52 protein-coding genes (1 of these 52 running past the window's edge) are annotated in these 57,671 nt (G+C 42.9%); 18 read left to right on the top strand and 34 right to left on the bottom strand.

All coding sequences use genetic code 11. From position 1 onward, the window contains the following. The 7 genes from DW182_RS10115 to DW182_RS10090 all read right to left on the bottom strand — a co-directional run. Positions 1–736, bottom strand: partial view of an HD domain-containing protein gene (locus tag DW182_RS10115; RefSeq protein ID WP_118295420.1) — the 5' portion only. Its footprint begins 491 nt before the window's first position; the window shows 736 of its 1,227 coding nt (coding positions 1–736); its start codon is at positions 734–736; its stop codon lies beyond the left edge, outside the window. Positions 737–768: 32 nt separating this feature from the next. Further along, complete coding sequence (pyrF, locus tag DW182_RS10110) at positions 769–1,599, bottom strand: orotidine-5'-phosphate decarboxylase (protein WP_118295419.1); 831 nt, start codon at positions 1,597–1,599, stop codon at positions 769–771. A 35-nt stretch (positions 1,600–1,634) separates the two neighbouring features. Next, positions 1,635–3,404, bottom strand: coding sequence for a DUF4153 domain-containing protein (locus DW182_RS10105; protein WP_118295418.1), 1,770 nt, complete (start codon positions 3,402–3,404; stop codon positions 1,635–1,637). 45 nt (positions 3,405–3,449) lie between these two features. Continuing rightward, positions 3,450–4,562 carry a peptide chain release factor 1 gene (prfA, locus tag DW182_RS10100; RefSeq protein ID WP_118295417.1) on the bottom strand — a complete coding sequence of 371 codons (1,113 nt, stop codon included), beginning with the start codon at positions 4,560–4,562 and terminating at the stop codon, positions 3,450–3,452. 5 nt (positions 4,563–4,567) lie between these two features. Beyond that, positions 4,568–4,771 (bottom strand): hypothetical protein, encoded by a 204-nt coding sequence (locus tag DW182_RS22065; protein ID WP_147400119.1) that lies wholly within the window; start codon positions 4,769–4,771, stop codon positions 4,568–4,570. Between the two features lie 4 nt (positions 4,772–4,775). Next, positions 4,776–5,945, bottom strand: coding sequence for an AIR synthase-related protein (locus DW182_RS10095; RefSeq protein ID WP_118295416.1), 1,170 nt, complete (start codon positions 5,943–5,945; stop codon positions 4,776–4,778). Positions 5,946–6,032: 87 nt separating this feature from the next. Continuing rightward, positions 6,033–6,257, bottom strand: a complete 225-nt coding sequence (locus DW182_RS10090) for a hypothetical protein (protein ID WP_118295415.1) — start codon at positions 6,255–6,257, stop codon at positions 6,033–6,035. Between the two features lie 643 nt (positions 6,258–6,900). Between DW182_RS10090 and DW182_RS10080 the strand changes: the two genes are divergently transcribed. Further along, the gene (locus DW182_RS10080) at positions 6,901–7,389 is read left to right on the top strand and encodes an RNA polymerase sigma factor (protein ID WP_118295413.1); all 489 of its coding nucleotides are present in this window, start codon (positions 6,901–6,903) and stop codon (positions 7,387–7,389) included. Positions 7,390–7,402: 13 nt separating this feature from the next. Continuing rightward, positions 7,403–7,963, top strand: a complete 561-nt coding sequence (locus tag DW182_RS10075; RefSeq protein WP_118295412.1) for a hypothetical protein — start codon at positions 7,403–7,405, stop codon at positions 7,961–7,963. A gap of 122 nt (positions 7,964–8,085) precedes the next feature. Here the strand turns inward: DW182_RS10075 and DW182_RS10070 are convergent, their stop codons facing one another. The 15 genes from DW182_RS10070 to DW182_RS10000 all read right to left on the bottom strand — a co-directional run bounded on the left by DW182_RS10070 (position 8,086) and on the right by DW182_RS10000 (position 21,328). After that, positions 8,086–8,667 (bottom strand): LemA family protein, encoded by a 582-nt coding sequence (locus tag DW182_RS10070; protein ID WP_007212564.1) that lies wholly within the window; start codon positions 8,665–8,667, stop codon positions 8,086–8,088. A 40-nt stretch (positions 8,668–8,707) separates the two neighbouring features. Then, on the bottom strand, positions 8,708–9,613 hold the full coding sequence (locus DW182_RS10065) for a YgcG family protein (RefSeq protein WP_118295411.1): 906 nt from the start codon (positions 9,611–9,613) through the stop codon (positions 8,708–8,710). A 38-nt stretch (positions 9,614–9,651) separates the two neighbouring features. Continuing rightward, positions 9,652–10,602, bottom strand: coding sequence for an alpha/beta hydrolase (locus tag DW182_RS10060; RefSeq protein ID WP_118295524.1), 951 nt, complete (start codon positions 10,600–10,602; stop codon positions 9,652–9,654). 17 nt (positions 10,603–10,619) lie between these two features. Further along, the gene (locus DW182_RS10055) at positions 10,620–11,366 is read right to left on the bottom strand and encodes a shikimate dehydrogenase (protein WP_118295410.1); all 747 of its coding nucleotides are present in this window, start codon (positions 11,364–11,366) and stop codon (positions 10,620–10,622) included. Positions 11,367–11,472: 106 nt separating this feature from the next. Next, complete coding sequence (gene ubiE / locus DW182_RS10050) at positions 11,473–12,210, bottom strand: bifunctional demethylmenaquinone methyltransferase/2-methoxy-6-polyprenyl-1,4-benzoquinol methylase UbiE (RefSeq protein WP_118295409.1); 738 nt, start codon at positions 12,208–12,210, stop codon at positions 11,473–11,475. A 12-nt stretch (positions 12,211–12,222) separates the two neighbouring features. Continuing rightward, on the bottom strand, positions 12,223–13,167 hold the full coding sequence (locus tag DW182_RS10045) for a phosphoribosylaminoimidazolesuccinocarboxamide synthase (RefSeq protein ID WP_118295523.1): 945 nt from the start codon (positions 13,165–13,167) through the stop codon (positions 12,223–12,225). Between the two features lie 96 nt (positions 13,168–13,263). Beyond that, positions 13,264–14,241, bottom strand: a complete 978-nt coding sequence (locus DW182_RS10040) for a PhoH family protein (protein WP_007212570.1) — start codon at positions 14,239–14,241, stop codon at positions 13,264–13,266. 69 nt (positions 14,242–14,310) lie between these two features. Continuing rightward, on the bottom strand, positions 14,311–14,940 hold the full coding sequence (locus DW182_RS10035; RefSeq protein WP_370449802.1) for a M23 family metallopeptidase: 630 nt from the start codon (positions 14,938–14,940) through the stop codon (positions 14,311–14,313). 15 nt (positions 14,941–14,955) lie between these two features. Then, on the bottom strand, positions 14,956–15,621 hold the full coding sequence (locus DW182_RS10030) for a B3/4 domain-containing protein (protein WP_115502611.1): 666 nt from the start codon (positions 15,619–15,621) through the stop codon (positions 14,956–14,958). Continuing rightward, positions 15,591–16,235 carry a lipoprotein signal peptidase gene (locus DW182_RS10025; RefSeq protein ID WP_044532590.1) on the bottom strand — a complete coding sequence of 215 codons (645 nt, stop codon included), beginning with the start codon at positions 16,233–16,235 and terminating at the stop codon, positions 15,591–15,593. The genes DW182_RS10030 and DW182_RS10025 overlap by 31 nt, the downstream gene beginning before the upstream one ends. Before the next feature lie 10 nt (positions 16,236–16,245). Further along, positions 16,246–17,067, bottom strand: coding sequence for a peptidoglycan editing factor PgeF (gene pgeF, locus DW182_RS10020; RefSeq protein ID WP_118295407.1), 822 nt, complete (start codon positions 17,065–17,067; stop codon positions 16,246–16,248). Further along, on the bottom strand, positions 17,064–18,236 hold the full coding sequence (obgE, locus tag DW182_RS10015; RefSeq protein ID WP_118295406.1) for a GTPase ObgE: 1,173 nt from the start codon (positions 18,234–18,236) through the stop codon (positions 17,064–17,066). Before obgE ends, pgeF begins: the two co-directional genes overlap by 4 nt. Positions 18,237–18,409: 173 nt before the next feature. Further along, the gene (locus DW182_RS10010; protein ID WP_117707313.1) at positions 18,410–18,982 is read right to left on the bottom strand and encodes an adenylate kinase; all 573 of its coding nucleotides are present in this window, start codon (positions 18,980–18,982) and stop codon (positions 18,410–18,412) included. Positions 18,983–19,213: 231 nt separating this feature from the next. After that, positions 19,214–19,750 (bottom strand): hypoxanthine phosphoribosyltransferase, encoded by a 537-nt coding sequence (gene hpt / locus DW182_RS10005; RefSeq protein ID WP_007666701.1) that lies wholly within the window; start codon positions 19,748–19,750, stop codon positions 19,214–19,216. 39 nt (positions 19,751–19,789) lie between these two features. Continuing rightward, positions 19,790–21,328 (bottom strand): peptide MFS transporter, encoded by a 1,539-nt coding sequence (locus DW182_RS10000; RefSeq protein ID WP_118295405.1) that lies wholly within the window; start codon positions 21,326–21,328, stop codon positions 19,790–19,792. A 270-nt stretch (positions 21,329–21,598) separates the two neighbouring features. Between DW182_RS10000 and DW182_RS09995 the strand changes: the two genes are divergently transcribed. Continuing rightward, on the top strand, positions 21,599–22,720 hold the full coding sequence (locus DW182_RS09995) for a retron St85 family RNA-directed DNA polymerase (protein WP_118295404.1): 1,122 nt from the start codon (positions 21,599–21,601) through the stop codon (positions 22,718–22,720). Here DW182_RS09995 and DW182_RS09990 read toward each other — a convergent pair. Beyond that, positions 22,714–23,541, bottom strand: a complete 828-nt coding sequence (locus tag DW182_RS09990; RefSeq protein ID WP_118295403.1) for a hypothetical protein — start codon at positions 23,539–23,541, stop codon at positions 22,714–22,716. The two genes, DW182_RS09995 and DW182_RS09990, sit on opposite strands and share 7 nt — an antisense overlap. A gap of 235 nt (positions 23,542–23,776) precedes the next feature. Further along, positions 23,777–24,337, bottom strand: coding sequence for a peptide deformylase (gene def, locus DW182_RS09980; RefSeq protein WP_118295402.1), 561 nt, complete (start codon positions 24,335–24,337; stop codon positions 23,777–23,779). Between the two features lie 288 nt (positions 24,338–24,625). On the opposite strand from def, the gene DW182_RS09975 reads away from it, so the two are divergent. The 6 genes from DW182_RS09975 (at position 24,626) to DW182_RS09950 (ending at position 35,414) form a co-directional block, all read left to right on the top strand. Beyond that, entirely contained in the window at positions 24,626–27,562 is a 2,937-nt protein-coding gene (locus tag DW182_RS09975) for a TonB-dependent receptor (RefSeq protein ID WP_007666692.1), read from the top strand. 27 nt (positions 27,563–27,589) lie between these two features. Continuing rightward, positions 27,590–28,861, top strand: coding sequence for a DUF4957 domain-containing protein (locus DW182_RS09970; protein WP_118295401.1), 1,272 nt, complete (start codon positions 27,590–27,592; stop codon positions 28,859–28,861). A 12-nt stretch (positions 28,862–28,873) separates the two neighbouring features. Further along, positions 28,874–30,748 carry a heparinase II/III family protein gene (locus tag DW182_RS09965; RefSeq protein WP_118295400.1) on the top strand — a complete coding sequence of 625 codons (1,875 nt, stop codon included), beginning with the start codon at positions 28,874–28,876 and terminating at the stop codon, positions 30,746–30,748. Between the two features lie 15 nt (positions 30,749–30,763). Next, a complete protein-coding gene (locus DW182_RS09960) occupies positions 30,764–31,963 on the top strand; it encodes a glycoside hydrolase family 88 protein (protein WP_118295399.1) in 1,200 nt (399 codons plus the stop codon). 90 nt (positions 31,964–32,053) lie between these two features. Further along, entirely contained in the window at positions 32,054–33,847 is a 1,794-nt protein-coding gene (locus tag DW182_RS09955) for a glycoside hydrolase family 2 protein (protein WP_118295398.1), read from the top strand. 10 nt (positions 33,848–33,857) lie between these two features. After that, positions 33,858–35,414: a sulfatase gene (locus DW182_RS09950; protein WP_118295522.1), complete on the top strand. Its 1,557-nt coding sequence runs from the start codon at positions 33,858–33,860 to the stop codon at positions 35,412–35,414. A 127-nt stretch (positions 35,415–35,541) separates the two neighbouring features. Here DW182_RS09950 and DW182_RS09945 read toward each other — a convergent pair whose 3' ends face one another. Next, positions 35,542–39,483 (bottom strand): helix-turn-helix domain-containing protein, encoded by a 3,942-nt coding sequence (locus DW182_RS09945; protein ID WP_118295397.1) that lies wholly within the window; start codon positions 39,481–39,483, stop codon positions 35,542–35,544. 542 nt (positions 39,484–40,025) lie between these two features. Between DW182_RS09945 and DW182_RS09940 the strand changes: the two genes are divergently transcribed. Then, positions 40,026–40,508 (top strand): HU family DNA-binding protein, encoded by a 483-nt coding sequence (locus tag DW182_RS09940; protein ID WP_007666669.1) that lies wholly within the window; start codon positions 40,026–40,028, stop codon positions 40,506–40,508. Between the two features lie 21 nt (positions 40,509–40,529). Next, positions 40,530–42,041, top strand: a complete 1,512-nt coding sequence (locus tag DW182_RS09935; protein WP_118295396.1) for an NAD(P)H-hydrate dehydratase — start codon at positions 40,530–40,532, stop codon at positions 42,039–42,041. A 98-nt stretch (positions 42,042–42,139) separates the two neighbouring features. Here DW182_RS09935 and DW182_RS09930 read toward each other — a convergent pair whose 3' ends face one another. Then, positions 42,140–42,823: a DUF5715 family protein gene (locus DW182_RS09930; protein ID WP_118295395.1), complete on the bottom strand. Its 684-nt coding sequence runs from the start codon at positions 42,821–42,823 to the stop codon at positions 42,140–42,142. Between the two features lie 111 nt (positions 42,824–42,934). Between DW182_RS09930 and truA the strand changes: the two genes are divergently transcribed. Genes truA through DW182_RS09910 form a run of 4 tightly spaced genes read left to right on the top strand, consistent with a single transcriptional unit; the run spans position 42,935 to position 45,816 of the window. Continuing rightward, positions 42,935–43,696: a tRNA pseudouridine(38-40) synthase TruA gene (truA, locus tag DW182_RS09925; RefSeq protein ID WP_115502596.1), complete on the top strand. Its 762-nt coding sequence runs from the start codon at positions 42,935–42,937 to the stop codon at positions 43,694–43,696. Between the two features lie 28 nt (positions 43,697–43,724). Continuing rightward, positions 43,725–44,621 (top strand): DMT family transporter, encoded by an 897-nt coding sequence (locus DW182_RS09920; protein WP_115502595.1) that lies wholly within the window; start codon positions 43,725–43,727, stop codon positions 44,619–44,621. Positions 44,622–44,638: 17 nt separating this feature from the next. Further along, positions 44,639–45,109 (top strand): GAF domain-containing protein, encoded by a 471-nt coding sequence (locus tag DW182_RS09915; protein WP_115502594.1) that lies wholly within the window; start codon positions 44,639–44,641, stop codon positions 45,107–45,109. 50 nt (positions 45,110–45,159) lie between these two features. Beyond that, complete coding sequence (locus DW182_RS09910) at positions 45,160–45,816, top strand: DUF3256 family protein (protein WP_115502593.1); 657 nt, start codon at positions 45,160–45,162, stop codon at positions 45,814–45,816. Here DW182_RS09910 and DW182_RS09905 read toward each other — a convergent pair whose 3' ends face one another. From DW182_RS09905 to uxuA, 8 genes are all read right to left on the bottom strand, one after another. Beyond that, positions 45,817–46,707 (bottom strand): YitT family protein, encoded by an 891-nt coding sequence (locus DW182_RS09905; RefSeq protein ID WP_115502592.1) that lies wholly within the window; start codon positions 46,705–46,707, stop codon positions 45,817–45,819. Positions 46,708–46,855: 148 nt separating this feature from the next. Beyond that, complete coding sequence (locus DW182_RS09900; protein WP_118295394.1) at positions 46,856–47,968, bottom strand: AAA family ATPase; 1,113 nt, start codon at positions 47,966–47,968, stop codon at positions 46,856–46,858. A 1-nt stretch (position 47,969) separates the two neighbouring features. Then, on the bottom strand, positions 47,970–48,671 hold the full coding sequence (locus tag DW182_RS09895; RefSeq protein WP_115502590.1) for an RNA ligase family protein: 702 nt from the start codon (positions 48,669–48,671) through the stop codon (positions 47,970–47,972). Between the two features lie 35 nt (positions 48,672–48,706). Then, positions 48,707–49,324: a peptide chain release factor H gene (gene prfH, locus DW182_RS09890; RefSeq protein WP_118295393.1), complete on the bottom strand. Its 618-nt coding sequence runs from the start codon at positions 49,322–49,324 to the stop codon at positions 48,707–48,709. 6 nt (positions 49,325–49,330) lie between these two features. After that, the gene (locus DW182_RS09885) at positions 49,331–50,728 is read right to left on the bottom strand and encodes an RtcB family protein (RefSeq protein WP_118295392.1); all 1,398 of its coding nucleotides are present in this window, start codon (positions 50,726–50,728) and stop codon (positions 49,331–49,333) included. A gap of 693 nt (positions 50,729–51,421) precedes the next feature. Next, entirely contained in the window at positions 51,422–52,303 is an 882-nt protein-coding gene (locus DW182_RS09880) for a hypothetical protein (protein WP_118295391.1), read from the bottom strand. A gap of 123 nt (positions 52,304–52,426) precedes the next feature. Then, positions 52,427–53,242: an SDR family oxidoreductase gene (locus tag DW182_RS09875; protein ID WP_007215389.1), complete on the bottom strand. Its 816-nt coding sequence runs from the start codon at positions 53,240–53,242 to the stop codon at positions 52,427–52,429. 32 nt (positions 53,243–53,274) lie between these two features. Beyond that, positions 53,275–54,447 carry a mannonate dehydratase gene (gene uxuA, locus DW182_RS09870; protein WP_115502586.1) on the bottom strand — a complete coding sequence of 391 codons (1,173 nt, stop codon included), beginning with the start codon at positions 54,445–54,447 and terminating at the stop codon, positions 53,275–53,277. A gap of 329 nt (positions 54,448–54,776) precedes the next feature. Between uxuA and DW182_RS09865 the strand changes: the two genes are divergently transcribed. From DW182_RS09865 to DW182_RS09855, 3 genes are all read left to right on the top strand, one after another. Next, positions 54,777–55,649, top strand: coding sequence for an AraC family transcriptional regulator (locus tag DW182_RS09865; RefSeq protein WP_199678572.1), 873 nt, complete (start codon positions 54,777–54,779; stop codon positions 55,647–55,649). 756 nt (positions 55,650–56,405) lie between these two features. Next, positions 56,406–56,786: a hypothetical protein gene (locus DW182_RS09860; RefSeq protein ID WP_118295390.1), complete on the top strand. Its 381-nt coding sequence runs from the start codon at positions 56,406–56,408 to the stop codon at positions 56,784–56,786. A gap of 2 nt (positions 56,787–56,788) precedes the next feature. Then, positions 56,789–57,637 (top strand): hypothetical protein, encoded by an 849-nt coding sequence (locus DW182_RS09855; RefSeq protein WP_233564122.1) that lies wholly within the window; start codon positions 56,789–56,791, stop codon positions 57,635–57,637. The last annotated feature ends 34 nt before the right edge of the window (positions 57,638–57,671 follow it).

Genomic DNA, 57,671 nt, shown 5'->3' with positions numbered 1-57,671 from the left:
TGCTTGCTAATTCTTTAGCACGGAGCAGGGCGCTAATGAGCATTTTCTCGTATGCCACGGATGTTTTGTGCAGATATACCTGCCAGTACATCAAGCGGCGGGCTGTGAGGAAGTTCTCAATGGAATAGATACCTTTGGATTCTACTACGAGATGGTCTTCTTTCACATCGAGCATCTTGATGATGCGTGCCGAACCGATGTTACCTTCCGTTACGCCGGTGTAGAAACTGTCGCGGCGAAGGTAGTCCATGCGGTCCATGTCGAGTTGTCCGCTGACTAGCTGGTGCAGGAACTTTTTGGGGTATTCGTCCTTGAATATCTGGATGGCAAGTGTGAGTTGCCCGTTCATTTCTTTGTTGATACGTTCCATCAGCATGAGAGAGATATCTTCGTGGGATATGCCCTGTACGATGGTATTTTCCAGTACATGAGAAAAAGGACCGTGTCCGATATCATGCATCAGAATGGCCGCCTGCACGGCTTCGGCTTCACTGTCGAAAATGAAGTTCCCTTTGCTGGTGAGGTGCTGGATAGCTTCGCTCGTCAAATGGAAAGCCCCCAACGAATGTTGAAAGCGCGTGTGCTGTGCACCGGGATAAACCACAGACGACAAACCCAGTTGCTTAATGCGGGTTAAACGCTGCAAGAGAGGATGCCGCACGATGTCGTACAGCAACCCCTTCGGAATATTGATGAACCCGAATACCGGGTCGTTAATGATCTTTCGTTCGAACACGTTGTTAGTGATTAAGGGTAGGTGATAAGTGATTAGGCGTTAATCACTCCCTTCAACTGTTCCGCCATTTGCTGTTGCACTTCCTTTGCGGCATTACGTGCAGCTTCTGCAAATTTCTCAGTCTTATCCACATAAATGATGCCACGGCTGGAGTTCACAATCAGTCCACAAGTGGAGTTCATGCCATACTTACAGACTTCTTCCAGTGAGCCACCCTGTGCACCTACACCCGGCACAAGCAGGAAATGGTTAGGAACAATCTTGCGGATATCTTCGAAAGCACGGCCTTGTGTAGCACCTACCACATACATCATCTGTCCATCGTTAGCCCATTCCTGAGACTTGCGCAGTACTCTTTCGAAAAGGCGTTCACCGTTGGGGTCTTCTGTTAACTGGAAGTCGTGTGAGCCTTTGTTGCTTGTTAGTGCTAGGAGGATTACCCATTTGCCTTCGTAAGTCAGGAACGGGGTAACACTGTCCTCACCCATGTAAGGGGCTACGGTTACAGAGTCGATGTCCAGTTCTTCAAAGAAAGTGCGGGCATACATGGCAGAGGTATTTCCAATGTCACCACGCTTTGCATCGGCAATGATGAATTGGTCGGGATAGTTCTCCTTGATATACTTCACGGTCTTCTCGAAGGCGATCCAGCCTTTCACACCCATACTTTCGTAGAAAGCGAGATTGGGTTTGTAGGCGATGCAAAGGTCGGCTGTTGCATCGATGATGGCTTTATTGAAGGCGAAGATCGGGTCTTCTTCTTTCAACAAGTGTTCCGGGATTTTCTTGATGTCTGTATCCAGACCTACGCAAAGGAATGATTTCTTACGCTTGATATTTTCAAAAAGTTGTTGTTTGTTCATATTGGATATATTTAGTCTGTTTATGATTCGTTTTACTATTTCTTGAATAGATAGCCGTTTATATTCAGTAAAAGAGCCTCGTCTCCTTCTTCTTGATAATCTAAAGAGAAACCTGTCAGTATGAAGAGGCACTTATCAGAGTTACATTTGAATTGTGCAGGAGGCATTTCACCATATTTATAACGTTGAAGTGCTTCAATGTTTTTAAGGTCAATGTATGCCGTATCGTTCATTTCATCTGTCCGCGTACCGAGAGAGGCGAGCAATACTCCTGTTTCTATATACTTATGTGGAATTTTGAGTTGCCTGCTTGATTCCGGTATGATTACGAAATGGCTGTATCCCTTAGGAATCTCGATGCTTGTCTGTGAGGATGCCTGACCATTGTATGATACAGCCCGGTTACCGTCTGCAGCTTTATCGTTATCGGCCGCTTTATTACTGTTCTGACCGAAACGGTTTTGGGCATAATAGAATGATGCGTCTTTGTCTACAAGGTCGGCTATGCTTTTCCGTCCGAACCAGTAGTGCAGATAACGGAGTCGGTCGTTCACTTGCAATGCGGTCTTTGCCGGAAGTGAATCCAGCCAGTTGTCGTACTGGTTGCGTGAGAGGGGCAAGTCTGTTTTACCGCTTCGTGCCAGTTCCTTCTCTACGCTATGGCGCATGACGTTCCGGGTGATGCTTGCATAGTTCACCGGCAATACGGAAGTCAGCAGGAAGATGGTGGAAAATGAGATAGGAATCCAACTGATGCGGCGTGCCTGGGTGAAGACCAATCCGAAGCAAACGATATAACACCAGATATTAAGTGTAATCAGATAAAGTCGGTTGATTGTGACACCATAATCGTTGAAGCGGCGGATGATACCGACTGTCATTAATATCAGTAACGGGAGTACCAGGGCAGGCAGCCAGCGTGCAATCCATTCATTTATGCGCTTTGATTCACTGACCCGTGCCGGATACAGTCCGAATTCAATGGCGATACATCCCGCCATGAGTGCCACTACGAGCCAAGATACCCAGCCTGTAGGTAGTTCCCAATTGATAAGGATGCGGGTGGCATAGATATAGAGTACAAGCAGATACCCTGCCATGAGCGGGAGAAAAAGGAAATGTATCGTTCCGTTCAGGAACTCTGATGGTTGCGGTTCTTGGTTGTGTTTTAATTCGTCTTTGGGCAACATGCCGAGAAAGAGTAGCATCGGGAGCAATACACTACATATAGTAAGGATATACAGGTAGCATTTCCAACTCACATCCACATCGAAGAGCTGGTGGAGTGAAAAGACGAGCAGGCTTATTCCACCACTCATAATCAGTCCCACCACGTTTGCCGTGACAAAAGCCCCTACAGTGTAGGAAGCAAAGTTCCAGCTCGGAATGTCATTCTTTTCTTTGGTGAATGAGAGGAAGAAGACTGAAAACCACAAGGCGAGGATAGCCGCTCCGTGAGCTATGCTTATTTCTGTGAGCGACCGCTCCGGAGAGAGGCTGTAGAGATACACTGCGTCGGCAATAAGCAACACATGCATCATAATATGCACACTGATCCCTTTTACCCGGTTCTTTATTTCTTCGCTCCACAGATGGAGAGTGAGTGAGAGCAGGGTGCCGACAGAAAAGTAATAACCCAGAACCAGCGTAAGTTTTCTTTCATCCTCCATTTCGGTAGATACCAGATAAGCCAGATAGGCGGTAAGTGCAAGGACAAAACATACTGTAGTTGGAAAACGTTTCAGGCAATTCTGAAATGCTTCCGTCAGAGTATGAAATGCTTTATTTAAAAACTGTCCTTTCATTTGTTCTGCCGTTGAAGTTTCCGGGGCTACGTCTTTCCTTTGGGGTTACAGTTCACTTTCTTTCAGCCGTTCTGCATTTTCCGCTACAATCAAGTGGTCTATACAATCTTGAATATCGCCATCCATGAAGGCGGCAAGGTTATAAATGGTATAGTTGATACGATGATCAGTGATACGTCCTTGCGGATAGTTGTAGGTACGGATTTTAGCGGAACGGTCTCCGGTAGATACCATTGTTTTTCGTTTGGAGGCAATATCGTCCAGATATTTCTGATGTTCCTTGTCGTAAATGAAGGTACGCAGACGTGAGAGGGCGCGTTCCTTATTCTTCGGTTGGTCGCGCGTTTCGGTACATTCTATCAGGATTTCCTCAGAAACACCCGTGTTGGGGTTCTTCCAGACATAGCGTAGACGCACACCGGATTCCACCTTATTTACGTTCTGTCCACCGGCACCGCCGCTTCGGAAAGTATCCCATTTGATTTCGCCTTCATTAATTACTACATCGAACTCTTCTGCTTCGGGCAGCACGGCTACGGATGCGGCGGAAGTATGTACACGCCCCTGAGTTTCAGTAGCCGGAACACGCTGTACGCGGTGTACACCCGATTCATATTTCAGCGTTCCGTATACATTATCGCCCGTAACGCTGCAAATAATTTCCTTGAATCCGCCTGCTGCGCCTTCGTTGACGCTGGATATTTCCATCTTCCAACCTTTCGTTTCGCAGAATTTGGTGTACATGCGGAAGAGGTCTCCGGCAAAGATTGCGGCTTCGTCACCACCTGTACCCCCGCGGATTTCAAGGATGGCGTTCTTGCTGTCCTGTGGGTCGGCAGGTACGAGGAGGAGCTTGATATGTTCTTCCAGTTCCGGCTGGCGTGCCTGACAGGCATCCAATTCTTCGCGAGCCATTTCCCGCATTTCCGGGTCTGTTTCATTAGTGATGATCTCTTTGGCTTCCTCGATGCCGTTCAGCACCTGGATATATTCTTTGCGGGCATCCATCAGGTCACCCAGTTCTTTGTACTCTTTGGTGAGTTTAACGTAGCGCTTCTGGTCGGCAATCACTGCCGGGTCTGTAATCAGCGTCGATACTTCTTCGAAGCGGGCAACAAGCCCTTCGAGTTTCTCTAATATGGTATTGTTGTCTGCCATTTATTTTATTTGCAAAGTTTTTGTACCCATCCATATCTCCGGGTGGCGACGCCATAAGTTATGGCACACCAACCCAACAATGCAAGTATACGCATGAACAGCCTGAAAGAAAATGGTTTTACTGATAACTGTTCCCACGTATCATACCCCATATCTGCAGTGATAAAAAGGCAGAAGAGGCAGCATAAGATATAAATCAGTTTCTTCATTGAATTAGTATTTGAATTCTCCGAATTCGCTCTTGATAATCAGTTCTTTCTGATTGCTTTCTTCAATATGCCCCACAATCTGAGCATCAATACCGAAACTCTTGCTGATGGCGATTACCTTTTCGGCATGTTCGGGTGACAAGTATACTTCCAGTCTGTGTCCCATATTGAATACCTTGTACATCTCTGCCCAGTCCGTATTGCTCTGCTCTTTAATTGTTTTGAACAAAGGAGGAACGGGGAACAGATTATCTTTAATCACGCGGCAATTATCACTAATGAAATGCAGTACTTTCGTTTGTGCGCCACCAGAGCAGTGTACCATACCGTGAATTTCAGGGCGAAGTGCATCCAGTAATTTCTTCACTACCGGAGCATACGTGCGGGTAGGGGAGAGTACCAGCTTGCCTGCATCCAGCGGACTACCTTCTACGGTATCCGTCAGTTTCAGACCACCGGAGTAGACTAGTTCTTCAGGTACTGCCTTGTCATAACTTTCTGGATATTTCTCTGCCAGATATTTGGAGAATACATCATGACGGGCACTGGTCAGTCCGTTGCTACCCATGCCACCGTTATATTCTTTTTCGTAAGTAGCCTGTCCGTAAGAAGCCAAGCCTACAATTACATCACCCGGACGGATATTGGCATTATCAATCACATCGCTACGCTTCATGCGGCAAGTTACAGTACTATCTACGATGATGGTACGTACCAGGTCGCCTACATCGGCAGTTTCACCACCTGTGGCATATACGCCTACACCCATCTCGCGGAGCTCGGCGAGCAATTCGTCCGTACCGTTGATGATGGCGGATATTACTTCGCCCGGAATCAGCAATTTGTTTCGTCCGATGGTAGAGGAAACCAGGATGTTATCTACTGCACCTACGCAAAGCAGGTCGTCGATATTCATAATCAGTGCATCCTGTGCAATACCTTTCCAAACAGAAAGATCACCTGTTTCTTTCCAGTACATATAAGCCAATGAGGACTTTGTGCCTGCACCGTCGGCGTGCATGATGTTGCAATATTCCGGGTCACCGCCCAAAATGTCGGGGATAATTTTACAGAAAGCTTGCGGGAAAATACCTTTGTCAATGTTCTTGATGGCATTGTGCACATCTTCTTTAGACGCGCTGACACCACGCATCATGTATCTTTGGTTACTCATGAGTTGATATGTTTTTTCAATTGAATGTGCAAAAGTAGCGATTATTTTGCTTATAGCCTTGAGTTTGCATAAGAAATTAACCGAACCCTACTTCTTTACTTTCAGTCGCTCCCAAATTGTTTTTTTTCGGGACATTCCCATTAAGACAGTTCCCATCAGGCAACAAGCGCAGCGCAGTTCTTGTTTGGACAGTGCATTCAGATTATTCGTAATACTGGATAAGGGGTAGTTCTCTTTGAAAAAGGAAAATGCATCGGCTGAGTTTTCTAAGTCGGTTTTCATCTGGCAGGAGCAGGTAAGAAGTTCATCCATCGTGTTATAAGTTTTAAAGGGGTAGTCGTGTGTTCCTACTTCTCTAATGTAAAAAAAGAGACGTGGGAACTATTGGCATATTATTCCTTCCCAAAGGCTCTGGTAAACCCGTCAAGCAAATAATAAGCAATAGCCCCACGCCAGAGTGTATATAACAAAGTTATACGCAACCCGGACGTGGAGACCTTCACTTATTATCCGTGCTTGTAAAAATTTACCAGACTTTTAGGAAGACGAATAATAAAATGATATCTCCAAATCGGAAAATATATTTCTTTTCCAACGAAAGAAATATGCAGCAAAGATACAAGTTTTTATTAAAAAAGTATGCATAGAGTGGAATAGAAATGAACTATAAATCTTTATAGTTAACCTTACTGAACAGTGATCTCTAAGTGAAGCATTTGTTGCTATTATATTGAGAATATTTTGCCATCGTATTGGCAATCTTTTGCCAACACGATAGCACAACTTTGCCAACACAGTGGCACGGCTTTGCTGGCATGGTGGCACAACTTTGCCAATGCGGTGGCAAAAAATGGCAAATTCTGGGCTTGAAAACAGCCTTGACTTTTCCTTTTTTTCTTCTCTCCTGCAACTAATATCCAAAACCGGCGTCTTATGTACAAAAGACTATCTTAAGATGGAACAGAATATGAAAGAAAAACAGTTCACTTCCCTCATTGAGGAATACAAGCGAGTGATCTATAAAATCTGCTACATGTACGCTACGGATGGGGATAATTTTAAAGATCTCTATCAGGATGTCGTGATAAACCTTTGGAAAGGCTTCGAGGGTTATGAAAGAAAGGGTAAACCTTCTTCGTGGATTTACCGCGTGGGATTGAACACCTGTATCTCCTTCTACCGCCAGCAGCAACGCCGGGGCGAACATACTTCCTTGGATTCCCTCTACGGGCTGGAAGCAGAAGATAGTGGAACGACCAAACGCTTGAAAGAGATGTATCGCCTCATTGCGGGACTGGACAAGTTTGAACGTGCCCTCATCTTGCTGTGGCTGGATGAAAATTCTTATGAGGAGATTGCGGAAATTGTCGGCGTGCCGCGCAACACCGTAGCTTCAAGATTGAAACGAATCAAGGATAAACTTACAAAACAAGCGAATAGCTAAAATAAAACAGATTATGGAACTGGAAGAATTGAAGCAAAATTGGAATATAATGGAAGAAAGGCTCGGGCGCCTGGAAATGGAGCAGCGCCAGCAACAAAATAGTAAGGTGGTCAGCAAAGTAAAGCAGGTGCAGGATCGTGTGTTGCGGCGATTTACGGTTTTGATTCTCTGTTTGCCTCTCATGGCTTGGCTTTTGGTGCGCAATCAAGTATATGATTTCAGTGTACTGACGTGGATATTGTTGTTTTTGTTTGTAGTTGTGATACTCGCCCGGCAACTTACGTGGATGTTGTTGCTAAGGAAGATTGATTGCCTGAAGATGACTGTGCGTGAAGTGTGTCTTGCGGAGAGTCGTTTCCGGATGTCTTTCAAAGTGGGGATAGCTGTGAGTGTGTTGTGTGGCGTACCGTTGCTGGCAAGCATGATATGGGATATGTCCCAAATGGGGGATCGTTATATATTGATAGGCGCCTGGACTGGTCTTGTCATAGGGTTGCTGATAGGAATTCGTTTGTTCCTCAAAGCATGGAGCGGGATAAAAGAACTGAAAGAGGCAATAACGGATTTGCAGTAGTCATCCTAAAAAAAAGCAAGTACCCTTTCCACCCATCGGAAACTTCGATCTATTCAAGTTTCCAGGGTAGAAGGGGTACTTGCTTTTTATAGAACCGTTTGTTACGGTATGAATATACTTATTTAGAACTGTACTTGCGGTGCTGTTTCAGCTCCTTCGGAAGCTTCAAAGTAAGCGCGCTTTTCGAAACCGAACAGACTTGCAAGAATATTCTTCGGGAAGCGGCGGATGGCAGTATTGAAGTTCTTTGCTGCATTGTTGAAGTTGGTACGTGCCACGTTGATACGGTTTTCAGTACCTTCCAATTGAGCTTGCAGTTCCAGGAAATTCTGGTTTGCTTTCAAATCGGGGTAATTCTCGGTAATGGCAAGCAACTTACCCAATGCAGAAGTTACCGCACCTTGAGCTTTCTGGTATTCGGCCAACTTTTCCGGAGTCAGATCATTAGCATCTACTTTAATTTGAGTAGCCTGGCTACGAGCTTCTACCACACCCTCCAGAGTTTCTTTTTCATGAGAAGCGTATCCTTTTACTGTACTGACCAGATTCGGAATCAAGTCGGCACGGCGCTGATATTGTGTTTCAACGTTTGACCATTGTCCGCTTACGTTTTCATCCATAGTTACCAGTCCGTTATAACCAGTGACACCCCAAATGACGAGGAGAGCTAAAACAACAAGAATGATAATAGTTGATTTCTTCATACTTTTCTTTTATTAAATGATTATTAATTAGTTACAACTCTCAGAATCGGGAACCGGCACCTCCGCCACCTCCCATACCTCCACCGAAGCTGCCTCCGCTGAAGCCACCGCCTCCTCCGCCGAAGCTTCCGCCACCACCAAAGATGACCGGACCTCCTCCGCCACCTCCGCGATAGTTTTCATCATACGACTGTTTGCGGCGTACTATCTTGTGTCCGCAGTTGCGGCAAGTGTAGGTAACATCTTCCGTTTTTACTCCGTTGATCCGGGAAACCACTTTACTGCTGGTGCGTTGCAATTTGTGCTGTCCGCAGTTGGGGCATTTGCTTGCGGCACGTGCCGCCATCCAACCGATTCCTCCGGCAACAACAAAGAATCCGATAACTGCTGCCAGAATGCCGAAGAAAGAAATGTCTTCTTCATCATCTGTATCATTCACCATGCTGCCGTCCAGTCTACCGCATACGGCACGCACACCGGCAACCATACCCGCATCCCAGTTACCATCTTTCAGATAAGGAATCATGTCGCGCGTCTGGATACGTTTACAGATGGCATCGGGCAGGTCTCCTTCCAGTCCATAACCTGTATAGAACTGGATGCAGCGCTGATCGGTTACTAAAAGAATGACCAGGCCGTTATTCTTTGCTTTCTTTCCTACACCCCATTCATTGAGCAGGCGGTGCGCAAAGTCAAAGCAATCATCATTGCCGATAGACGGAACCACGGCAACTACTGTCTCAATGCCGGTCTGTTGTTCCAATGCATACAGCATACGGTCGATGCTGTCGCAGGCAGCCTGAGAGAGGATGCCGTCCGGATTGCAGACATAGCGCATTTTGTTCTGAAGATGTACTTTGGGGATATTGTCTGTAGTATAGACCTTCTGTGCCTGCATGGATAGCAGCAGGCATAGGAATAAACTTATGGAGATTAATCTTTTCATACTAATGTATTTGTGGGACGAATATAGGAAAAATCACATCAATAGATGTATTTTCCTACAAAATTCTTCACACGTTCGGTGTATTCCTCCGGATGATCCTTGTAGGACATGGCGTGTGTGGCACCGGGGGCAAGCCACAATTCTTTAGGTTTCGATTTTGCCTCGTAGAGAGGATATACCATCCAGGTGGGTACGTATGTATCTGCATCGCCATGAATGAAGAACATCGGCAGTTTGCATTTCTTGACCTGATTCAGCGAAGAAGCTTCCTTGAAGTTCCAACCGTATTTCGCGTTGCACAGCCAGCTGGTGGTGTACATCAACGGGAACGGAGGCAGTCCAAACTGTCCCTTCAACTCGTAGGAGAATTCGTCCCATACGCTGGTATAACCGCAATCTTCCACAAAACATTTCACGAAAGATTGCTGAGGTTCACCGGATACCATCATAGTGGTGGCGGCCCCCATAGAGATGCCATGTACTACCATCTGGGTATTTCCGCCGTAAATATCGTTGGCAATGTCCATCCAGCGCAATACGTCCAGCCGGTCTTTCCAGCCCATTTGAATGGCAGGGCCTCCGCTCAATCCCTGGTTTTGCAGGTCGGGCAGCAGAATGTTATACTTTAAATCTTTGTTGTAAAGGTAACCTATCATTAGCATACGGATGCAATCGTCCGTATAACCATGCACGATGACGGCTGTTTTGTGGGTAGGTTCGGGAGCGGCTGCGTAAATGGCATGCAGTTGCACCCCGTCAGGGTTGATAATAAAGGTATCCCGTAAAGCACCGACAGTTTGCAAACTATCTATCCAAGGCTTAATTTGCGGGTACTCGCTGAGCATATACTCGTAGGAGCCGGGAATATCTTTCCCTTTGTTGTGCTCCGGTCTCAGCGAGTAGCCGAGCATGTAGAAACTCGCACCTGTGAGGGCAATAAGGATAACTGCTAACAGTCCGATCAGACTGTACTTGATACCTTTCTTCATCTTTCCTTCCTTTCGCTCTATTTGTTCCATATTTCCCATGCGGCAAATGCTTGCAATAACAACATTTCCAGTCCGTTTTTAGTAACGGCGCCGTGAGCCTCTCCCTTTTTCATGAAAAGGGTTTCATTGGGATTATATAACAAATCGTAGAGTAAATGGTTGGGAGTTAATTGATCATAAGGAATATCCGGACAGAAATCCACTTTAGGATACATACCTACAGGCGTACAGTTTACGATGACTGTATATTCCTGCATGATCTCCGGTGTCAGTTCGTCATAAGTGAGGTAAGACGATTCCTTTTTTGTACGCGATACGAATACGCTTTCGATGCCCAGATTGGCCAGTCCGCGATAGACGGCTTTGGATGCACCGCCTGTACCCAGAATCAGCGCTTTCTTGTGATGGGGTTGCAGTAAAGGCTCAATGGACTGTGTAAAACCTATGATATCCGAGTTGTAGCCGACAAGCTTTACTTTTCCCTTCGGCTGGCGGATGATTTTGATGACGTTCACTGCACCGATCTTTGCGGTATCTTTGTCCAGTTCGTCAAGAAAGGGGATGACCTGCTCCTTGTACGGGATGGTCACATTAAGTCCGCAGAGGTTGGGATTTTCCTCTATGACTTCCATAAAGTCATTGATGCTGGGTATCTCAAAGTTTACATATTCGGCGTCGATATTCTCCGATTTGAACTTTTCATTGAAATATCCGATGGAAAACGAATGTCTCAGCGGATAGCCTATTAAACCGTATTTCTGCATAATTCTCTTAGTGTGCTATGTCAATAATATAGTAATGGTAAAATGGTGGGATGGTAGGATGATAACATTGAATCTTAACATGTTATCATCTTACCATCCTATCATTCTATTTAGTCGCAGTATAAAGAGTGCATATACCGAATGTCAGTCTGCGGAAATTAACCTGACTGAAACCTGCTTTGCGAATAACTTTTTGCATCACTTCGCCTTGCGGGAAAGCACGGATGCTTTGGGGCAGGTAGGTGTAAGCACTATTGTCTTTTGACAGGCATTTGCCGAGCAGGGGGATGACTACTTTGGAGTAGATGGTGAAAAGTTGTTTCATTGGAAAACGGTCCGGTGTGGAGAGTTCCAGAATGACGAGATGTCCTCCGGTTTTCAGCACGCGGCACATTTCCGCCAACCCTTTGTCCAACCCTTCGAAGTTGCGGATACCGAATGCTACGGTTACAGCATCGAACGTGTCATCGGCAAATGAGAGAGAGGTGCAGTCCTCCCGGGCAAAGGATATTTTGTCCGAGAGGTGCGCCTGTTTTACTTTATTACGTCCCACGTCCATCATTCCCTCTGAGATGTCGGTGCCTATCAGTTCGTCAGGCTGCAACTCGCGGCAGGCAAGAATGGCAAAGTCACCTGTACCGGTGGCTACGTCCATGATGCGCTTCGGCTGGAAAGGCTTTAACCAATTGATCGCTTTCCGGCGCCAACTGCGGTCGATGCCTAATGAAAGGGTATGGTTCAGCTTATCATAAGCAGGAGCAATGTTGTCGAACATTTCTTCTACCTGTTCACTCTTTTTTCCGTCCTCACCGTAGGGTTTAATATGTTCCTGGGGATAATCCATACTAACCGTTTATCACTTGTTTAAGTATTCCGTTACGTTCTTCTCAATGCGTGAAGCAATGTTGCTGGTATCTTCCTTCACGAATTGCTCTCCGGTGATGTGCTCGTACAGTTCAATGTAACGCTCACTGATGGATGCTACGATTTCGTCTGTCATTTCTGGAACTTGTTGTCCTGCCTTGCCTTGGAAACTATTGTCCATCAACCATTCGCGAACGAATTCTTTAGAAAGTTGTTTCTGTGCTTCGCCTTTTTCAAAGCGTTCCTGATAACCTTCAGAGTAGAAGTAGCGGCTGGAGTCCGGTGTGTGGATTTCGTCCATCAGGTAAATAGTACCGTTGTGCTTACCGAATTCATACTTCGTATCTACCAGAATCAGGCCACGTTCTGCTGCGATCTCGGTTCCTCTTTTGAAGAGTGCCATGGTGTATTTTTCCAATACGGCATATTCTTCGGGAGTAGCCAGACCTTTAGCAAGGATTTCTTCTTTTGAAATGTCTGCGTCGTGTTCACCGATTTCAGCTTTCGTAGTCGGGGTGATAATGGGTTCGGGGAACTTCTGGTTTTCCTTCATTCCTTCGGGCAACTTCACACCACAGATTTCGCGTACACCGCTCTTGTAAGCACGCCATGCGCTACCGCAAAGATAACCGCGTACAATCATTTCGATGGGGAAACCTTCGCACATCACACCTACCGTTACCATCGGGTCGGGTGTAGCTGTCTTCCAGTTGGGACAGATATCAGTAGTCGCATCCAGGAACTTGGCTGCAATCTGATTCAGCATTTGTCCTTTGAAAGGAATGCCTTTCGGCAAAACAACGTCGAATGCAGAGATACGGTCAGTTGCTACCATGACCAGTTTTTCACCATTGATGTTATAAACATCACGTACTTTTCCGTGGTATACACTTTTCTGTCCCGGAAAATTAAAATCTGTTTTTGTTAATGCTTGCATCATTATAATATTTATGATTTGGATATTTTCTATGGTTTTCACCACAGAGTGACACAGAGTCTCACAGAGCAGAAAAAAACTCTGTGAGACTCTGTGTTACCCCGTGGTGAGTTTTCTTTTTTCCCGTTCGGCCTTGGTTTCCTTATCAAATTTCTCGTAGGCATCTACAATGCGGGTTACCAATTGGTGACGCACAATATCTTTCTTGTTCAGTTCCACGAAGCTGATGCCTTTCACACCTTTCAGGATGCGGAGTGCCTGTACCAGTCCCGAAGTCTGGGAAGAGGGCAGGTCGATCTGTGTCATATCTCCCGTTACGATCATCTTGGTGTTCATACCCATGCGGGTGAGGAACATCTTGATCTGCTGGGTAGTGGTATTCTGCGCTTCATCCAGAATGACAACTGCATCATTCAACGTTCGTCCGCGCATAAAGGCGAGAGGAGCAATCTGAATGATGTTCAGTTCCATGTATTCTTTCAGCTTGGCAGCCGGAATCATATCCTGCAAGGCATCATACAACGGTTGCAGATACGGGTCTATCTTATCCTTCATGTCACCGGGCAGGAATCCAAGCTTCTCACCGGCTTCCACGGCGGGGCGACTGAGGATGATTTTCTTGATCTCTTTATTTTTGAGGGCACGTACGGCAAGGGCAATGGCAGTATACGTCTTTCCCGAACCGGCAGGACCTATGGCAAATACCATGTCGTTCTTGGCAAAACCTTCTACCAGTTTAAGCTGATTTTCACTGCGGGGGATGATCGGTTTGCCTGTCACGCTGAATACGATGACGTTACCCGACTTTTCTGCTTGCGGTGCATTTCCTTTGATGATGTCGATGATCACCTCTTCTTTCAATGAGTTGTATTCGGCGCAGTATTTTTCCAGTTTGGTAATGTTTTCTTCGAATGCGCACATCTCTTCTTCATCTCCCAACACTTTGATGACATTGCCGCGTGCAACAATGCGCAGTTTGGGGTACAAAGCTTTTATCAACTGCATATTGGCGTTATTCACACCGTAAAAGATAACCGGGTCGATATCCTCAAGAACAATCAGTTTTTCTATCATTGAATTGTTTATAAGTTCATGTCGTTTTATAGGTAAAACAGTTGCAAATTTAGTGAAACGTTTGGATACTTAGCTGGTTCCGGCTGTTTTTTTTGTTGCAGGCTTCACGATGACGCCTTTTCCATTCTTGGTGCAGTGAATACACTCTTTACGGAGTGTCCTTTTTTTGAAATCGAAAATGAGATTGGGGTTGAAATGCTGTCCGTTGATGCGGGTTTCAAAATGAAGATGTTCGGTGCTGGCACGTCCGGTACGTCCGGTCAGTGCAATGGGTTGTCCGGCCTTTACGACGTCACTACTCTGAACAAGATTCTTAAAATTATGACTGTATATCGTTTCCAATCCCGAAGAATGGCGCACAACGATTACGTTACCGTAAGCACTGTAAGGCTTCGACATACGTACAATGCCATCGAAGGCACTGCGTATCGTGTCTTTGGCGCAAGTCTTGATATCAATACCCGAGTGACGGCCGCTACCGCGTCCGTAAGGAGAAATCACTTTTCCTCCGGGAAGCGGAAAGCAATAGGCGGTATCAGGTATTTGCTCCAGATGCAATTCTAACAAATTTTCGTTATCGAAAAGCCCCGGTGTAGTAACCCGGATATGATTGATTTCCATTTGCGAGAAACTTGGTTTCTCTTCAGGCGGAGTATAAGCCAGTGCGAATGATAGTAGCAGAAAGAATATGTTCATGATTAAAGGTCCTTCTCATTATTCAAAATAGATTATTTTTCCTCCATCCGAAGAAGTATATTTTTTCAGTAACTCCTGTATCATCTCGGCAGCTTCCCGCAGACCTTCCTGTCCGCTGTAACCATTGACGATGGCAAGGATATGCTGGGTGCCTAAATCCATTTTGGTACGTTCGTTGTCGCTGGTGGGAGTACCGATACCGCCTACGGCATCGCGATAGACCGGAAGTCCCTCGATGTTCAGCACGCCCCGTCCGATACCTTCGAATGGTTCTTCTGCGCGTCCAACTCCCAGTTTGAGGTCAGTGCCCTGTATCTTGTCCGCATCGAAACCACCGATGGAATAACCGGTGCGCAGGGATACCAGATTAATCAGGTCAACCAATGTATCTATTTGGTAAAGGGCAATTCCACGCATCAGACGGCGTCGTAAGGCTTCGGCAGAAGGACGGTAACGGCTGGGGTCTTTGCCGCAACGTTTATAAGCTTCCCGGGTAGCTGCAATGGCGGGTTGCAGTTTGATGTCCTCCGGCTGGGTAGTGGAAGTCAGTTCCCGGGTGAAAGCGTTGATTTCTTCCCAAAGCCCTTCGCAAAAGGCTGTATTGGTAACTTCTGCATAGACGGCTGCACCTTTGAAGATGGGGCAGGCATTCTTTATTTCTTCTGATACGGTGATCTGGTACATAAACTGAAACTGCTATTTAAACTTTTCATGTAAAACAAAAATAAGATAATCACTCCGCAACTGATGGCAGCATCCGCTAAATTGAATACCGGACTGAAGAATACAAAATTGTCTCCTCCTATAAATGGCATCCAACTTGGCCAGTTAAACTCAAAAAGGGGAAAGTAGAACATATCGACCACTTTTCCATGCAGCCAACCGGTATATCCTTCTCCTATAGGTACGAAAGTGGAAATCTCAGCGGGTGTACTCTTACTGAAAATAACACCATAGAATATGCTGTCGATGATATTCCCGATAGCTCCTGCCAGTATCAACGAAACACATGCAATATAACCACGCTTATATTTAGCTTTAATAAGTATGACGATATACCATCCAATCGCGATGGCAAATATTGTGCGGGCAATAGTCTGAATGGCTTTAGGCACTATCTGCATACCGAAAGCCATACCGGGATTTTCTATAAAGCGAAGATAAAACCAATCCGTGATATGAATGCTTTCATTATAAAACATATTCGTTTTAACTTCAATCTTTATGACTTGGTCAAGAATCAAAATTCCCAATACAATGAGAAGCGATAGCTGCCCTTTGGACAAAATATTCTTCATATTAAAAAAGTTATGGTTTTGTGTCTACTATCATAATTCCCGATAGTATACGTCCTGATTTAATCCCCAGCCGTCTTGCCGAGAAAAATTCTTCATGCCTCATATAGGTACAAATGCCAGATGTCTCTATTTGCTCGCCGGGTACACCGAAGTCGAGCAACTGTATCCGGTTCGCAGCCCATAGGTCGATATGATGCTTATGTGTTTCCGGTTTCCATTCTGATATATAATCCATTGCAAAACCGTTCATGCGGAAAGCTTCGTACACTTCTTCGCCTACTTCAAAAGAAGGCAAGGATATGCCGGGACCGATACAAGCGATAACATCTTTTCCATCGGTTCCGTAGAGTGCCCGCATCCTGTCGAGAGTGTGTCCGGCTATGTAATTCACCGTTCCCCGCCAACCCGCATGGGCGGCGGCTACTACTTGGTTCTTGCGGTCATACAACAGGATAGGAATACAGTCAGCCGTAGAAATACAAATGCAGCAACCCGGTTCCTTGGTGATTAGTGCATCCACTCCTTGCAGCGTGGCCGTGCGCTCGTCAGATGTGGCATTGAGATACTTTTCATCAATTACCTCCACCTTTGTACTATGTGTTTGGAACGGAATGACTAATTCTTTAGGCTGTTGAGGCATGGAGTTACAGAGTAATTCCTGATTGCGACGGACAGATTCCGCATCATCTCCCGTGTAAAGCGTACAGTTGAAAGAGGCATAATCTCCTTTGCTGAAACCTCCCCGGCGGGTAGTTGCGAAACAAAAAATGTTGGAGTACGGTGTCATAACCCCGTATCCCAACATTCGTTTATCTTCTGTCAGAGCAATCATTGCTTGTCATCCTCCCAGTCTTCTTCCTCATACTCAAAGTCTTCCAGGTCTTCCACGTCCTCATCGTCTTCCACATATTCATAGCTGAGGTCTTCATCCTCACCCATGTCTTTCAACTCTTGCTGGAGTTTGTTTACATCCTTCGGACGGTGAACAATAGCTTCTATTTTGTTGCTATCCTTATTCAACTCTTCCCAAAGAATGTCTTTCAACACGGAAAGTCCCATGCCGGTAATGGAAGAAATGAATATATGCGGAACGTTTGCAGGGAGTGTAGGCTCTATTTCGTCCATCAATTCCTGATCGAGCATATCGCTCTTGGTGATGGCAAGTACCCGTTGTTTGTCCAGCATTTCAGGATTGAAAGTGCTCAGTTCATTCAACAGGATTTCATATTCTTTCCGGATATCGTCGCTATCGGCAGGCACCATGAAGAGCAACAGAGAGTTACGCTCGATGTGCCGCAGAAAGCGCAATCCTAACCCTTTTCCGGCACTGGCTCCTTCAATGATACCGGGAATGTCCGCCATGACAAACGACTTGCTGTCACGGTAAGAAACAATACCCAGATTGGGTTCCAATGTGGTGAATGGATAGTTGGCTATCTTGGGCTTGGCGGCAGATACGGAAGCAAGCAAAGTCGATTTTCCGGCATTCGGGAAGCCTACCAGACCTACGTCTGCCAAGAGTTTCAGCTCCATGATTACTGTCATTTCCTGCATCGGTTCACCTGGTTGTGCAAAGCGGGGTGCCTGACGGGTGGCTGTCTTGAAGTGCCAGTTACCCAGTCCGCCGCGTCCGCCTTTCAGCAGGACTACTTCCTGTCCATGCTCGGTGACGTCACAGATATATTCACCTGTTTCGGCATTGTATACCACTGTACCACAGGGAACTTCAATAATCTTATCTTCTCCGTCCTTACCGAAACTGCGGTTCTTGGAACCGGATTCTCCATGTCCGGCCAGTGCATGGCGGTCGTAGCGCAAATGCAACAGCGTCCAATAGTTACGGTTACCGCGCAGGATGATGTGACCTCCTCGTCCTCCGTCACCTCCGTCGGGGCCGCCATTGGGTATGTATTTCTCACGCCTCATGTGCGTAGAGCCTCGTCCGCCCTTCCCGGAGCGGCAATATATCTTTACGTAGTCAACAAAATTTGATTCAGCCATATTCTTTTAGTAATTAGTAGTCAGTAGGATATGTTTTCAGGCTGAAAGCCTTTGATTATATAACGTAGGGCAAAACACCCTACGTTATGAATATCCTTCTATTTATGCCCTGAACGGGCAGAATAAAAAAAAGTTTCACCTTTTCAGGCTACTTTGAGGAAAAACAACGTTATTTACTTTGCAGCGTCAATCGCAGCGCAAACGTCAGCAAAAATATCTTCCAATGCACCTTGTCCTTTGATGTGCTGGTATTGTCCTTCCTGTTTGTACCAGTCAATCAGCGGAGAAGTCTGTGAGTGATAAACAAGAAGACGTTTCTTGATTGTCTCTTCGTTATCATCGGCACGACCGGAATCTTTACCACGTTTGATGAGGCGGGTCATCAGTTCGTCTTCAGGTACATCCAGGTCAAGCATAACGCTTACTCCTTGATTTCTTTCAGCAAGCATTTTCTTCAGAGCCTCTGCTTGTGCAATCGTACGGGGGAAACCGTCGAAGATTACACCTTTGCTGTCTTCGAAGCTGTCGAATACACTTGCAAGGATATCAATCATCAGTTCATCAGGGATCAACTGACCTTGATCGATATAACTTTTAGCTGTTTTGCCCAGTTCTGTGCCGTTTTTGATTTCTGCACGCAACACGTCACCGGTTGAGATGTGGTTAATACCGTACTTTTCTACGATTTTCTCACTTTGTGTTCCCTTTCCTGAACCGGGAGCACCGAAAATTACAATGTTCAACATTTGTGATTTACAATTTAACTGTTACTTATATCTAATTCAAAATTCTTTTGCACACACACTGATTTTGCCCTATCTTGATGACCTGAAATAAGGCCTGCACCTTACCCGGTCCCTGTCAAGACCGTACCAAGTCCGTACTTCCTCCGTAAAAAGGTACCTTTGCAGGGAGAAGGTACGGACTTGGTACGGAGTTGGTAGGGTTTATATCTCTACATGTAGCATTCAAATCCTTTAATCTACTACAGTGTAAATATCCGCATAATTGCGTCCGAAACCGTCATAATCCAATCCGTAACCTACAATGAAGTCATTGGGGATTTCCATAGCTACGTATTCGATATTCAAATCTACTTTCAGCTTATCGGGTTTCACCAGTAACGAAGCGATATGAATCTCTTTAGGGTTACGTGTACCCAGCGTTTCCAGCAGGCGTTGCATAGTCAGACCAGTATCTACAATATCTTCCACAATCACTACCGTGCGATCTGTCAGGTCTTCGGTAATACCGATAACTTCCTTAATAACTCCGGTAGAGGACACCCCCTGATAAGAAGCCAGTTTCACGAAAGAAATCTCGCAGGGAATGGTAATGTTTTTCATCAGGTCGGAAGTAAACATAAACGAACCGTTCAGGACGCTGAGAAACAGAGGATTCTTACCAGCCAGATCGCGGTTGATTTCATTTGCAACGCGGGTTACTTCTTTCAGAATGTCCTGTTCCTTGATAGAAACAGTGAACTTTTTGTCTTTTATTTGTATGGTGTCCATAAGGGATAGATTTTTAAAATTGGCACAAAAATACGATTTTTATTCCACTCCATGCATCATCTTCTGTAATTTCTTTGAAAGCAGGAAGAGGATAAGAGAGGCTACACCGGACATGATAACGAATACCATAAAGAAGTCGAACATGGTTTCAATGCGGAATCCGAGCAGGGTTTTCACCTTCCCGTCTTCGGGATAAAGACCGCCTAAAGTACCTGCAAATTTATTGGCTGTAGAGGTAGAAAGATACCAGATTCCCATCATGAGAGAGGCAAAACGGACAGGGGTGAGTTTGTTTACCATGGATAAGCCGATAGGGGAGAGGGCTATTTCTCCCATGGTATGGATGAAATAAAGTCCGGTTAGCCAGATAAGGCTGACTTTTATACCAGGCTGTACATCTTTCACGCCGAAACAAATGACTAAATATCCCAGTGAGAGCAGCAACAAACCAATAGCTTGTTTGGTGGGGGAAGCCGGCTCCATGCCTCGTTTGTTCAGCGCACCCCACACACTGGGCATAATGGCTGCCAGTATAACTACGAAGAACGGATTGAAAGATTGTATCCAGGAGGCAGGCATTTCCCAACCGAGGATTGTACGGTCGGTTTGCTCGGCAGCAAAAAGGGTGAGTGAAGCACCTGCTTGTTCGTAGGCTGCCCAGAAGAATATAACGAAGAAAGCGATAATATAAATAACGAAGATACGGTCACGCTCTATCTTTGTCAGAGAACCATCCAGCAGAATACTGACGGGGAAAATGATACAGGCTGTGAATATCCCTATGCTGACCCAATCGTTGCCGAAACACCAGTAGAAGAATAAGGCAAGGACAATGGTCAGTGCTCCGAGAAGCAAATTGTTGCGCATCTTCTTATCTTTATCTATGGTTGTTTGCTGAACTGTTTTATGTTCTTTCGGTTGCTCCCGTTTGGCGTCCGGAATAATGCCAAGCGGCTTTCCGTCAGGACCGATCAGATACTTGCTCTTTTGCGTTTCAAACAGAATTACTGTGAATACTGTAACGATTGCCGCAATCAGGAATCCCCATTTGAAATCATTAGGATTACCCGTCTCACCGAAGTAGCCGCAAACCAGCGGGGCAAAGAAAGAACCCACATTTACACCCATATAGAATATAGTATAAGCAGAGTCCAGACGTCTGTCTCCCGGTTCATAAAGTTGTCCGACCAGTGACGAAACCGTAGGTTTAAAGCATCCGTTTCCTAAAATCAAGAAGGTGAGTCCCCCATACATCAACCAGTGGGAAAGCTCTTTAGTATCCAGCATCGACGCACTGAAGAACATCAGGAACTGGCCTACCGCCATCATCATGGCACCCCAGAAAACGGAACGCCGGATCCCCCAGTATTTATCAGCAATATATCCGCCGATGAGCGGAGTAAGATAAACCAGTCCGGTATAACTGCCATAAATAGAGGCGGCATGTTCCTTATCGAACAAGAGTGCCTGGGTTAGAAACAGAATGAAGATAGCACGCATACCGTAGTAGCTGAAACGTTCTGCCGTGCTGGTAGCAAAGACGAGGTAAAGACCTTTGGGGTGTTTGGATGTACTCATTATAGTATAGATATTTTCTTTATGGGAGGCAAAGTTATAGAATCTGATTAAAAAACGTTTCTGTATTCAAATAAATTGTCTCTTCTTTGTGCTGTAAGTGGAAAAAATATATTTTTGCATACGAAGAGGATGAGAAAAAGATTTAGCAGGAAAGAGGTGCAGTCGCCTCGTAAGCTCAGGAGCTTTCTTAGAATGTAAATACTCTGGTATAAATACCACGATTTACATTAGTAAATACTCATCCTCTTCCTTTTTTATCAGCTATGTAAGATGAATGGAATTCTAATAGCGGTACTGATTGTCACCGGCTTGTTGATTTACAAAATTATCTCTTCAAGTCGTAAACAGGAAGGATACAAAAGGTGGAAAGCCGGAAACCGCAGTAATACGGAAGATATTACCGATACAGAAGCTACCCGTAAAGGATGGTTCAGCCGGTACTTTGGTACTTCTGCTCCGATAACCATTCCGTGGTTCGGCGAGGAGGCGGTGGCGAAGTGTGCCAATCTGTTGGGAATGAAAGAAGAGGTTCTGAAGGAGATATTGAAAGATATTTCCGGGCATTACCGGGAATTCTGGATTGGTAAAAGAAAAGGAGGCTACCGTATGATTTCAGCACCGGACAAAGAGTTGAAAGCCATTCAGGACACTATCAATCATCGTGTTCTGTCCTTTGTGAATATTCATCCCGCAGCTACCGGTTTTCGGTGCAAGATGTCCATTTCCGATAATGTCCGGCCACACCTGGGCAAGCCCTATGTACTGAAAACTGATATTCATGATTTCTTTGGCTCTATACGCAGTCCACGGGTACGGAAAATGTTTGAGGACATGGGATATCCGCCCAAGATTGCAAGAGTGCTTGCGGCTTTATGCTGTGTACACAGATGTCTGCCTCAGGGAGCATCTACCAGTCCGGCACTGAGTAATATCATCTCTTATGAGATGGATAAAAAACTGGCAGCACTGGCTACTGAATATAATTTGGTTTATACTCGCTACGCGGATGATCTCACCTTTTCGGGAAATGTTTTTCCGGCGCAACAGATATTGCCTCTGATTAAGCAGATCATTCGGGAGGAAAAGTTTGAAATCAATCATAAGAAAACCCGTTTCCTGAGTGGGCATAAGAGAAAGATCATCACAGGCGTTTCCATCAGCTCCGGTGTGAAGCTGACCATTCCTAAAGCAAAGAAAAGGGAGATACGCAAGAATGTCCATTTCATTCTTACGAAAGGGCTTGCGGAGCATCAACGCCGGATAGGTTCTCATGATCCTGCTTACCTGAAGCGTCTGATTGGGACTCTTTGCTATTGGCGGTCAATAGAACCGGATAATGTGTATGTGTCCGATTCTATCGCAGCCTTGAAACACTTAGAGAGAAGTTATTGATTGTTGCGTTTCTGAGTTGTCGGTTCTATATCGTAGTATCCCTCTTCTGTTTTTATAATCTTGAATTTTCCCTCTTTTATCCATTTGTTCCAATCATCGAATAGTCCGGTGATATACTGGAACAGGTCTTCCGCAATGTTGATTTCCGCACCCGATTTCAGGTTCAATACTAATTGGTCGTTTTCAACGGAAAGGAATTTTTTAGCTCTGTCTACCGCAATTAAATAAACCGTTTGATTGTATGCACGGTCTTCGTTCAATCCTGTGTGGTAGTTGTAGGGGCCGATTGCATCGTCAGACATCGGACGCTTGGTTTTCAAGAAAGTGGTGTCGGTGATGGAAGCCCGTAACTTGCGAGCCTCTTCCCATGCTTTCTTATGTTCCGAAGCAATCTCTTCGTTTTTGATGTCCTCTTGAATTTGCCTGTACATGGCTTTGAACTCAGGCCCTTCACCTGAAATCGCAAAATTACCACTTTTGATGCGAGCGTTCACCAAGGGATTACATACTACCTTGTTGTTGCATACAAAACCGATATGCTTGCCTATCGACTGTTCGGTAGCGTCTGCCCATATCTTAATGGACTGGTCGTTCACTCTACCCATAATCTGATAGGCCATTTCACCTGTTCGCTCACTCATAAAAGAGTCAAGCCTTATAGAAACAAAATCTTTGGTTGTTACGATGGGCTCTGCCGAAAGGCTGTCTTGTGTGCCGCTTGTGATGTAGTACCAGCCGTTGGGGCGGTATGGTTCAAAACTCCCTCCTAGTGAAGTTAACGCTAAAGATGCAGTTACTAATAAAACAGTGAACGTTTTCATGCTCTGACTTTTTATATGTAGTTATTCAATCTTTATTTTTAGTCCGACACCTATCTCGCAAATCGGTATCAACTTGTGTATCTCGGCTTTTGCCCAGAAAGAAACGCAATGGCACGGATATAGCTCCCGAATATTATTCTCTTGCAAAGATAACAACTAATCAATATAATTACTATCAGACAGGACTAAATAAACTTGTTTATCAGACGTTTTCTATTATGATAAGGAATTACTGTTACTTTCTTCTGTTTTCTTTAATAATCCGCATTAACTTATTCTTTATGAGCTGTCTTCTCAGCGGAGACAAATGATCTATGTACAATTTTCCTTGTGTATGCTCAAACTCATGCTGAATGATCCGCGCGGTATATCCGTGATAAGTCCTGTTTTGTTCTTTAAATTCACTATTCTGATACTTTATCGTTATTGACCAGGGGCGTGTAACTTCTTCGTAAAGGTCGGGAATACTCAGGCAACCTTCCCCTGCAGTCCATACTTTCTCGCTATAAGCTATTATTTCTGCATTGATGAATGTTTCCTCTATTCCGCAATCCTCTTCCACAAAGAAGTGTTCTCTTTCCTCAGCGGACATATATGTATAGGTATCTCTGCTGTTTACTATGAACAGCTTGATGGGAAGATTGATTCGTGGTGCGGCTAATCCGCAGCCGTCCGCATCTCTCAGCGTCTGCCACATGGTTTCTATAATTTCCTGGATATTGGGATAACTCTGTTCTATGTCTTCACATTCTTTTCTTAATACGGAGTTGCCGTAGACGGTTATCGGTTTAATCATATTCTTTTTTGTGGCAAAGGTAGGCTGTAACTACCATTGTTCATCGTAAATTTTAGACGTATTTTCTATGTGTATACATAAGTTCTATGCGCGAAATTATATATATGCAAAAGGTGTTTTGAATGCTTTAAGATGTACTCTTGACCGGATATTCTACATTTTCTGACCAGTTTTTAGTCGTTTTTGCCAATAAAAGGACAGTAATAGATATATATTGCTTTTATTTTCAACATCTCTCAATTAATTAACCATTAAATTTGCAATATAACCATTAAATTTTATACGCTTATGAAGACAAGATTGCTTATCTTATTATTATTCCTATATGTAGGAGGAAATCTAGTAGCTCAAAATGCTACAATTACGGGTGTTGTCACAGATAGTGAGACTAAAGACTTCTTAATTGGCGCAACTGTCATGCTAAAAGGCTCGAATAAGGGAACAATAACAGATGCCAATGGGCAGTATACCTTATTTATACCTAAAGGCAAGCAGACAATCCAATTCTCTTTCATTGGATATCAGACGCAAGATTTTGATGTAGATCTTAAATCTAATGAAGTGAAGACACTGAACCTCGTTATGCGTCCGGATAATCATATGTTGAAAGAAGTCGTGATCAGCGCTCAAGCCAAAGGGCAGACAGCAGCGATTAAAAGTCAGTTAAATGCAACTGGTATTATGAATGCTGTATCTGAAGAAAAGTTGCATGAACTTCCGGATGTAAATGTTGCTGATGCTATTGGTCGTCTTCCCGGTTTAATGATCCAGCGTGATGGAGGAGAAGGTCAAAAAATCATCATACGTGGTTTGGATCCTAAGTATAACTCGGTAGCTATTAACGGTATGAATGCGCCATCAACAAGTAGCACTGATCGGAGTACTGACTTGAATATGATTTCACCGGACATGATTGCTGGGGCTGAAGTGTTGAAAGCCAGTACGGCCGACAAGGATGCCGATGGATTGGGAGGAACGGTAAACCTAATTATGAAAGATGCCCCGAGAGACTTCAAACTTAATGTAACCGGAGAAACAGGCTACCATTCACAAATTAATGGAATGGGGCGGTATAAAGGTGGTATCATGGCGAGCAATCGATTTTTTAGCGAAAGATTAGGTGTCATATTTACCGCAAGCGCTGACCAGACAGACCGGAGCAATGATACATTTAATGCAGCTTATAAAGTAAATGGTAATACGCCTACTCCTGGGTTTGATTACACGAAACCATGGATTACAGGGGTTAGTCTGGAATCAAATTTAGAAAAGCGTCAACGTTTTAACGTAAACCTGAATATGGATTTCGACTTGGGAAAAGGGTCTAAACTCAAAATGTCTAATCTCTTTAGTAGAATGAACAGAGATCGTGATATTCGTCAAAAACGTTATGATTTAGAAGGAACCCGATTGAGATTTCAACAAACTGACCGTAATTCACATAATACCAATATTACCAATATGTTGCAAGGCGAGTTCAATGTTTTGGGAGCAACCTTGAATCTCGGAGTGGGACGTAGTAGTTCGCGCACAAGAACTCCATACGATCACCAAATGCAATTCCGGCTGAATGCCCCCTTTACAGCTGATATCGATGCATTATCTTATCAACCTCCCTATTTGATAGCTAATTCTAAATTCGTCAAAGAAGATGATCTTACACAGTACTATCTGTATGAAGCTATTTTTAATACAGAGTTTGCCAAAGAAACAGAATACAGTGCATGGCTAGATTTAAAGAAGCCTTTTAGTTTCGGCGAAAAGGTCAATGGATACATTAAAATCGGTGGAAAGTTCCGTCAAAAAGAGAGAAGCCTTGAAACTGCTCGTAGGTATAGACGTATGGATTTGTCTGAAGGAGCTGATCCGGTATTCGAGAATATGCCTGATTTAACTCCATCATCTTTCAAAAATTCCTATATAGGTATCACTGATTTCTTAGATTCTGATTATAAGCCTCACGATTTTTTAAACAATAAGTATAAGGACTTATGCATTAATTTTGCACTAGATCATAATGCCATGAGAAACTTTTATAATATAAACCAAGATATATATGGCAAGATCCTTACTACAAAAATTCTGAAAGACTATGATGGGAATGAGAATCTTTGGGCAGGATATATTATGGGTGAAATAAATTTTGGCAAGTACGTTACATTTATACCAGGCGTACGCTATGATTTTTCTCACCTGAAGTACAATGCATACAGTGGCTCTAATGTTCCTGACAATGAAGAAAAAGAACATGAGTTTGAATATGAAAAGAGTAGTGATTCCGACAAATATGGATATTGGCTACCACAAATCCATTTGCGTGTAAAGCCAACAAACTGGATGGACATCAGGCTGGCATACACTGAAACACTGTCAAGACCTGATTATAATCTGCTTGCTCCACGAACAATCATAAAACCGAATGTGAATGAAGTAACATGGAGTCGTACTAATTTGAAGCCTGCTTTATCTCGAAATTATGATGTTATATTGACGTTCTATCAACCGGATTATGGACTGTTTACTATTAGTGGATTTTATAAGGATATTAAAAACTTTACTTATACTCGCTCTGCCTATATGTTGAATGGTACAGTGACGGATCCTGCTAATTTTGACTTACCTATGAGTTTGTCAGGTGGTAGCATTACCTATCCTTTAAATAGTCCATATAATGCAACGTTGAAGGGGTTGGAATTTGATTTGCAACTGCAGTTCCGCAAAATGAGGAACTTCATGAAAGGTGTGGTATTCAGTGCTAATCTTACTCTTATGGACTCTAAAATGAACTACTTTGAAACATTGAAGTCAAGAATTAAAAATCCGGATTTTACTCCCGGAGGTACTGAGAAGCCATTCCTTCCGACCAACTCTGACATTATATATACAGACCGGTTGTTAAAGCAACCTTCCCTACTATTCAACGTTTCTTTGGGATATGATTACAAAAAATTCTCAGGCAGAATATCTTGCAACTATCAAGACGGAGTATTGATTGCAGAACAGCACCGCCAAGATGCAGCTGATGTGGAATCTACGCGTCCATTCGTGAAATGGGATATGCAGTTGAAATATAGTTTGACCAGACAATTCTCTCTGTATGCTACTTTGTCCAACTTTACACAATCTTCCGATCGTAAACGTCGTGATATAACGAACTATCCGTCCAGAGTTGAATACTATGGTTCGGCTGCATACATCGGCTTTAAATATGATATCTTTAAATAAACATTATTCCACTAAAACACTAAAGTTATGAAACTATATAAAATATATTCTAGAGCTATAGGATTACTTTTCGCATTGTCATTCTTGTGTGTGGGCTGCGAGAATGAAGATATACTCGATATTAATGATCTGGAAATCTCTCCAAGTAATCCTGAGAGTGTAGTTATTGTAGAACCGGACGATGGTATTACGTCGGTCAACGCTTTAACCAAAGCTATTAATGAAAATGGAGATGCAACATATATATTGCGTCGTGATGGAGTTTACTATATGGAAGGCAAGAATGTCTTCAAACATAATGTTGTAATTAAGGCCGAAAATGGTTCTGGCAAAATGCCTATCATACAACCTATTTGTGACGCGCAAGGAGCTTTAAATGCTGATATGATCCGTTTGGAAGGTAGCGCCACTTTTGAGAATATCTATATCATAGGTAAAGATGCGGCAACTGGTAATCTCATGCAACGTTTATTTCGTATTGACGAATCAAATGTGAGACTGAAATTTGACAATTGTTTTATTGACCATTGCAGGAACTTCTGTATTCGTACTGACAATGTCAATAATAAAATTTATCTGAATAACTCTACCATTCGTAATTTAGCTCTCACAAGTGATCCAGCCAATGGCAGATTGATAGATTCACGTGGAAACGAGCAAGATAGTATTGTTATCAATAATTGCTATGTTTATAATAACACTGCCCATATTGTACGATTTGATAATGTAGTCACAAACTATTTTGGAATTAAGCGCAGTACATTCTATAATGTTGGGCACCATATACAAATAAACTATGCTATCAAAGTTGAAATTGAGAACAATATTTTTGCTAATGTAGGGTGGAAATCAAGTGCCGCGAGTGATGTGTTTTGGCAAATTTCAATACCAAAGAAAGATGAACGTGCTCAGGATATTAGTATGAGTGTTTGCAATAACAACTTATTTTTCTCTGAGGAATTTGAAAGACTGTTTGCCAAATACCCGCAGAATTTGAAGCGTACCACACTCTCTGACGATGGCTATCAACTGATAGAGGAAGGTAAACTGACTTTTAAAGATAATTTCTCGGAAGTACTGACTTTTGATTATCCGCCTGTTTTGCCAATGGAATATATTGACAAGTTTTTTGAGAATATGGGAAGTAATATGTCCAAATGGGCAGATCTTCCATTTTATGTTGACGAAGACGGAGTAGAAGGTATTGAAGTAGGAAAGACATTCACATTTCATTATTCAACCTCTTCCAAATCAGCAACAGCTTCCACAACCCAAGGACCTATTGGAGCATCGTTTTAAAACTAAAAGAAAATGAAGAATATACTATTTATATTTTTAGCAGTGTTATACTCTGCTTGCATATCGGCTCAAGAAGGAGATAGTAAGAAGGTTAAAGACAGGGTCCATCCCTATCTGATAATGACAACAGAAGATGAATCTGTCATCCGTTCTGCTATACAAACAGATGGAGTGTGGAAGGAATATCATGCCATCATGATAGAAGAGGCCGATAATATTCTTGGCAAGCCTAATTGCCAAAGAGTTATTCTTGGCAGAAGATTGCTTGAAGTGTCGCGTGAATGTTTGCGCAGGACGTTACTTTTAGGATATGCCTACAGAATGACTGGTGAAGTGAAATATGCCCAACGGGCAGAAAGTGAATTAGATAATGCCGCAGACTTTGTTGATTGGAATCCATCTCACTTTCTGGATGTAGCTGAAATGACTACAGCTATGGCTATCGGATATGACTGGCTTTACAATTTTATCAGTGATCAGACTAAGCTTAAAATAGAGAAAGCTATAGAAACCAAAGGTTTGAATCCATCATTAGACAGCCAATATAATAGCTGGCTCTATCGAAATAATAATTGGAATCAGGTATGTAATGGGGGAATAACACTTGGTGCCTTGGCTATTTATGATAAAATTCCAACCCTTGCTGATGAGATGATTAACCGAGCTGTTCAGTCTGTTAAATTACCTATGTCCGTGTATGCACCTGATGGTGCGTATGCCGAAGGCTATTCCTATTGGGGATATGGGACGACTTACAACCTTCTCTTAATTGATGCTTTGGAAAATGTTATGGGAACTGATTATAATCTTTCTCAGGAACCAGGTTTCTTGAATACTGGAAAGTTTATCCAGAACATGCTACTTTCTGATGGCAAATCCTTCAACTATGGAGATTGTTCATCATCTGGTCGCGTAAGTCCTGCTATGTTTTGGTTTGCTAATAGGACTGCTGATAAAGATATTCTTTGGAGTGAGAAATACCAGTTTAGCCTGTCTTCTAAAAAGAGTATTAGGTCCTATCGATATGCTGTACTGGCTCTGATATGGGGCGCTTCTACTCCTATGGATAATCTGCCTAAACCTACTCAAAGAATGTGGGTATCGAGTAAAACAACCACTCCTGTTGCCCTTATGCGGACTACTTGGGATTATCAACAGGGATTATCCATTGCGCTCAAAGGAGGGACAGCACAATCAGGACACACACATTTGGATGCCGGTTCTTTTATCTTTATCAGTAAGGATACTCGCTGGAGTACGGATTTAGGTCCTCAGGATTACAACTCATTAGAATCCAAAGGCATTGATTTGTGGAATAAGAGTCAGGAATCTGATCGTTGGAAAGTGTTTAGATACAATAACCTGGCTCATAATACACTTTCTTTTGACAATAAATATCAAAATGTGAATGGTTATGCAACGATTACAGACTTTTCGGATAATGAAAACTACATGTATGCTATTACAGACCTTACCAAGATATACGAAGGTCAAGCAAAGGAAGTTAAAAGAGGAGTCGCTATCGTTGATTCTCACTATGCCGTTGTTAGGGATGAAGTAAAGACATTGGGACAGCCCACTGTTATTCGCTGGAATATGGTGACGGAAGCTCAACCTACTATTATAGGAGAACATACAATACAGCTATCCCAGAATGGAGAAAAACTGTTATTGGAGGTGGAATCTCCGGCAAAGGTCAGAATGAAAACTTGGAGTGCGACATCACCCAACAGTTGGGATGCCAAAAATCCGGGTGTGACATTCGTTGGGTTTGAAGCTGAACTGCGGCCCAATACAACAGAAGTATTGCAAGTTAAACTCATACCGGAAGGTAATTTCGATTCCAACAAAGAAATAATGCCGTTAACTGATTGGAAAAATAACTAATAATAAAAATTTTATATGAAGAAAAAGACATTGATTTTGGCAGGACTAGTAATAGGACTACTCTTACCATCATGCAGTAATAATAGTAATGATATGATGAGTTCTGTGATAGAAAAAGGATTAAAACGTAGCATTGAACAGTCTGAATTTATGGCTGCCAGTCTGATGGATCAGCCTGACAGGCTTCCAAAAACTACAGAGAGAGATGGAACTCTTGTTACGTCAGATACGCATTGGTGGTGTAGTGGTTTTTTTTCAGGAACTTTATGGATGCTTTATGAAGCTACTGGGAATGAAACGCTGAAAAAATATGCAGAAAACTATACGATGCGTATTGAAAAGGAGCAATATGCTTTAGATACGCATGATTTAGGCTTTATGATGAACTGTAGTTTTGGAAATGGTTACAGAATAACAGGAAATGAAAATTATAAAAAAATCCTGTTACAAAGTGCCTGGTCATTAGCAACACGCTATAACGAAAATATAGGAGTTATTCGTTCGTGGGATAATAAGCCTAAATGGATGTATCCTGTAATTATTGACAATTTAATGAATTTGGAACTATTAGAAAATGCATATAAATTATCACAGGACTCATTGTTTGATAAAATTGCAAACAGCCATGCTACGATAACTATAACAAATCATTTTCGCCCGGATTATAGTTCATGCCATGTTGTAGATTATGATACCATAACTAATAAAGCGCTCAAAATGGATACCCATCAAGGATATTCAAGTACTTCGGCATGGGCACGTGGACAAGCGTGGGGATTGTATGGCTATACAATGATGTATAGAGAAACCCAGAACGAAAAATATCTTCAGCAAGCCATTAACATTGCGAAGTTTATCTTGCACCACCCAAACCTTCCGGAAGACAAGATACCTTATTGGGATTTTGATGCACCTAATATTCCGGACGAACCGCGGGATGCTTCTGCTGGAGCTATCATAGCATCCGCTCTGTTAGAATTGGGTCAATACGTCAATGATGATAAGCTTTCTAAAGAATATCAGTCTGTAGCCGCTCAACAACTGAGAACACTCTCGTCAGACGAGTACTTGGCGGCTCCCCAGACAAATGGTGGGTTTATTCTTAAGCATTCAGTGGGAAATAAACCCCGAAACAGTGAAGTTGATGCTCCACTTACGTATGCCGATTATTATTATGTAGAAGCGTTACTCAGATATAAGAAACTGTTGCAATAGGTATTTCGGCCAATTATATAAGAATGCGGGTTAGGACGGTTAAGACAATCTAACCTGCATTTTATTTATAAACAACACTTAACAACTACCATGAAAAAGAAATTGGTTTATTTGTTTTTACTATTATGGGGCTGCTGCAATCAAGCACAGATTGCACGCGCCCAATTTGCTATGACAAACGTATATGGACGGAAATATGTACTATTAAATGGGAAATGGGATGTAATCATAGATCCTTATCTGCATGGGCATAAAGACTCTATCTATAAGGATAAACCTTTAAAAAGTAAGTCCGATTTCAAAGAATATGCTTTTGAAGGAGGAGTACGGCTTAATGTACCGGGTGACTGGAATTCTCAATATCCGGAATTAAAATATTATGAAGGTACAGTATGGTACGCAAGGCATTTCAGTATAAAAAGGAGTTCTGACGAAAATGTATTTCTATATTTCGGGGCAGTAAATTATCAATGCACTGTATATCTGAATGGAACCAAAGTGGGGGAGCATGAAGGAGGATTTACTCCATTTCAGATAAATATAACAGACTATATTGTTTCTGGAGACAATTTTCTTGTATTGGAGGTTAATAACTATAGAAATAAAGATGCGATACCTGCTTTACTCTATGACTGGTGGAACTATGGTGGCATAACTCGGAATGTTATGATTGTGAAAACTCCCCAACTATATATTGATCATTATTTTATACAGTTAGACAAATATAAGCCGGATCTGGTTCATGTCAAAGTACAACTTTCTGAAAAGCGTGTAAATGAAAATATCCGAATTACTATTCCCGCTTTAAATGTACTTCGACAGTTGAGCACAGATAGTACAGGTATGGCGCAGACTTCCATAAAAGTTAAGCGGTTACAACGGTGGTCACCGCAAACGCCTCAGCTATATCTGGTTCAACTGGCTACTCGCAGCGATACTATTAAAGAAGAACTCGGATTTAGAAATCTTTATGTCAAAGGGAAACAAATTTATCTGAATGGTAGTCCTGTTTTTATGAAGGGTATCAGTTTTCATGAAGAAATAGCTCAGAGACAAGGTAGAGCTTTCTCTCAACAAGACGCAGTAGCTCTGTTATCCGAAGCAAAGGCATTGGGAGCTAATTTGATACGACTGGCACATTATCCTCAAAATGAGTACATCGTAAGATTGGCTGAAAAAATGGGTTTCATGCTGTGGGAAGAAATACCACTTTGGCAAAATATAGATTTCACTAGTAAAGCAACTCTGCAGAAAGCATTGACTATGCATTCTGAAATGATAATGAGAGATAGAAACAGATGTGCTTTGACATTTTGGGGAATTGCTAATGAAACCAGTCCCTCCAAGTCGCGTAACAGTTTTCTAAAAGAAATTATAAATAATTGTCAAAAGATGGATACCACCCGTTTGCTTACTGCTGCTTTTGATAAGGTGAAGTGGAATGGTGATACCCAAACATTTGAGTTGGAGGATACACTTACAGAATATCTGGACGTTGTATCTATCAATAAATACATGGGGTGGTATCATCCGTGGCCAATTAAGCCGTCTGAGATTAGCTGGAATATCTGTCCAGATAAACCGCTTTTTATTTCCGAATTTGGTGGAGAAGCATTATACGGTCAGTCTGGAGATGCTACAGTTGCGAGTTCTTGGAGTGAAGAATATCAGGAACGGCTATATAAGGACAATTTAGAAATGTTTATCTCTATTCCTAATTTGACAGGTATAGCCCCTTGGATTTTGTTTGATTTTCGTTCTCCTTATCGTTTTCACCCGCTCAATCAAAATGGTTGGAATCGAAAAGGGTTAATTTCAGATCAAGGATATCGCAAAAAAGCATGGTATGTAATAAATGAATTCTATAAAAACATTAACTTTTAAATATCTGACAATGAATATTCATATACTTTCTTTACTAAGTGTTGCAACTATTGCACAAGTATCAATTGCGACGGCACAGACTGCGCCTAGGGTCAATATTTTGTTTTGTGTAGCTGATGATGCAGGTCATATGAGTGCTTATGGGGTTCCATGGATAAATACACCTGCATTTGATACTGTAGCTCGCAATGGACTTTTATTTAATAATATGTATACATGTAATGCCAAATCCGCACCCTCACGTGCTGCTATGATTACAGGTAGAAATTCATGGCAGTTGGAAGAAGCCTGTAATCATTGGCCGAACTTTCCTGAGAAATTTAAATCCTATCCGGAAGCTTTAGCTGATAATGGATATTATGTAGGCTGTACGGGAAAGGGTTGGGGACCTGGATATGCTGTCAATTCAAGAGGTGAGAACCGAAATCTCACCGGGCAGGTATGGAACAAACGTAAACTTACGCCTCCAACTACGGGGATTTCTGATTGTGATTATGCAGCCAATTTTAACGATTTTCTAAAGAGTTGGGACAAGTCTAAGCCATTTTGTTTTTGGTATGGAGCACTTGAACCGCACCGTGGCTATGAATATGAATCTTCTAAGCGCTTTGGGAAGAATATCAATGATATTGATTCTGTACCGTCCTATTGGCCAGACAATGAGGTTGTGAGAAGAGATATGCTGGATTATGCAGTGGAAGTAGAGCATTTTGATAAACATTTAGGTCTGATACTTCAGTCTTTAGAGGAAATAGGCGAACTTGACAATACTGTTATAATTGTTACTTCTGATCATAATATGCCTTTTCCACGTTGTAAAGGACAGGAGTATTATAACTCCAATCATATCCCAATGGCAGTCATGTGGAAGAACGGGATAAGAAATCCGGGAAGACAGATCAATGAATACATCAGTGTCATAGATTTGGCACCTACTATTTTGAAGGTAGCAGGTATAAGTGAAGTGCAATCAGGGATGCAAGCTATCACTGGAAGAGACTTTGTTGACTTGCTGAAAGATGAAAACACAGGGATAGACCGTAATTACGTAATGATTGGTAAAGAACGGCATGATGTAGGTCGCCCCAATGATCAGGGATATCCTATCCGTGGGTTGATCAGAGGAGACTTCCTTTACCTTAAAAACTTTAAACCTGAACGCTGGCCTGCAGGTGATCCTGAAACAGGTTATATGAATGTGGACGGTAGCCCTACTAAAACTGAGATCCTGAAAGCCCGTCATAATCCCAAAACAAAATATTTATGGCAACTGTCTTTTGGGAAACGGGAAACGGAGGAATTATATAATATAAAAAAGGATCCTAATTGCATGGTCAATTTGATTCAAAAGAAGGAATATGCTTGCATAAAAGATAGAATGGAAGAAGAAATGACCAGACGATTATTGGATCAAAAAGATCCGCGAATGTATAATAAGGGGGATATCTTTGATAAATATCCGGACACCAGCGAAGCCCATGACTTTTGGCACAGGATAAGGAACGGAGAGCGAGTTCCGGCAGATTGGATTAATCTTTCTGATTTTGAAAAAGACTTTCCACAATAAGAGTTTTTCCAATAAAAAAAGAAAATAAAAGAGTATCTATATGATATTTCATCCGCAGATGACACAGATTTATAATAGTAAATAATTGCTATATCTGAAGAATATCTGCGGATGTCAAACTCTGTTTCTATACCTTTTTCTGAATAGAATATTGTTTCGGGGTCATACCAAACTCTTTCTTAAAGCTTTGTCCGAAATAGCGTTGATCTGAATATCCCACCATATAACATATTTCTGAGACAGGATGGGAAGTTTGTTTTAACAGCTCTGCGGCCCGTCGCATGCGCCTTTTTCTGATTAAATCACTTGGTGACAAATTCGTGATTTCCATAGCTCTTCGATATAAAGTAGAACGGCTTATGTTTAATAAACTAGCCAATTTATCAATATTAAACTCAACATCTGCTATGTTATCTTCTATAACGTTGATGATATTAGCAACGAATTTGTCGTCATCTGATGTGATAAGTACTTCTTTAGGATCTATAATCAACTCTTTCCGAATGTTCTCTTTGATTGCCGTACGTACATCAAGCAGCTGTCTTATTCTTGCATCCAGGCTAGCTACATTGAATGGTTTTGCAATAAACACATCAGCCCCTGCTTCATATGCCTTCTGCTCCGTTATTTCAGAAGAAAGTGAGGAAATGAAAATGACGGGTATTGCTGATAATATCTGGTATTCCTTCATTTTGCGACATAACTCAAATTTATAGTCGTCTTCTTTCACCACATCAAAAATAACTAGAGAAGGTATTTTGTCGAGTATGTGCTTTATGTCGGTAGCAGCTGTGTTTAGTGATATGTTAAACTTATTTTGAAAAACAGACTTTATGAAGAGGTCTATGTCCTTGTCTCCCTCATACAGATAAATCACTGGCAAAGTTTTATCCGAATCAATATTCAATTCATCCACAGTTCTATCTTTTTGAACAGTTACAGGTAATAACAGCAATACAGATTGTGCTTTATCCAATGTTTTCATTTCTCTTGCACTATAATGAGAGTCGCCTAATAGCAAGTCGAAAATATATTCCCTCATCCGGTTTCCTTCGATATTACGTATGGATAGTTCGCTATGATGCACTTTTAGATAATCGTATGCAATTAAAAAGCGAGTGTTTAACTCTTGTACATTAGACTCACCTTCTCCACTTCGGGATGCAATAATACTTACGTTCAGCCTGTAATCATGGGAGTCAAGCATATATTTCACCTCAACCCTACCATTATCTATTATATAGGAAATAGCATCTTCCATAATATTATATAGAGCTACTTCTATCTTAGTTATGTCTATGATAGTTGTAACAGAAGTCACGTTTCCTTCTATTGAATAAGTTACATGTTTGGTGGCAAACTCATCTAGAAATAAATTACAAATTCCTTGGATAACAGGAATAATATCTACTTTTGATAACTGTACATCATATTCTCCCAAGGATACTTTTTTGAACTCCATCAATTTCGATACTTGTTCCGACAATTTGAATACATTGCCTGACATCGTATGTAGCATACGCTTAACATCTGTATTTGTCAACTGGTCATAATTTTTTAGTAAATATTGCAGAGGCGCATAAATCAGAGTTAAGGGTACCTTAAAACCATATGACAAACGAGTGTAATAGTCTAATTTCCACTTAGATAAAGCATCCTTGTGCCGCAATTTAGAACCTAAATTAAAGTTTCGGACAACTAATAGTAAAATGCCTGCAACTATGCTTACATATAAGGAGTAGGCCCACCAAGTTCTCCATGGTGCCTTTTCTACCACAATCTCAATAGTCCGTATATTGTCCATCCAGATACCCGAAGCATTAGTTGATTTTACTTTAAAAGTGTATGTGCCGGGAGTTAAATTGGAATAAGAAGCGTTATTTCTTGATGCGTCTGTAATAATCCAGTCTTTATCAAAGTCCTCTAACATATAGGCATACTCTATTTTTAGCGGATCTTTATAATAGAGAGAGCTGAAAGACAAGGAAAATTGAGTATCTTTATACGATAGCACTAACTTGCCCGAATTATTGATCTCGTGCAAACGATTTTTCTTCTCATCGGAAAAATTCTCTTTATTCAGAAGTTTTATGCCGGATATATAGACATTATGCGGATAAGTGTCTGGTGTCAATTGAGTAGGATTAAAAAAGTTGAGTCCATTTACTCCTCCTATGAATATTTCTCCATTGCGGTTGACGCATGTTCCCAAAATATACCATGTCTTTACAATATCTTGATTTACATTCAATTCATAATAGACAATCAAATCTTCTAGATTGATCTTATAAATACCGTGTAAACTAACCGCCCATATATTCTCCATATTATCCTGTATAATAGCCCCAATATAGGAACTCTTTCTTGAATATGGGAATTCTAATCTGGTAAACTTATCTTGCTCAATGTTGTATCTATATAATCCGTTTGCTGTTCCGGCCCATATTCTTTTTTGATGGTCTATATATATTGCCGTTATCCACGATCCACCAAACATATTTCTAGGGTATAATTTTGTACTTATAACTTTCAAATCATCGTCCAGTTGTAGGCGATATAACCCATCATTGTCTGATGAAAGCCAAATGTTTCCATTGCTGTCCCTACAAATGGCTCTGTGTTTGCCTTTCACCTTTTCCGGATAGTCTAATCTGGTGAATTTGCCGGTTGAAGCATTGATGCTACCAACCCCACCTTCGGAGAATGCAAGCCAGATATTATTGTAATAGTCCTTAAATATGGAACGTACATATCGCATTCCATATTGCTCTAATGCAACATTTAGTGATTGATCGTCATAAAAAAGGCATCTTCCCGAATCGAAAAATTTGATTGCGTTTTTTGTGCTGATCAAGAAGGTTTGATCTTTGAATTTGGTGATGCACTGTATTTTGTTGCCAGCCATTATGTCATTTGTATTTCTCCGGTCAACATATTGCGTAATAGTATAGTCATTTTTATTGTTCCACTTTATCTTATTAATTCCATTGGATGTGGCCAACCATAAATAATCATTGTCACAGTATATGGAAGAAATAATATTGCTGGATGGAACATTCTTTCCATTTTTACTATGCTTGATGGCATGAAAGTTGGAGGACTCATCATTGTATAAATATACTCCCTCTAATGTACATATCCAAATTCTGGATTTCTTGTCTTTATAAATTTTATTAATAGTGTTTTTCAGTTCGCTATCTCCTGATTTATCTATTAATAATTTATTTTTCAAGACTGCCTTTCCGCTATGGTCATATTCGTATATGGAAATACCATATCCCCTGGTTCCCACCCACACTTGATTTGCGTATTCGAAGAAAGAGATAACTTCATGATTATAGGCAATATGCTTAAATCCCAATATTCCCACAGAATCCAAAGTATCTATGTTACTATATAATATTTCTTCGCCACGGCATATCCATAGTTTATTGCGGCTATCAATAAATAATTGAACAATTTTGTCTCCACTATATAAAGTGTTGCTCTTCGTTTTACCGTCATTTTCAATATGAATGATCACCAAACCGGATTCTGTACCCAATAAGGCTTCTTGATTGCCATAAATCACCATAGAGGTAATATGATTATTCAGTGATTCCTTATATATGGTTATTTTGTGGATGAAATTCCAGTTATAGTCAAAGAGGAAAACCTCTCTGTCTGTAGCTACAACTTGATAATCGCTGTTACACTGATAAGCTATAATATTTTTGGATTTCAATAATGGAGAACAAAGGTCACATTGGTTATTTATATAGTTGTAGGCATAAAGTCCTTCATTGGTTCCTATATACAATGTTGTTTTTCTGTGGCTTAAGAAATTAACATAACGGTCGCTTATCATTGAATGAATTAATGGCTGAAGAGAATAACCATCAAAAAGAAAAACGCCGTTATCCAAACCTAACCACATAAAGCCTAACGTATCTTGTTCAATAGAAGTAATTGTATTATAGAAAAAGTTTCCTTTAAAATCAAAAGACTTTATGTTTTGTGCCATTCCATAAAATGGGTAGGACAGCAAAATACACAATAGTACTAAGATAACTTTACTAATATGTTTCATAGTATACTCAGCTAAAACTTTACATATAAGATAGTCGCCTTTATCACACCTATATCTCTTTAGGTTTCTACTAATATGCTATTTCCTATTAAGAAAACAAATCTACTAATTTATATTGTTTAATGTGCTATTTAGAATCTTAAAATGTAAAAAATGCATTTGGAGCTTGAAATAATTTAGGTTGTGATGTCTATTGAGTTATCCATGTATGGCGGGTGGTTTCCTAAAATTAATTAAGATTATCTGTCTCTATCAGTCTTGATGGTAAATTTTAGCCAGCTTGTTTCGGGACATGCAATATTTGCATGGAAAATACTATTGATTCTTTTTAATTCTTTCTTGTTTATCTCTATTAAATAGTCTACCTTTGTTATAGTAATTCTGTTACCAACACCCGGGTGTTGGGAGTGCTTACATGGGGATGTTGGTAGTGCCAACATGGGGGTGTCGGATATTCTAACACCCGGGTGTTGGTAACACTGTTCTTTAATGAAGCGAGGACTATCTTATAAAGAGGTGATAACTATTAGTAAAACAAAGATATGGCAATACCTTATATTGTCCGTCGCAAGGCGGATGTATCGAGTGGAGAAAGAAAAGAATTGTGGTATGCCGTCGGCAAGAAATTGCAGAAGAAAGGCGGTAAAACGGAGCGGGACGTGGCACATCAGGTGGCGCAACGGACTGGTTTTCATCGGGGAGTGGTAGAAGCTGTTCTGGCCGCAACGGGTGAAATCATCGAAGAGGCGTTGAGTGACGGGCATTCTGTAACGTTGCGCGGCATCGGCTCATTTCAGACGGCGGTCACGAGCAAAGGGTTTGAACATCCGGAAGATGTGTTGCCGCATTCCGTGAGGCTGTCGCGTGTGTATTTCAAGGCAGACCACATGTTGACGTTGGCGGTGAAGCGTGCGGGATGCCATCGGATTCCGTTTAAGTATTATTTCCCGAAGGAACTGCTGACGAAGAAAATGGAACAGGCTGACAAGGAGGCGGAAAAAGAAGAAAATGGATTTAATGAATAATATTAGTTTGAAGATTTAGATATGAAAATATTTCCTACCCAAAGCATCAAAGAGTTGGATGCTTACACCATAGAGAACGAACCGATTGCTTCCATCGACCTGATGGAACGTGCCTCGCAGGCATTGGCAAAAGCTATTGCCGGACGTTGGGATGCAAAAACACCTTTTACGGTATTTGCCGGGCCGGGCAATAACGGGGGAGATGCATTGGCCGTTTCCCGTTTGCTGGCAAAGAAAGACTATAAAGTCTCGGTTTATTTGTTTAATACCAAGGGAGAGCTTTCTCCCGATTGCGAGACGAATAAAGAACGACTTGCGGATGTGGAGAATGTAGATTTCCACGAAGTGACCTCACAATTTGTGCCGCCTGTGTTGACGGACGACCATGTGGTGGTTGACGGACTGTTCGGTAGCGGACTGAACAAGCCATTGAGCGGTGGTTTTGCTGCCGTGGTGAAGTATATCAATGCTTCGTCAGCGCGGGTGGTGGCCATTGATGTTCCCTCGGGCTTGATGGGAGAAGAGAATACATTCAATGTCCGTGCGAATATTGTCCGTGCGGATGTGACGCTAAGTCTGCAATTGCCGAAGTTGGCTTTTCTTTTTGCGGAAAATCAGGAGTTCGTGGGCGAATGGGAATTGCTGGACATCGGCCTGAGTGAAGATGCAATAGAGGAAACGGATACGGATTATTTCCTGCTGGAAGGGGAAGATATGGAGTATTTGTTGAAGACACGCAATAAGTTTGCCCATAAGGGAGACTTCGGACGGGCTTTGCTTATTGCGGGTTCGCAAGGAATGGCGGGAGCTTCCATACTTGCCGCAAGAGCCTGCCTGCGTTCCGGAGTAGGATTGCTGACGGTGCATGTGCCTTATTGCAACAATATGATTGTGCAGACTTCTGTTCCGGAAGCAATGACGGAAATGGATCCCAGTGATACTTGTTTTGCCTGTCCTACGGATACGGATGATTATCAGGCGGTAGGCATCGGACCGGGACTGGGAAAGTCGGAAGAAACCGAGGCGGCGGTACTGGAACAGATAGATGCTTGTCAGACACCTATGGTGGTGGATGCTGATGCACTGAATGTGTTGGCGGGACATCGCAATTATATCGGTCGTTTGCCGAAAGGGAGTATTTTGACACCGCATCCGAAAGAGTTGGAACGGTTGGTAGGAAAGTGTCAGGACTCTTATGAACGCTTAACGAAAGCACGTGAGTTGGCGAGAACATCAGGAACATATATCATCTTGAAAGGTGCTTATTCTGTGGTTATTACTCCGCAAGGGAAGTGTTATTTTAATACTACAGGTAATCCGGGTATGGCAACAGGCGGCAGTGGAGATGTATTGACGGGTGTAGTGCTGGCTTTGTTGGCACAAGGGTATGCTTCGGAAGATGCAGCTTGTCTGGCGATGTATGTTCACGGGCTTGCCGGAGATATCGCTTGCAAGAAGTATGGGGCGATAGGAATGACAGCCGGGGATATCGTGACGTGTCTGCCGTTGGCGTGGAGGATGATGGAAGAATGAAAAGACAAGATATCAGGTTTTTAAGTATTAGGTATTAAGTATGCAGTGTTATGGTGCAGTCTTATATACTGCATACTTAATACCTAATACTTAATTTGTTATTTTCCTCTCGTTGTAATATGGAAGCATCCTTGCTTCAACTCATACTTTATATAGCATTTATCCGCTTTCCGCAAGTCGCGCAATACTTCGGAGAGTACGAGTTTCAATGTATCTGAACTGACATCCTGTAGCGGGCGTCCGTCTTCATCTTCCACTTTCTTGAAGCGCTTCCAACTGACATCGAATGTAGTTCCGTAGAAATGCGCAGAGTTTACCGAGGCATTACCATTGCGGCGACGCAGGCGTTTTACGTCATCTTCGGTGCGGAGTACAGAGGTTACGATTATTTTATTGGGGTTTAGTCCTTTGGCGGTCAGCGAGTCAAGGAAATTGGTACCGATGGTATCCAGTAGTTGTGCTGCACCTTTAATGAGATATGGGATGGAATGTGTCAGCGAGTCTACTACATATAAATCATTCGTTTCGATGTGCTGAAGTTTTTCCTTCATGTGTTCGGCCTCTTTGCGGGAGGCAATTGGCGTAATGCCTATGGCTTGTGCGACATTCAGATGCGCTTCATTCAAGTCGCCGAAGGTTCGTCTGTAACTGATTACTCCTTTAATGTTTCGCGGTTCGTTCAGTTTGAGGGACATATCTTTCTTTTTGCATCCGGCAAGGGAAGTGCCAGCCATAAGTATTGCTAAAAATAAAAGCGGAAGTTTGTTGTATCTTTGTTGCATATTGCTTGAAAATGTTTTTATATGGGCACAAAAGTAGGAAAAAGAAAAGAGAGTTCTTCCTTATAGCCTTATTTTTGTACCTTTGCGCCCGGAAAATGAAAGCAAAAGAGTATGCAACGGTATTTTATTTATTTAGCTTATGACGGAACCGCCTACCACGGCTGGCAGATACAACCCAATGGAGACAGTGTACAAGAGTGTCTGATGCGTGCACTTGCCATACTGATGCGCCGTGAAGTAGAGGTTATTGGTGCCGGACGTACCGATGCCGGGGTGCATGCTTCTCTGATGGTTGCCCACTTTGATAGTGACGAACCGCTTGATACGGCTTTCTTTACCGACAAACTAAACCGCCTTTTGCCGCCCGATATTTCTGTTTACCGCCTCCGTGCAGTGAAGCCCGATGCGCATGCCCGCTTTGATGCAACGGCACGCATGTATAAATACTACGTGACTACGGCAAAGTCTCCCTTCAATCGTCAATACCGTTGTCGTCTTTTCCAGACACCAGATTTTGAACGAATGAACGAAGCGGCCCGTAGTTTGTTTAATTATACAGACTTCACCAGTTTCAGCAAGCTGCATACGGATGTAAAAACAAACAATTGCCGCATCATGCATGCTGCCTGGACGCAGGTAGATGATGTAACCTGGGTGTTCACCATTCAGGCGGACCGTTTCCTGCGCAATATGGTTCGTGCAGTTGTCGGCACTTTGCTCGAAGTAGGCCGTGGTAAGCTCACCGTTGCTGGCTTCCGGCGTGTTATCGATCAGAAAGACCGTTGCAAGGCTGGCACTTCCGTTCCGGGCAATGCTCTGTTTCTGGTAGATGTCACATATCCCGAGGAATTATTCATCGCAGATAATAACTGAATAACTAACATTTAATTAACTAAGAACCATGTGGTTATTACTCGCCTTTCTCTCAGCTGCCTTGCTGGGTTTTTATGATGCATTTAAGAAGAAATCATTGCGCGATAATGCTGTGCTTCCCGTTCTGTTTCTGAATACGGTATTCTCCAGCCTGATATTTCTTCCTTTCATACTGATTTCCGCTTTTACTCCTGCTTTGAACGGAACTATGTTTGAAGTACCTGTTGTAGGTTGGGAGGTACATAAGTTTATCATTGTCAAGTCGTTCATAGTTCTGTCTTCCTGGATATTCGGTTACTTTGGCATGAAGCATTTGCCGTTGACAATTGTCGGTCCGATTAATGCTACCCGCCCTGTAATGGTGCTGGTGGGTGCCATGCTGATATTCGGTGAACGTCTGAACCTGTATCAATGGATCGGAGTTATGCTTGCCATACTTTCTTTCTTTATGTTGAGCCGTTCCGGCAAGAAGGAAGGCATTGACTTTAAGCATAACAAATGGATTTACTTCATCGTGCTGGCTGCCATCACCGGAGCTATCAGTGGACTTTATGACAAGTATCTGATGAAGCAATTCAACCCTATGGCGGTGCAATCGTGGTATAATGTTTATCAGGTATTTATAATGTGTCCCATCATCCTTTTGCTGTGGTATCCCAAGCGAAAAGAAAGTACCCCTTTCCGTTGGGACTGGACCATCATCCTGATATCCATCTTCCTCAGTGCCGCCGACTTTGCCTACTTTTATGCTCTGAGTTATGAAGACTCCATGATTTCCATAGTCTCCATGGTTCGCCGTGGCAGTGTGGTTGTCTCCTTCCTTTTCGGAGCTCTCTTCTTCCGTGAAAAGAATTTAAAAAGTAAGGCTGTCGATCTCATTTTGGTATTGATTGGAATGTTCTTCTTATATTTGGGAAGTAAATAAATCTCAAGACAAAATATATGGCAGAAGATTTATGTATCAGCAACGGCAGCAAGGCTGAAAAGTATCAGACTTTGCTTCCCCAGATAAAGAGCCTGATTGAAGGTGAAAATGACCTTATAGCCAATCTGGCAAATGTTTCGGCTGCGCTGAAAGAAACGTTCGAATTCTTTTGGGTAGGCTTCTATTTGGTGAAGGGGGAAGAGTTGGTGTTGGGCCCTTTTCAGGGACCGATAGCCTGCACACGTATCCGGAAAGGACGGGGTGTTTGCGGCACGGCATGGACTAAGGCGGAAATGTTGATAGTGCCCGATGTCGATGCATTTCCCGGACATATAGCTTGCAGTTCGTTGTCGCGCTCGGAGATTGTTGTTCCGTTGATTCGTGAGAATGGCGAGGTGTGGGGCGTGCTCGATATAGATAGTGAAAGCCTGAATACCTTTGACGGAACAGATGCACGTTTTCTTGGAGAGATATGTTCCTGGCTCTGAAGATTGTGTTGAAGTAATAAAATACAAAATAGGAATAACAGAAAAATAATATGATGAAGAAATTGACAATGTTTTTGTGTTTGGCTTGTGTCTGGACGTGTTCTCTGCAAGCCCAGGAAGCTAAAACCTTTTTCAAAAATATGCCCGATAGCCTCAGTCCACTGCTTACTGCCGTGAACCGTGCCGACTGTATCGACTTCCTTGAAAGTAAGATGAAAGCGGAAGTAACCAACCGTTTTGGCGGCAAATCGGAAATGACGGAGCTTGCTCCCGACTATATCCGTATCCAGATGACACCGCAAAGCTCCTGGCAAATGAAACTGCTAGCTACGAGCGACAGCACGAAAGTAATCTGTACCGTATCTACAGCTTGTGCCCCTGCTTGTGATAGTGATGTCCATTTCTATACCACCGGTTGGGAAGAATTACCCGCTTCTTCTTTCCTCACGCCTCCTGTAATGAAAGATTTCCTGTCATTACCCGATACGGTGATGGATTATGAAGTGAGAGATGCCGGCGAACAGGCAGATATGTTGCTGATGAAAGCCGATCTTTCTGCAAAGGACAATGCACTTACCTTTACTTTTACAACTACTGACTATATGGATAAAAAAGCGACAGAGAAACTGAAACCGTATCTCCGCCGCCCTGTAGTGTATATTTGGAAAGGGAATAGCTACGAGTTACGAGCTACAAGTGACAAGTAGTTATTTCACCTTTATTCTGTCGAACCCTTCTCCGTATACTCCGATTACCGCACTTTGTGATACAAATGCGTTTGGATCTATATCCTTTATCAATCGGAATATAATTGTTGATTCGCGCTTCTTGGCAAGTACGAACAACATCTTTTGTTCCTTGCCACTATAAAATCCGGAAGCATTAATGACGGTAGCCCCCCGGTGCGGATATACATTGATGTGCCGGGCTATTTCATCATATTTCTCACTGATGATAAAGAACTGTACGGATTGCCGGGCACTGTTCACTACCTGGTCCAGGACAAAACTGCAAATGTACAGGGTTACATAACCGTAAACCACCTTTTCCCAATCTTTCAAAACAAAGTAACTGGAAGAAATGATAATCAGGTCACAGATCAGCATTACACGGCCTAATGTGATATCCCGGTATTTGTTGATGATGGCGGCAATGATATCCGTTCCGCCTGTGCTACCGTTGGAAGAAAAAGCGATGCCTATGCCGCCTCCGCAGAGGGATGCACCGATGACGCACGCCATGAAAGGCTGATCGTGCAGTAAGACTACACCGCTTGCCAGTCTCTGAATGATGGAAAGGAAGAATGTCAGGGTGAATACGGCAAACACCGTTTTGATACTGAACTTCCAGCCCAGAATGCGGATAGAGAGTAATAACAGGATGAAGTTGATACTGAAATAAGTATACTGCACAGGGAATCCTGTGGCGAAATAGACGATGGAAGCGATACCCGGCACTCCTCCGGTGGTGATGTCATTGGGCAACAGAAATACTGTCCAACCTATACCATAAAGAATTAATCCGAGGGCGATCATTAAATAATCTCTTGTTTCCCGAATCAGGCTTTGCTTAGTAGGGACGTTTACGATTGTTTTCATCTGACTTTATGCGTAAGTATGGGTTATAACTAATTTAACAAGCTTTCTCATGATAAATGTGTTTTGGCTGTAAATTGGCGCAAAGATAAATCTAATTTTTTGAATACTTGTTCAAAAGATTATTGTTCGTGCGGGGTGGACTTAAAATTTATTTGCTGATGAGGTACATCACCTCATGTGCTTCCGTCAATTGTGGAGTTTCCAGCCTGTAGAGCATTGCATCCAGTACCGCTTCCGGAACCATAAATTCCCGTTCACGATTTTGTTTTCTCCATACCGCATACGGCTTTTCGATATAAACAATCTTCACTTTAGCCCCGTAAGTGAGAAATAAATCAATCAGTTGCGAGCGTATTTGCTTTGAGGTATTGGTTGCATTCCACACAAAGCCCTGCTGTTTACGCAGATAGTTGCGAGCTGTTTCCTTGGCTTCCTGTACCACTCTGCCATTGGCAGCTTTATCCGTAGGGCTAACTTTATGCTTTCGCCGGATGTCATCGAGGCTTATCACAGGAATATCCTGTGGCAATGTACGGATATAATGATCTTTCCCCATTCCCGGCAAACCGGATAATAAGATAACTTCACACCGGAAATTATCATGCGGAATGTAATCTATATACCCATCCTCCGCTTGAAAGTACTGAAAGCGGGCATGACCCGTTGCAAAGCTTCGTGCCTTTCCCCAGCAATCCTGTTCACGGCAAAGCATCTCGAATAACTCGGAAGCTTCCATCAATGCAGGCTTATCTTTGCAGATACGTCCCTGAATATCCGCCACAGCAAGCATTTTCAGTAAACGTGTATCCACTCTGAGAGATGCTTCACACAGCTTCTTCACAGGATTCTCCCGCTCCATAATCCAAACCGGCAAACCATGATAACGCACCAGCGCAGCAATGTTCTCCCGGATATGAAACGGAGTAGGAATATCCCTGTAAAGAATTGTGCGTGCTGTATATTCCCCACGTCTGGCATGTCCCTTGGAAGTGATAATGCCACCTCCTTCATCTACCGAAGTAGAACGTTTCTCCACATCATGCAGTAAAGCGGCTGCCCACAATATTTCTTGTTCCTGTGCGGGCAAAGCCCGATATTCCGGCTGTTGCTGCAATGTTTCCAGTACCATGCGGGTATGCACGGCCACACTACCTTCTTCATGATGCAAATGGTGCTGCATTACGAAGTTCATATCTTGTACCCACCGGAACTGTTGTTCCAGTGAGTCCCAATTTTTATTATCTGTCAGTTTCCAATTCATTTTATTCCTCCTTTCCTATTTCCCAGATGAGGCGGGCACGCTTCCAGTTGCGTGTCCAGTGCTCATCGGTCTTCACATGCCCCTTGCGTACGTACTTGAATACGTTGCGGGCAAATTCACTTACAGGATATTCACCTATATTACGGGTGACTACACCTTCGCGGGTACAATCTGCGCCTGTTTGCGGATCGCGTGTCCCGAACACACCCGGTTCTTGTGCCAGATTGACGACCTGTTGTTGTAACGTTTCCCGCGTCAATCCTGCTACTGTTTCCACTTGTAATTCGGGCACTGTAGGCAACTCGAACAGAGCGGCATAGAATTTCACTTCTTCCCACGACAGCCACTGATCCATACAGCGCACGGCAAACACATAAAAGTGTGTTTCCAGTTTGCGATACTCTATCGAATGTATGGCATACAGGTTTTCACCGAATATCTCGATGTCTCCCAAGTCGTTTTTCATGAGTTCCCAACGCTCGCGCAGTTCCCTGGTCCACGGTGATGTGGTAGGCGCTGCATGCGAGCGGGCAAATACACCGTAGCGGCTTAGGCAATTATTTTCTCCGTCCAGCTTTTCGGTGTGTATCAGGGTTTCTATCTGTTGGATGTCTTCCCAATACGTATGGTTGATGCGGTCGTCACTGGTTGTTCCGGGAGAAAACGGATAATGATATGTGCGACCATATTTTTCTGATAACATAAGTTGCTCCTTTCTTTTTAAATCATTCATTTACTTTAAATCAGCGGTTCCTGGATTACCTTCACTGGATTACCGCGTTGCAGGCAGTTGTGGTTACTCCAGTTGGCCTGTGCCTGAATCATGGCTTGCTCTATGCTCCATGATGCCAGTTTCAGCAATAGGCGTTCGGTGGCCAACTTCTTGTTTTGCCATTGCGAGCGTTGGTCGGAAGCTGCTACACTCATTCCGGTAGGGATATGGACGGCACGGACGGCAGACTCCGTCTTGTTCACGTGCTGACCGCCCGGTCCGGATGCCCGCAAGGTCTCATAACGGATGTCCGCTTCCGTAGCCTCCTGGCTTTCGGAGAGCGTGAAGGTCTGCACACCGACAAACCAGTTCTTCCGTTTATGATGGATGCGGTACGGACTTTTGGCAATCCACTGCACGGTACCTTCCCAGTCCTCAATCAGCGCATGATAATCTCCGCCTTGCAGGGAGATGACGGCTGAGAGCAGGGTACGGTTGAGAGGTCCGGTTTCGCGTTCCACAACCTCTGTTTTCACTCCTTTGGCGGCGGCTTGTTTCAGAATCTTTTCCAGTACTAGCGCCACTACGCGGCAACATTCGGCAGGGCCGCGTCCGGAGGTGATTTGCATATATACTTTCTCCATAGCCTCTTACTCTTTATTCATCCTTACGATGCGCGGCATGAATTTGCCCTGTACTTCTACCAATGTCTCTTGGGGTTGCATCACCCGGTCGATGTTTTTGTAGGCTAATGGCATCTCTTCGATGCTGCCCCCAATCAGTGTGACTCCGGCCTGCGAGAGAAATTTCTTCATGGCCGACTGGGTGAAACTCTCCTTTGCCTTCTGGCGTGACATAGCCCGTCCGGCACCGTGCGAAGCGGAACATAACGACTCTTCCACTCCCCGACCTGCTACCAGGTAACCGGGAGTTGCCATACTTCCGGGGATAAGTCCCGCTTGCCCAGCTTGTGCAGGAGTGGCCCCTTTGCGATGCACGATGGCGGTGAGTCCGGGTGCAATCTCCTCTTTCCAGGCGAAGTTGTGATGATTGTTCACGTTCGCTATTGGCTTCAGTCCCAGAGCTTTCGAGAGGTTCAGGTGGATTTGTTCGTGACAGGCACGGGCATAGTCGCCTGCCAAGTTCATGCTCATCCAGTATTCCTGTCCTTCTTCCGAGTTCAAGTCGAGCCAGGCAAAATGCTGCGCTTCACGTGGCAGTTTGCAGACTTCACGGGCTATCTGGCTGTAATGCATGGCAATAGCTGCTCCCAGTCCGCGCGAACCGGAATGTGACAGCAATGCCATATAATTGCCTTCAGGCAGTCCCAGCACATTTTTTCCTTGCAGAAGAAGTTCTCCGAACTCCACGAAATGATTCCCACCGCCGGAACTACCCAACTGGCGGATAGCCTTCCCGCGTAAGTCCCTCAGAAGAGGTGTTAAACGGAATTCTTCCCGTTCTGTCACTTCGTGTTCCTGTGCAAAGCTCAGGCCGCCCTCCATGCCGAAGTGGGTATAGTCTTTTAACGCCTCTTTTATCTGATGCGAGTATCTTTTCAGGTAATCCGCTTTGGCATCGAACACTGTCAGGCTCATCCGGCAACCGATATCCACCCCTACGGCGTAGGGGATGACAGCATTGTCCGTGGCGAGTACACCGCCGATGGGCAGACCGTATCCGGCATGTGCATCGGGCATCAGTGCACCGGCTACGCTGACGGGGAGCCTCATGGCCAGATTCATCTGCTGTTTGGCGAGGGTTTCTATGAACTTGCCGCCATAGGTTTTATAAGGCAACGGCTCTTCGAGTAAGTCGTATGCTGTGAACTTCTTTTCGATGAGGGTGGGGGAGAGGTGTTCGGCCAGTTTGCCCCATGTCTCATTCTCTTTATAAGTATCGGGATTTTCCAGCACGTCACTCAGTGTCTTGATAATCTGTTCTTTGCTTTGGTGCTTGCAATGTTTGCCGACGATGGCTACTGCCAGACTGCGTGCTACATTGTCTCTATATCCCAGCTTACTTAAATCTTTTAATCGTATTCCCATATTTTCTTTTTTCATGTGTATGCATACGGCATGGGCTGCCCGCCTCGTGACGGGGCTATGCAATATGCGTTTTGTATCCAATGCATGGGATGATGATAGGTACAACACTATCCGTCCACTGCATTGAAGTGAATAATAATAAAATTATAAATGTGATTGTAGGACTAATCAAGAAAATTGCAAAGCCCCATCATCCCGATGAGTCAACTTAGTCCTGGCTGAGATATTATAGTTCCAACATAAATTAGTCCCTTTCTTTCAGTTTTAAAGGGGTGAATACTGTGTTTAACGGCGGCAAAAGTAATGCATCTTTTTAAAGTATGCAAGGAAAAGGAACGTTTTTTTGCAGATATAAACAGTTCAAGTATCTTCTTACAGCATCAATCCTTGGGGGCTGTATGGCATTGTCCGGACTGAATATGTCAAAGATATTCTAAAGAATAGGTAAACTTTGAAGTGAATCTATCAAATTACTCCAAATGGTAACTTTGTTAACATGCTGGGGTAACTTTATTAACTCCACACGGTAACTCTATTTACATACCGAGGTAAAGGTCGTTACATGCCGAGGTAAAAGTCGTTACAATATGAAGTAAAGGTCGTTACATCCTGCGGTAAATGCTTTTACATTATGAGGAAAATTGTTTGTAAATACAAGGATTTGATTATTAGTATGTTATCAGTTTTCTCTTTCTATCTTGAAACGCTGGGAAAAGTCTTCCATGCGCCCCGCGTGAAGTCGGGTATTTCTACCGGGCGACTGCCATTCAGTACCGATTGCTCACTAAGCTCGGTGATGCACGACCATTCGGCGGCGTCATAAACGTCCATATCCAGAGGAAGTCCGTGGTGCAGGCAGTAGATGAGGCGGTAATCCATGATATAGTTCATCTCGTTCGGGGCACCTTTGAGGGCGCCTTCTTTGCCGATGGTAGCTGTAAAAGGATGTTGATAGCGTTGCAAGAGTTCTTCGGTGGTTACGTTGGCTGCCTCTCCGGCGGCTATACCGATTCCCCCTCCACTACGTGCATCTTCCAAATTGATCGCGGCTACTGGGTATTTCTGTGCAAATCCTCGCGTGCCGCAGATAGTGTGCGAACGGCTGTAAGGGCGCGGATGGACGGTGCAGTATTGCAGTTGGATGGTCTTTCCCTTGACGGTATGGATGAGGGGGTATTCATGTCTCCCAACAGGTAAGCCTGTTGTGCTTCGAGATCCTTTGCCGAAAGTGCGGCGGGCATATTCCGTCATCCCCGCCTGGTGAGTGGATATGGATACAAGGTAATTCAAACGGTCGCTCCGGTGGATATTCAGGATCTGGCATACGGGACCTAAGCCGTTTTCTCCGGCATAACCGGTTGCAGCGGGATATCCGCCTTTTGCCAGTACGGTTTGCCCTTTTGCCAGATTCCCGGGGCGTATCTCACACAAAGCTTTGATCTCTACGTGCTCTATGAGCATATAACGCTCCAACGTGAGTGATCCGCGATTGCCTAAGTCTATGAGTCCGATGCGTACAACGGGAATAGGAGGATGAGCCAAGCCCAGGACATGGGTAGAAGGTTCGTTTTTCATTGAAATAGTGTATAGGTTAAATTGAAATTGCTACAAAGATATTTATTCTCAATAAAAAAAGCTGCCTCTTGGAAGCAGCTTTTTAGAATAAAATTGAAAATGCTTTTTGAATAGCAAGGATAATTATACTCCGCTGAATGCACTAAATCCACCATCTATCGGCAGCAATGCACCCGTCACGAAACTTGCCGCATCGCTACATAAAAATTGTACGGCGCCGTTCAGTTCGTTGATATCTCCAAAGCGTTTCATCGGAGTTTTGGCTAGAACTTTCTTGCTGCGGTCTGTCAGCGAACCGTCAGGATTAATAAGTACGGCACGGTTTTGGTCGCCGATGAAGAAACCCGGAGCGATGGCATTCACACGGATACCGTCTCCGTACTTCAGTGCGAGTTCGCTTGCCAGCCATTGAGTGAAGTTGGCAACGGCTGTCTTAGCTGCCGAGTAACCCGGAACGCGGGTGATAGCGCTGTAAGCAGCCATGGAAGATACGTTTACGATACAGCCTTTACCTTGCTTAGCCATCACTTTGCTGAATACCATAGAAGGATAAACGGTTCCGTTCATATTCAGGTTAGTCACTTTCTCCCAGCAGGTAACGTCCATGTCGAAGAAGTTCTGGTCGGGAGCCAGCGTAGCACCCGGCATATTGCCACCGGCAATGTTGAGCAGGATGTCGATACGTCCCCATTTGGCAACGATGTCATCAGCCAATTTTTCAAGGCTGGCGATATCCAATACATTACCTACGATGCCGATCACATCTTCACCGTAAGCTTTCAGTTCTTCTACACGTTTGTCCAGTTGTTCCTGACGGATGTCAACGGCTACTACTTTGGCGCCTTGCTCCATGAAACATTTGGCAATGCTGCCACCCAATACACCACCCGCACCGGTGATAACGGCTACTTTACCTGCAATACTGAATTGTTCGTTCATAATTTCCTTATTTAATTTTTAATTATTAGTTTTTAATTGTTTATTTCGTCCTGCACCACTGCCATCATTCCTTCTACCTGTGCCAATGCCAGCATACGGCCGTGGAATGAATATCCGGGGTTATATCCCTTGTCTTCGTCACCCAGCATCATCCGTCCGTGGTCTACGCGCATAGGAAGTCCCGGATTTTCTTTTTCAAAGATGCGGATGAGGTCAATCAGATGTCCGCGTCCGGTCAGGTGCGAGCTTTCTATAAAATTGCCTCCGGGCATGGCAGCCGTGCTGCGCAGGTGGACAAAGTGAGTACGTTTGGCGAATTTCTTTGCCAGTTCACGGGTATCGTTATGCTCGCCTGCACTGAGGGAACCGGCACAGAAGGTCAGTCCGTTGTGCGGGTTATCCACTGCATTCAGAAACCAGGCGATGTCTGCTTCGTTGGTGACAATACGTGGTAAACCTAACACTTGGAACGGAGGATCATCGGGATGCACACACATATTCACACCATATTCTTCGCAGACGGGCATGACGGCGGCGAGAAAATAACGCATGTTTTCGCGTAGCATATCACGGTCTATACCTTTATAGAGGGCCAACAGCTTTTTGAAGATGTTCACCGGATTCTTATCTCCTTCTTTGATATTTCCGTTGACGAAACCTTGCGTCTTTACAATGATCGTGTCGATGAGATCATCCTTTTCTGCTTCGGTGATGGTCTTGTCCAGTTCTGCAACCTTTGCCAGTTCTTCGGCGGAGTAGTCCTTTTCGGCTCCTTCGCGTCCGAGGATTCGAAGGTCGAAGTAAGCGAAGCGAACACGGTCGAAGTAGAGTGACGAAGTGCCGTCTGCCCAGGGATGTTGCAAATCCGTGCGTATCCAGTCGATAACGGGCATAAAGTTATAGCATACTGTTTTCACACCGCACTTGCCCAGGTTTGCCAGGCTGACTTTATAGTTTTCTATTAACTGCTCACGTTCTGGTCCGGCATACTTGATCGCCTCACAAACAGGCAGGCTTTCTACTACAGACCAGCGCAGGCCGTAAGACTCGATATAGGTCTTCAGATCGTTGATTGCCTCTTCGGTCCATATTTCACCATTGGGCACATCGTGCAAGGCAGTTACAATTCCTTCCACGCCTATCTGTCGCAGCATGTCGAGCGTGATCTTGTCTTTCTTACCAAACCATCTCCAGGTTTTTTCCATAACATTTATATATTAATAGTTTAACTTGGTTTTTAGTATTGCTTAAAAAAAACTTGGTACATGAATAATAAATTATCTCCCGATTTATGGTTAGTCTATTATTGAATTATTTTTCTCCTATTGGGAAAAAACTTTTTCCCAATAGGAGAAAATAAAGCACCCATTTATACCACTTTATTTTCAAACATTACTTAGTTGCAAATATACGTGCAAAAATAATGCTGTGATAAATGGATATTTGCAGAATATATGCGGATTTTTGCATGTATGCGGTAGCATTTCTATAGTCTTTCCTTATCTTTGTGTGTGAATTAAGCTTTGCAGAATATATGCGCCGACCGATTATAAATGAAAAGTTGCCTATATCGGAGTCGAATCCGATCAAGGCGCGGTATTACGATTATGATCGTTTCACTTATCCGTGGCATTTCCACAGCCAGTATGAAATAATTTACGTAAAGGAAAGTCATGGTCTATGCTTTGTAGGCGACTGCATTGAGAAGTTCTCTGCGGGTGATGTGATTCTGTTCGGTACTAATTTGCCTCATTACATGCGGAGTAATGATATTTATGGTTCGGAGAACGCCACTTCACGCGTGCAAGGGACTATCATTCAGTTTGAGCAGAACTTTATGCAGTATTCTTTTGATTATTACCCTCAGTTTCTACAGATAAAAATACTGTTGGAGGAATCGAGGAGAGGCATCATCTTTCCGAAACAGGATGCCACCCGGGTAGGAGAGTTGCTTTCCGGGTTTCTTTCATTAAGTGGTTTTCACCAGATAAGCGGGTTGTTGGATTTATTGCAGGAGCTGGCAGTCAGTTCGCAAAGAAAGACGTTGGCAAGTCTGCATTATTACGAAAAGTTTCCTACGTTGGGGAACAAGCGGATTGATAAAATCATTTCTTTCATAAACAATAACTACACCCATAACCTCAAATTGAATGAAATTGCCGGAATGGCGAGCATGAACTCCAGCGCCTTCTGTCGTTACTTTAAGGAGAATACAGGGAAGACGCTTTTGCAGTATGTGATGGAAATGCGTGTGGGATATGCTTGTAAATTGTTAGCATTGGGAGAGATGGATATTTCGCAGATAGCTATGGAATGCGGCTTTGATTCGATCACTCATTTCAATCGCACGTTTAAGCAGTTGGTTAATCTGACGCCGACGCAGTATAGGAGTAATATTATGAAATAAGAGGGAATGTTTTTGAAATTATTCTGCTCGCAATGGAACATTCTTTATTGTGATTTGCTCCAAATTAAGAATAATATCTACTGATTCCGGCTGATAATCGTTGCCTTTTGTCAATAGCAGATTTATGTATTATTAACGAGAATACTGCCAAGATGAGTGTCATGACTCGAATGTCTTGTGACTGTGAATTTCTGATATCTTTTGCCTGCGGTTAGCAAGGCAAATGCCATACTTTATTCTCCTCTATGCCACATCTTAGTCCACTGAATGCCACATGTTTAAACTGTCGAAGTGTGGCATTGAAGACAACGGAGTGTGGCATTACGGTTGCATAAGTGTGGGTTCACGGTTCTATAAGTGTAAGCCCACGCTTATAGAACCGTGAGCTATCGGAGCCTGTTGTGTTGAGGGAATAAAAAAACGGGGAAGCTGTTGCTTCTCCGTTCCTATATACCGTGAAATGTACTTTAATATTAAGTTGAATAAAGATTATCTATAAAAGGATGATACAAAGATACGATATTGAGAAGACGATGTCAAGTGTTTCGCTAATTATTTCCGGTTTGTATATTTGTTTTTTAGTTTCTTGCATTCTTCTCCTACCATTACACATAACATTTACTCTTTGTTAGGACAGCTGGACTTAGATATGCATCTATTGGAATCCCAAAACTTGGAACTTACAGATATACCTCTATTTTTCTGGTAAAAGGAACATCTATTTTTAGAATGTTGTATCTTTGCAAAAAACGGTGTATGAAAGATGTACTTAAAATATCAATCTTACTAATTCTTGCACTTAGCAACGGGGCTTTATTTGCACAGACAAATAGATCTCTTAATTCAGATAAAGACACGTTAGATATAAAATTTGTAAAAGATACGTTGGTAACAAGTACAATCCAAGATACCCTTGCTACTACACATGCAGCTAAAGATTCAATAATTGCAAAACAAGATGAAATTAATGACTCTGCATTGTATTATCGGCTAATCTTACACTACCGAGACAGTGTGAATCACAATCTTAAAAGAATATACAATAAAGATGCCTTTAAATTTAAGGATGATTCTTTTCGAGAAAAAATGAGAGAACCGTGGATAGGAGATGTTTTACGAGATATATTTTTTAAATAATTATGAAGTTATATTTTTTATCCTTATGTATGATGCTTGCTGTCAGTTTTGCTGCTAAAGCACAATCAAAGCTTATTTTTAAAGATAAGTTTATGTATACGGATGTACAGGTGTTCAATGAGACAAAAAAGCACTCAATACCCTCTCTTATTGATACAGGTTGTTCGTTATGTGTAATTGATTCTATTTTTGCTATTGATTCATGCGGAATAAAAGAAGATGAATTACAAACAATTCCTGTTAACCAAACTAAAGATAAGATTTCAAGTGCTTTTATAGATTCAATGTTTTTTTGTGGAAAGACATATCATAAAGTGTATTGCTTGGTTGCTGATCTTACTGGTCTTTATCAAAAATATGCACCCAAATTTATCGTTGGGGCTAATATCCTTAGATCAGGAGCTTGGAAATTTGATATGGAAAAGAATATTGTTGAACCTTACGATTATAATAATAAAACGAAAGGGATTATTTATAAATGGAAAAACCATGAAGATTATCCTGATGTGGCAATAGATTATATCATTTTAGATAGTAAAGTCAGTGGAAAAAAAACACGATTTGCTTTTGATACAGGATGTAAAAACAATAAGCTTCAACGTGGTTTATATGTAGGAGAACCTGAGCAAATCCAAAAGGAAACAGCTAATATCATAAATAAATTATCAATTGAGACGGCTGAATTATGTAGAAATGTAACATTCAAGATAGGAAAGGATGAGTATACGTTAGATTTTATAATAGGTGATGGCAATATTGGGCTCTTAAACATCGAATTCTTACAAGGTCATTCCTTTTACTTAATTATAAGAAGCAGACGCTTGAATTATTATCTTGAGTTCAACTTATAAATGCAACTTTTTGGGTGCGGATAATAAGCAATAA

Source organism: Bacteroides sp. AM16-24 (assembly GCF_003471885.1).
GTDB lineage: Bacteria > Bacteroidota > Bacteroidia > Bacteroidales > Bacteroidaceae > Bacteroides.
This window is presented reverse-complemented; position numbering and strand designations above follow the sequence as displayed.

Bases quoted from the DNA above. Each gene is read 5' to 3' on its own strand.
- DW182_RS10065 (WP_118295411.1), bottom strand. From the start codon at position 9,613: ATGAAAAGATTAATCTCCATAAGTTTATTCCTATGCCTGCTGCTATCC.
- DW182_RS09965 (WP_118295400.1), top strand. From the start codon at position 28,874: ATGAAGAATATACTATTTATATTTTTAGCAGTGTTATACTCTGCTTGC.
- DW182_RS09955 (WP_118295398.1), top strand. From the start codon at position 32,054: ATGAAAAAGAAATTGGTTTATTTGTTTTTACTATTATGGGGCTGCTGC.
- DW182_RS09940 (WP_007666669.1), top strand. From the start codon at position 40,026: ATGGCAATACCTTATATTGTCCGTCGCAAGGCGGATGTATCGAGTGGA.
- DW182_RS09935 (WP_118295396.1), top strand. From the start codon at position 40,530: ATGAAAATATTTCCTACCCAAAGCATCAAAGAGTTGGATGCTTACACC.
- DW182_RS09970 (WP_118295401.1), top strand. From the start codon at position 27,590: ATGAAACTATATAAAATATATTCTAGAGCTATAGGATTACTTTTCGCA.
- DW182_RS09910 (WP_115502593.1), top strand. From the start codon at position 45,160: ATGATGAAGAAATTGACAATGTTTTTGTGTTTGGCTTGTGTCTGGACG.
- DW182_RS09995 (WP_118295404.1), top strand. From the start codon at position 21,599: ATGAATGGAATTCTAATAGCGGTACTGATTGTCACCGGCTTGTTGATT.
- DW182_RS09880 (WP_118295391.1), bottom strand. From the start codon at position 52,303: ATGAAAAACGAACCTTCTACCCATGTCCTGGGCTTGGCTCATCCTCCT.
- DW182_RS09895 (WP_115502590.1), bottom strand. From the start codon at position 48,671: ATGTTATCAGAAAAATATGGTCGCACATATCATTATCCGTTTTCTCCC.
- DW182_RS09945 (WP_118295397.1), bottom strand. From the start codon at position 39,483: ATGAAACATATTAGTAAAGTTATCTTAGTACTATTGTGTATTTTGCTG.
- DW182_RS10045 (WP_118295523.1), bottom strand. From the start codon at position 13,167: ATGCAAGCATTAACAAAAACAGATTTTAATTTTCCGGGACAGAAAAGT.
- def (WP_118295402.1), bottom strand. From the start codon at position 24,337: ATGATTAAACCGATAACCGTCTACGGCAACTCCGTATTAAGAAAAGAA.
- DW182_RS10030 (WP_115502611.1), bottom strand. From the start codon at position 15,621: ATGTACCAGATCACCGTATCAGAAGAAATAAAGAATGCCTGCCCCATC.
- DW182_RS09930 (WP_118295395.1), bottom strand. From the start codon at position 42,823: ATGCAACAAAGATACAACAAACTTCCGCTTTTATTTTTAGCAATACTT.
- DW182_RS10080 (WP_118295413.1), top strand. From the start codon at position 6,901: ATGGAACAGAATATGAAAGAAAAACAGTTCACTTCCCTCATTGAGGAA.
- DW182_RS09875 (WP_007215389.1), bottom strand. From the start codon at position 53,242: ATGAACGAACAATTCAGTATTGCAGGTAAAGTAGCCGTTATCACCGGT.
- pyrF (WP_118295419.1), bottom strand. From the start codon at position 1,599: ATGAACAAACAACAACTTTTTGAAAATATCAAGCGTAAGAAATCATTC.
- DW182_RS09960 (WP_118295399.1), top strand. From the start codon at position 30,764: ATGAAGAAAAAGACATTGATTTTGGCAGGACTAGTAATAGGACTACTC.
- DW182_RS09905 (WP_115502592.1), bottom strand. From the start codon at position 46,707: ATGAAAACAATCGTAAACGTCCCTACTAAGCAAAGCCTGATTCGGGAA.
- DW182_RS10055 (WP_118295410.1), bottom strand. From the start codon at position 11,366: ATGCAGAAATACGGTTTAATAGGCTATCCGCTGAGACATTCGTTTTCC.
- DW182_RS09855 (WP_233564122.1), top strand. From the start codon at position 56,789: ATGAAGTTATATTTTTTATCCTTATGTATGATGCTTGCTGTCAGTTTT.
- DW182_RS09885 (WP_118295392.1), bottom strand. From the start codon at position 50,728: ATGGGAATACGATTAAAAGATTTAAGTAAGCTGGGATATAGAGACAAT.
- obgE (WP_118295406.1), bottom strand. From the start codon at position 18,236: ATGGCTGAATCAAATTTTGTTGACTACGTAAAGATATATTGCCGCTCC.
- DW182_RS10000 (WP_118295405.1), bottom strand. From the start codon at position 21,328: ATGAGTACATCCAAACACCCCAAAGGTCTTTACCTCGTCTTTGCTACC.
- DW182_RS09915 (WP_115502594.1), top strand. From the start codon at position 44,639: ATGGCAGAAGATTTATGTATCAGCAACGGCAGCAAGGCTGAAAAGTAT.
- DW182_RS10105 (WP_118295418.1), bottom strand. From the start codon at position 3,404: ATGAAAGGACAGTTTTTAAATAAAGCATTTCATACTCTGACGGAAGCA.
- uxuA (WP_115502586.1), bottom strand. From the start codon at position 54,447: ATGGAAAAAACCTGGAGATGGTTTGGTAAGAAAGACAAGATCACGCTC.
- DW182_RS09920 (WP_115502595.1), top strand. From the start codon at position 43,725: ATGTGGTTATTACTCGCCTTTCTCTCAGCTGCCTTGCTGGGTTTTTAT.
- DW182_RS10010 (WP_117707313.1), bottom strand. From the start codon at position 18,982: ATGTTGAACATTGTAATTTTCGGTGCTCCCGGTTCAGGAAAGGGAACA.
- DW182_RS22065 (WP_147400119.1), bottom strand. From the start codon at position 4,771: ATGAAGAAACTGATTTATATCTTATGCTGCCTCTTCTGCCTTTTTATC.
- DW182_RS10095 (WP_118295416.1), bottom strand. From the start codon at position 5,945: ATGAGTAACCAAAGATACATGATGCGTGGTGTCAGCGCGTCTAAAGAA.
- DW182_RS09990 (WP_118295403.1), bottom strand. From the start codon at position 23,541: ATGAAAACGTTCACTGTTTTATTAGTAACTGCATCTTTAGCGTTAACT.
- pgeF (WP_118295407.1), bottom strand. From the start codon at position 17,067: ATGATTGCTCTGACAGAAGATAAACGAATGTTGGGATACGGGGTTATG.
- ubiE (WP_118295409.1), bottom strand. From the start codon at position 12,210: ATGGATTATCCCCAGGAACATATTAAACCCTACGGTGAGGACGGAAAA.
- DW182_RS09900 (WP_118295394.1), bottom strand. From the start codon at position 47,968: ATGAATTGGAAACTGACAGATAATAAAAATTGGGACTCACTGGAACAA.
- DW182_RS10090 (WP_118295415.1), bottom strand. From the start codon at position 6,257: ATGGATGAACTTCTTACCTGCTCCTGCCAGATGAAAACCGACTTAGAA.
- prfH (WP_118295393.1), bottom strand. From the start codon at position 49,324: ATGGAGAAAGTATATATGCAAATCACCTCCGGACGCGGCCCTGCCGAA.
- DW182_RS09950 (WP_118295522.1), top strand. From the start codon at position 33,858: ATGAATATTCATATACTTTCTTTACTAAGTGTTGCAACTATTGCACAA.
- DW182_RS10070 (WP_007212564.1), bottom strand. From the start codon at position 8,667: ATGAAGAAATCAACTATTATCATTCTTGTTGTTTTAGCTCTCCTCGTC.
- DW182_RS10060 (WP_118295524.1), bottom strand. From the start codon at position 10,602: ATGAAGAAAGGTATCAAGTACAGTCTGATCGGACTGTTAGCAGTTATC.
- DW182_RS10040 (WP_007212570.1), bottom strand. From the start codon at position 14,241: ATGATAGAAAAACTGATTGTTCTTGAGGATATCGACCCGGTTATCTTT.
- DW182_RS09860 (WP_118295390.1), top strand. From the start codon at position 56,406: ATGAAAGATGTACTTAAAATATCAATCTTACTAATTCTTGCACTTAGC.
- truA (WP_115502596.1), top strand. From the start codon at position 42,935: ATGCAACGGTATTTTATTTATTTAGCTTATGACGGAACCGCCTACCAC.
- DW182_RS10025 (WP_044532590.1), bottom strand. From the start codon at position 16,235: ATGAAGAATATTTTGTCCAAAGGGCAGCTATCGCTTCTCATTGTATTG.
- DW182_RS10075 (WP_118295412.1), top strand. From the start codon at position 7,403: ATGGAACTGGAAGAATTGAAGCAAAATTGGAATATAATGGAAGAAAGG.
- hpt (WP_007666701.1), bottom strand. From the start codon at position 19,750: ATGGACACCATACAAATAAAAGACAAAAAGTTCACTGTTTCTATCAAG.
- DW182_RS09865 (WP_199678572.1), top strand. From the start codon at position 54,777: ATGCGCCGACCGATTATAAATGAAAAGTTGCCTATATCGGAGTCGAAT.
- DW182_RS09975 (WP_007666692.1), top strand. From the start codon at position 24,626: ATGAAGACAAGATTGCTTATCTTATTATTATTCCTATATGTAGGAGGA.
- prfA (WP_118295417.1), bottom strand. From the start codon at position 4,562: ATGGCAGACAACAATACCATATTAGAGAAACTCGAAGGGCTTGTTGCC.